Consider the following 51,120-nt stretch of genomic DNA (forward strand, 5'->3'; position numbering starts at 1 on the left):
CAAGTGAAATAGGATTTTATTTCTTTTGTTTTTCTTTCAAATATTAGAATGATTTGCTCAGAAGATTCAGTTTTTCATGATAGCTGGAAACTTATGAAATAGTCTCATGTAAAGTGTATGAAATGGTTTACTTTTTTTCAGAAATAAGCTATACTAGTTAGAGTAAACTGTGATAAAATGGAGGTATTGTCTATGGTTGACAAGAGACTCATCGAAGAGATCAAAAACAATACCAATATTGTCGAAATCATAGGAGAAGTGATTTCTTTACAAAAATCTGGACGGAACTTTTTAGGGCTCTGTCCTTTTCATGGTGAAAAGACCCCTTCCTTTAATGTGGTCGAGGATAAGCAATTTTACCACTGCTTTGGATGTGGTCGTTCTGGAGATGTTTTTAAGTTTATCGAGGAGTATCAGCAGGTAACCTTTGCGGATGCAGTGAGGATATTAGCTGAGAGACTTGGGATTCAGATGGCAGCTCCTGTTCAAAGTTCTGTAAAGCCTAGGTCTCCCCATCAAAATCTCTATGATATGCATGAGAAAGCTGCTCGTTTTTATCATGCCATTCTCATGACGACGAAGATGGGTGAGGAGGCGAGAAACTATCTCTATAAACGTGGCTTAACAGATGATGTTCTCAAGCATTTTATGATTGGTTTAGCTCCAGCAGAACGCTCTTATCTATATCAGCGTTTAGCAGATGATTATAGTGAGAAGGACTTGCTGGATTCGGGTTTGTTTTATCTATCTGAGAGTAACCAATTCTTTGCTACCTTTCATAATCGCATTATGTTTCCTCTTTCAAATGATCAAGGAAAGGTGATTGCCTTTTCTGGTCGTGTATGGCAAGAGACTGATTCTCAAACTGGAAAGTATAAAAATAGTAGAGCGACGGCAATTTTTAACAAAAGTTACGAATTATATCATTTGGAGAGGGTAAAAAAAGGCTCGGGCAAGGCTCCTGAAATCTACCTGATGGAAGGATTTATGGATGTCATTGCGGCTTATCGTGCTGGTATTGAAAATGCAGTTGCTTCTATGGGTACCGCACTGACGAGTGAACATGTGGAGCATCTGAAACGCTTTACCAAAAAAGTGATCGTCACCTATGACGGAGATAAGGCTGGGCAAGCTGCGACGGCTAAAGCCTTGGACGAGCTTAAAGATATACCTGTCCAAGTAGTCCAGATTCCTGACGCGATGGATCCAGATGAATATTTGCAGAAAAACTCTCCTCAAGACTTGGCTTATCTCTTAACCAATACACGCATCAGTCCTGTTGAGTTTTACATCCATCATTTCAGACCGGAAAACAGTGAAAATCTACAAGCTCAGATTGAATTTATAGAGAAAATTGCTCCCTTAATCGCCAAGGAACCCTCTATCACAGCTCAGAATTCCTACATTCACATTTTGACGGATCACTTGCCATCTTTTGACTATCAGCAAGTTGAACATATTGTCAATGAAAGTCGTGTTAGACAGAGAAAGGAGAAGGTCAAGGAGACCTATAGTCCCAGTCCTATCACCATGTCTGTCACCAAGCAACTGACAGCAGTGATGAGAGCAGAGGCCCATATCCTCTATCGAATGATGGAACATCCCTTGGTGCTCAATGACTACCGCTTAAGAGATGACTTTATCTTTGAAACACCAGAGTTTCAGACCTTGTATGGACTCTTGATTGATAATGGAAGTATCTCATCTGAGGATTTGGCTCATCAGACCAGAGAAGTGGAGAGTGCTTGGTATCAAGTCCTAGCCTTAGATTTGCCACCTGAGATGTCCCCTCACGAGTTAGCTGAAGTGGAAGAGTCTCGAAAAAGAGCTCTTTTGAATCAGGAAAATCTGCAAATTAAAAAGAAAGTTCAGGAAGCTAGCCATGTCGGTGATACAGACACCGCATTAGAAGAGCTAGAACGCTTAATTGCCCAAAAAAGAAGAATGGAGTAAGAATGGCAACAAAACAAAAAGAAGTAACAACCTTTGACGTCCAAGTAGCGGAATTTATTCGCAATCATAAAAAAACTGGTACAGCAACAGATGACGAAATCAATAACGCCCTAGTAATACCCTTTACTTTAGATGTGGAAGGTATTGAGAATCTTTTGCAACGTATTCAAGATGCGGGTATCTCAATTACGGACAACGAAGGAAATCCAAGTGCGCGTGTTTTGAGCACTGAGGAAGAACCAGAGTTGACTGATGAAGATTTGATCGGTTCAACCTCAGCTAAGGTCAATGACCCTGTCCGTATGTATTTGAAAGAAATCGGGGTTGTTCCTCTGCTTACAAATGAAGAGGAAAAAGAATTGGCTCTTGCTGTTGAAGCGGGTGATATCGAAGCTAAACAACGCCTTGCAGAAGCAAACCTTCGATTGGTAGTATCTATCGCTAAACGTTATGTTGGACGTGGAATGCAGTTCCTTGACTTGATCCAAGAAGGAAACATGGGCTTGATGAAGGCCGTTGATAAATTTGACTACTCTAAAGGGTTCAAATTCTCAACTTATGCGACTTGGTGGATTCGTCAGGCCATTACTCGTGCCATTGCTGACCAAGCTCGTACCATCCGTATCCCAGTTCACATGGTGGAAACAATTAACAAGCTTGTTCGTGAACAACGTAATCTTCTTCAAGAATTGGGACAAGATCCAACTCCTGAACAAATCGCTGAACGCATGGATATGACACCTGATAAGGTTCGTGAAATTCTCAAGATTGCCCAAGAACCTGTTTCTCTTGAAACACCTATCGGTGAAGAGGATGACAGCCATCTTGGTGATTTTATCGAGGACGAAGTGATTGAAAATCCAGTGGACTACACAACTCGCATCGTTTTGCGTGAACAGTTAGATGAAGTTTTGGATACTCTTACAGATCGTGAAGAAAATGTTCTTCGACTTCGTTTTGGTCTTGATGATGGGAAAATGCGTACCTTGGAAGATGTTGGTAAAGTCTTCAACGTGACTCGTGAGCGTATCCGTCAGATTGAGGCAAAAGCTTTAAGAAAACTTCGCCAGCCAAGTCGAAGCAAACCACTTCGTGATTTCATTGAAGATTAAGTTGAGGGAGAGTGAAGATGGCTTACACAGAAGAACAAATCGAAAATATCAAAACACGTATTTTGACAGCACTAGAAGAAGTGATTGACCCAGAATTGGGGATTGATATTGTCAATCTAGGCTTAATCTACGAAATTCGTTTTGATGGCGATACAGGTGAGACTGAAATTGATATGACCTTGACAACCATGGGTTGTCCCTTGGCAGATCTTTTAACTGACCAAATCTATGATGCTATGACAGATGTTCCAGAGGTTACCAACGTTGAAGTCAAATTAGTCTGGTATCCAGCTTGGACAGTTGAAAAAATGAGCCGTTACGCTCGTATCGCTTTAGGTATCAAGTAAGTATATTATGAAAAGAGAAATAGTGTAGACGCCAGGAATTTCCAGCTTTTATGCTATCTCTCTTTTTATATGCTGATTTTATTTGAAGAAAATGGTATAATGGTTACTATGGAAAAAGAGAAATTACGCATCAACATGCTAAGTTCAAGTGAAAAAGTGGCAGGCCAAGGTGTGTCTGGTGCATACCGTGAACTGGTACAGCTTTTAAAACGAGATGCGAAAGACCAACTGATCGTAACAGAAAATCTTCCAATCGAAGCGGATGTTACTCATTTTCATACGATTGATTTTCCTTATTACCTCTCGACCTTTCAGAAAAAACGTTCTGGACGTAAGATTGGCTATGTTCACTTCTTACCGGATACTTTGGAAGGTAGTTTGAAGATTCCATTCTTCTTAAAGGGGATTGTCAAACGCTATGTATTTTCTTTTTATGACCGTATGGAGCATCTGGTTGTGGTCAATCCTACCTTCATTGAGGATTTGGTTGCTGCTGGAATTCCACGTGAAAAAGTGACCTATATTCCTAACTTTGTCAACAAAGAAAAATGGCATCCACTTCCTATAGAGCAAGTTGAACAACTTCGTAAAGATATGGGAATTGATGAGAATCAGTTTGTAGTCGTTGGTGCAGGTCAGGTTCAGAAGCGTAAAGGAATAGATGACTTTATCACTCTAGCTGAGGAATTACCTGATATCACTTTTATTTGGGCTGGGGGCTTCTCTTTTGGGGGAATAACCGATGGTTATGAACGCTATAAAAAGATTATGGATAACCCTCCTGAAAATCTAATTTTCCCAGGGATTGTTGATCCAGAAAGGATGAGAGAATTCTATGCCTTGGCTGATCTTTTCTTGCTTCCAAGTTATAACGAGCTCTTTCCAATGACTATTTTAGAGGCTGCGAGTTGTGAAGCACCCATTATGCTTCGTGATCTAGATCTTTACAAGGTCATTCTTGAAGGAAATTACAGACCAACAAGTGATGTAGAAGAGATGAAAGCGGCTATCTTGGAATATCAAGAGCATCCAGAAGCACTAAAAGAATTAAAAGAAAAGGCTAAGGCCATTTCAAGAGAATATTCAGAAGAGCATCTTCTTGAAATCTGGCTAAAATTCTATCGGGAGCAAGCAGCTTTAGGAAAAAAATGAGGTAGTATATGCGAATTGGATTATTTACAGATACTTATTTCCCGCAGGTCTCGGGTGTTGCGACCAGTATTCGAACCTTAAAAACAGAACTTGAAAAGCAAGGCCATGCCGTCTTTATCTTCACGACAACCGATAAGGATGTCAATCGTTATGAAGACTGGCAGATTATCCGTATCCCTAGTGTTCCTTTCTTTGCCTTTAAGGATCGACGTTTCGCCTATCGTGGATTTACAAAAGCTCTTGAGATTGCCAAGCAATACAAGCTGGATATTATTCATACGCAGACTGAATTTTCTCTTGGTTTATTAGGGATTTGGATAGCGCGTGAGTTGAAAATCCCTGTTATTCATACCTATCATACCCAGTACGAAGATTATGTCCACTATATTGCTAAAGGAATGTTGATTCGTCCAAGTATGGTCAAGTATCTTGTGAGAGGCTTTCTTCATGATGTTGATGGAGTGATTTGTCCAAGTGAAATTGTGCGAGACCTTCTATCAGATTATAAGGTCAAAGTTGAAAAGCGTGTTATTCCTACAGGGATTGAGCTAGCCAAGTTTGAACGACCTGAGATTGGACCAGAACATATCGCAGACTTACGGGTTAAACTAGGTATTAAGGAAGATGAAAAGATGCTTCTTAGCCTTTCACGTGTTTCTTACGAGAAGAACATTCAAGCCGTTCTGGCAGCATTTCCAGATATTCTAAAAGAAGAGCAAAATGTTAAATTAGTCGTAGCTGGAGATGGTCCTTATCTGGAAAATCTCAAGGAGCAAGCATCAGATTTACAGATTCAAGATTCTGTTATCTTTACTGGTATGATTGCCCCAAGTGAGACAGCGCTCTATTATAAGGCGGCTGACTTCTTTATCTCAGCTTCAACTAGTGAGACGCAAGGCTTGACCTATCTTGAAAGTCTTGCAAGTAAGACTCCGGTAATAGCTCATGGAAATCCCTATCTTGATAACCTCATCAATCATAAAATGTTTGGAACTCTTTATTATGAAGAGAGAGATTTAGCAGGTGCTATTTTAGAAGCTTTAATTGCAACTCCAAAGATGGATGAGAAACTTTTGGCTGAAAAATTGTATGAAATTTCAGCTGAGAATTTTGCTAAGAGAGTGCATGAATTCTATCTAGATGTTATTATTTCAAATAATTTTGAAAAAGAATTGACTGCAGATGAACCTGTTACGAAACGCATTTTAAAGACAGTATTTTATATACCACAACAAGCAGTGTCTATGCCGGTCAAGGGTTCAAGACGTATGTTGAAAGCTTCTAGAAAACAGTTGAGTCATTTAAGAAAATATTTGAACGATTAATCGAATCAAAGAAAGGAAATAAAAAAATGAAAAAGAAATTTATGAGAAGTGGTAGAGATCAAAAAATCGGTGGTGTATGCGCTGGTTTAGCTAATTATTTTGATATTGACCCTACAATTGTACGTGTGATTTGGGGAGTTCTAGCTTTCTGTTATGGTGCTGGACTTATTGCTTACTTGATTTTGTGGGCAATCGCTCCTGTATCAGATGAATTTTAAGAATAGTAAAGGAGAAAAAATGGCATTTGGTGATAATGGGAAACGTAAAAAAACTTTCTTTGAAAAACTAACAATGTTTGTCGTTTTGATTATGTTATTTGTAACCCTAGCAGGTATCTTTGCTACAGCCATCGGTGTATTTAGCAGATTTTAAAATGCTAGTTTTTCTAGCAAGTAGTAATAGTTGGTGACTGGGATTTCCCAGCCCTTTTTAGAGTGAGAAAAGAATATGAGTATGTTTTTAGATACAGCCAAGATCAAGGTCAAGGCTGGAAATGGTGGCGATGGGATGGTTGCCTTTCGCCGTGAAAAATATGTCCCTAATGGCGGTCCATGGGGAGGTGATGGAGGCCGTGGTGGTAACGTTGTCTTTGTTGTAGATGAAGGTTTACGTACCCTGATGGACTTCCGTTATAATCGTCATTTCAAGGCCCAATCGGGTGAAAAAGGGATGACTAAAGGAATGCATGGTAGAGGGGCAGAAGACTTAATTGTCCGTGTACCTCAAGGGACAACTGTGCGTGATGCTGAGACTGGAAAAGTTATCACTGACTTGATTGAGCACGGCCAAGAGTTTATCGTTGCTCACGGTGGTCGAGGTGGTCGTGGAAATATCCGTTTTGCAACACCCAAAAATCCTGCTCCTGAGATTTCTGAGAATGGAGAACCTGGTCAGGAGCGCGAATTACAGTTAGAACTTAAAATCCTTGCTGATGTTGGTTTGGTTGGATTCCCTTCAGTTGGAAAATCAACTCTGCTCAGCGTAATTACCTCTGCAAAACCTAAAATTGGTGCCTACCACTTTACAACAATCGTTCCTAATCTTGGTATGGTCCGTACCCAATCAGGTGAGTCCTTTGCAGTGGCAGACCTTCCTGGATTGATTGAAGGTGCTAGTCAAGGCGTGGGCTTGGGAACTCAGTTCCTTCGCCATATTGAGCGTACTCGCGTTATCCTTCATATCATCGATATGTCAGCCAGTGAAGGTCGCGATCCTTACGAAGATTATCTAGCTATTAACAAAGAGTTGGAATCTTACAACCTTCGTCTCATGGAGCGTCCCCAAATCATTGTTGCTAATAAGATGGATATGCCAGAGAGTCAAGAAAATCTCGAAGAATTCAAGAAAAAATTGGCTGCTAATTATGATGAATTTGAAGAATTACCGCCAATCTTCCCAATCTCAGGTTTGACCAAACAAGGTTTAGCACCTTTATTGGACGCAACGGCTGAACTTCTTGATAAGACCCCAGAATTTCTTCTTTATGATGAGTCAGAAATGGAAGAAGAAGTTTATTATGGCTTTGATGAAGAAGAAAAACCATTTGAAATTAGTCGTGATGACGATGCAACTTGGGTACTTTCAGGTGAAAAACTCATCAAACTCTTTAACATGACTAACTTTGACCGTGATGAGTCTGTTATGAAATTTGCTCGTCAGTTGCGAGGTATGGGAGTCGATGAAGCTCTCCGTGCCCGTGGCGCCAAGGATGGAGATTTGGTTCGTATCGGTAAGTTTGAGTTTGAATTTGTAGACTAGGAGATAGCTATGGGAGATAAACCGATATCTTTCCGTGATGCTGATGGAAATTTTGTTTCTGCAGCAGATGTCTGGAATGAGAAGAAGTTAGAAGAACTGTTTAATCGCCTCAATCCAAATAGAGCTTTGAGACTAGCAAGAACTAAAAAGCAAGCTGAAAATAATAAATCATAAAATTAACCCGTGATGATAGTCATCACGGGTTTTTGTTACCGATCAAAAAATAGAGGTGGTGCAAATTGTTTGAGGCGTTCAAAGCAAGATTGAGCTTGTTCCTTATCCTCGCAGATAACCAAACAGACATCATTTCCACAGATAGTAGCGACTATTTCAGGGAAGTTTAGGGCGTCCAAGATAGATCCGAAGAATTGTGCCAAACCTGGATAGGTTTTGATAACAACTTGGTGTTGGACGGGTTGCATCATGTAGAGGGCTTCCTCCATATAAACTTCTAGCCGTTTTTCCCACTTGGATGTAGAGCCAGTGTTGATTGAATAATAGGAGTGTTCACCTTCACGAATCTTAGAAAGATTCATCAGGTTAATGTCTCTTGAAAGTGTTGCTTGTGTGACCTGTACTCCGTTTTCAATCAGTAGTTCTTGTAATTCAGTTTGGGTATGAATTTTTTGTTTAGTGATTAGGGCTCGGATGAGCTGGTGTCTTTGTTCGGCTTTGTTCATCTACAGTTACCTCCCTTTGAAAAGGAATCTCAAGACTAGACTGTGCAAGGTCGACAGTCAAGTGATAGTCTGTATTGTCACGTACAGTAATCTCAAAGTCTGTTGTGTAAAGAACGAGACGTACTGTATCGCCTTCTTTTAGTTTGTAAATAGTTGGTTGGAGTTCAAATTGAAATTCCATCCATTCATCAGGCTTAACTTCCTCAATTTTCAGTAAATCATGACGATTTTGAAGATTGAGATAGCCTTTGGTGATAACGCGCTGTGCATTTGGGCTAAACGGTAGCTCGCAAAGATTTTCCAGCATGTGGTAACGACCATTATCAATCGTACGAGCAGACAAGACTCCTGGATACGGTTGTAGGTATTTCTTTTGACCAAGTTCGAGAAGTTGGGCAGATAGTAAGCCTTTGTTTGTACTTGATTTGAGACGGAGGTTTAGTTTAACACGACCGTTGAGATGAATGTCTTCTGTCAGTGGTAGGTCAATAGTAACCTGATTCACCTTACCTTGATAGAGTTCATTGTTAAAGGTTTGGTAAGTTTTTCCAAATCGTTCAAAGTCTGAGTCTTGATAGTGGTTTTGAATGACAGCTTCTTCAGTACCTAATGTGAAAGTTTTGTGGTCAGTTTGATTTCCAAAATCTTCAAGAGTCATCCAGGTTTGAGGAGCAGTATTGTCTTGCCAAACGACTCTTGGAAGTCGGTAATCAGTTTCATGCCCCAATAATTTTTGAGTCAACAGGGCATTCATGGATTCACGGAAATCAATAGACTGCCAGTTGTTCATATAAACATGGGCACCGTTATGATAAAAGAGATGTTTCTTAATATTGCTTGGAAGAGCATTGAACATTTGATAGACATGAAGTGGTTTTACATTCCAGTCTTGTGAACCGTGTGTAAAAACAACCTCAGCTTTGACCTTGTGGGCATTAAGTAGGTAGTTTCTGTCATGCCAGAATTGGTTATAATCCCCAGTTTTACGGTCTAGATTTTTCTTGAGTTCTTCTATGGAAGCTTTATGAGCGTCATTTCCACGAATATAGTCACCAGCTAAGAGATTACGAGAATAAGTTAATTCATCTAATGAATCGAAGTCCTCCCCTGGATAGCCACCAGGGCTTGTTACCAGACCATTTTCACGGTAATAGTTGTACCAAGAAGAAATACCGGCTTCAGCAATAATGACTTCTAAACCATCAACTCCTGTAGTGGCAAGACCATTAGACATTGTTCCTAGATAAGAAATACCAGTAGTTGCAACTTTTCCATTTGACCAATCAGCCTTGACCTGACGTTTACGACTGTGGTCTGTGAAGGCACGACAACGACCATTGAGCCAATCAATGACATTTTTATAGGCTTCAACTTGTCGGTAATCTCCGTTGGTCATTTGACCTTGAGAATCCTTGGTTCCAAGACCAGATACGTAGATATTTGCAAATCCTCTTGGAAGGAAGTAGTCGTTAAGTGTGTAGCTGCTATTGATATGAGTGAGTTTTTCTTCAGCTTTTGGAACGAGTTCAGCTTCTCCAACAGGTTCAACCAAGTCTAATGTTGGTTTTTCTAGAGAAATTTCATGCGGTTCCTTGACTTCTAGCTCAGATTCCATTTTGTAAAGAGCTTTATCGCTTGCTTTATCATTGGTTCCTTGATGGTAAGGACTTGCCGTCATAACAGCTGGAATTTTGTCATGGTAAGATGGACGGATAATATTTACCTTGATAAGATCTGGCAGTCCATCATTATCAGAATCAATACGACTTTCCACATAAACAACTTCCCGAATAGCATTGTTTGAAGAAAAGGTTGCCAAACTCTTGCCATTGAAGTAGTGGTAATCATTGTCCTCAGGGATAAGACCGTCGCTAACCAATTGATCGATCAAGGTATTTCCCTTTTTAGTGCGCGTGTTAAGGAGTTGATAGAGATTGTCAATCAAATCTCCGTATACAATAGGGAATGCCGTTTCTTTATGAAAAGCAAGACCATCTTCAAAGTCTGTCAAGTAGTTGAAACCAAGCAACTGAAAGGCAACAGTATAGAAAATTTCTGCAGTTAATTCACGATCAGAATTGAAGAAAGTGAGCAGATCAGTTTCTTTATCAACCGCTAAAGTTGAGAGGGGATAATCCGTATTTTTGTAATTGAAAAAGCAAGTTCTAACAAAAGCTTCAAATAATTCTTTATCAGAATTTGATTGGTCAAACTTGAATCCAAGGCTGGATAATTCCTGTAAAGCTTCTTGCTGGCTTACAGGATAGTAACTGAATTGATTAAAACGCATAGATGCCTCCTTTGAAGAATCATTAAATTTATTATATCAAAAAATTAGGGAAAATGATAGAATCAGCTGGTTTGGAAAGGTTAAATTGCTAATTTTCTAATAGAGTTTAAGAGAGTATTTTAACAAGCCCTATCTTGATTTTTTGAGTATCCTAAAAGGTTATGCTATACTAGAAATATGTTAGATTTGGAGAATTATGGTGTGACCATGTGGGAAGAGGAGAAAATTCTCTCTTTCCGTCAAAAATTATTAGCCTGGTATGACGAAAATAAGCGGGATTTACCTTGGAGACGGAGTAAGAATCCTTACCATATCTGGGTATCTGAAATTATGTTGCAGCAGACTCGAGTTGATACCGTCATTCCCTATTATGAACGTTTTTTAGACTGGTTTCCGACTGTAGAGAGCTTAGCAAATGCACCTGAGGAACGCTTATTAAAAGCCTGGGAAGGACTTGGCTATTATTCTCGTGTTCGCAATATGCAAACAGCCGCTCAACAGATTATGAATGAATTTGAAGGGAAGCTCCCGTCTACTTACGAAGGTATTTCAAGCTTAAAAGGGATTGGTCCTTATACAGCTGGTGCAATCTCTAGTATTGCATTTAACCTTCCTCAGCCTGCAGTAGATGGCAATGTCATGCGTGTTTTGGCACGTTTGTTTGAAGTCAATCATGATATTGGAAATCCTAACAATCGAAAAATATTTCAAGCGATGATGGAAGTTCTGATAGATCCTGATCGTCCAGGTGATTTCAATCAGGCTTTGATGGATTTAGGTTCAGATATTGAGGCACCTGTTAATCCAAGACCGGAGGAGAGTCCTGTTAAGGAGTTCAGTGCTGCTTACCAACATGGGACCATGGATCGCTATCCCATTAAGGCTCCCAAGAAAAAGCCAATCCCTATTTATCTAAAGGCTCTTGTAGTGCAAAATAATCAGGGGCAGTTTCTATTAGAGAAGAATGAGAGTGAAAAACTCTTGGCTGGATTTTGGCATTTTCCCTTGATTGAAGTTGATGAATTCTCAGACCAGACTCAGGATTTGGGCCTTTTTAGTCAAGTAGCGGAGCCAATTTTACAGCTTGGACCATCTCCACAGGAAAGTTTTGAACAGGACTATGATCTTGAAGTTGATTGGCAAGATCTACGTTTTGAAGAGGTCAAGCACATTTTTAGCCATCGTAAATGGCATATCCAGATAATTGCAGGCCGAGTTACTGAAACACAGGAATATGCAGATAGAGAAGTCCTTTGGTTAAGTCCGGAAGAATTTATCAATTATCCCCTAGCTAAACCTCAGCAAAAGATTTGGCAAGCCTACTTGAAAAGAAGCTGCTAGTATCGGTCTTTCGTGTCTTCTTTACATTTTTTTGGTATAATGAGATAAGGAAAAAGGTGACTAAATGAAAAAAATACTAATTGTAGATGATGAAAAACCCATCTCAGATATTATAAAATTTAATATGACCAAGGAAGGTTATGAAGTTGTAACTGCTTTTAATGGTCGTGAAGCACTTGAACAATTTGAAGCTGAGCAACCAGATATTATTATCTTGGATTTGATGCTTCCAGAGATTGATGGACTTGAAGTTGCAAAAACTATTCGTAAGACAAGTAGTGTTCCTATTATCATGCTTTCAGCAAAGGACAGCGAGTTTGATAAGGTTATTGGGCTTGAACTTGGAGCGGATGACTATGTAACCAAGCCATTTTCAAATCGTGAACTACAGGCCCGTGTTAAAGCTCTTCTCCGTCGTACAGATATTGTCTCAGTTGATAACCAAGAACCTGAAACGAAATTACAAAGTCTGCAGATTGGCGATTTGGAGATTTTACCCGATGCTTACGTGGCTAAGAAATATGGTGAAGAGTTAGACCTAACCCACCGCGAATTCGAACTCTTACATCATTTAGCTTCTCATCTTGGTCAAGTTATTACCCGAGAACATCTTCTTGAAACTGTTTGGGGATATGACTATTTTGGAGATGTCCGTACAGTTGATGTAACTATTAGACGTTTGCGCGAGAAGATTGAAGACACACCAAGTAGACCTGAATACATCCTAACTCGTCGTGGAGTAGGATATTATATGAGAAATAATGATTGAAGTAATTAGACAAACAATTTTGACGAGTGACTTTATCTTTATCCTCATCCTAATTGGCTTTATTATGCTGGTGACTTTTCTTCTGCTTGAGAGCCGTCGTGATAATATTCGCCTTAGACAGCTAAACCAGAAGGTTAAGGATTTAATTGCTGGTGATTATTCTCAGGTTTTGGATATGCAGGGAAGTTCAGAGATTACCAATATCACAAACAATCTTAATGATTTGTCAGAAGTAATCCGTTTGACTCAAGAAAATCTGGAACAAGAGAGTAAAAGGTTGCATAGTATCTTGTCCTACATGACAGACGGAGTACTTGCGACCAATCGTCGTGGGCAAATCATCATGATTAATGATATGGCCAAGAGACAACTTGGAGTCGAAAGGGATGATGCTCTTAATCAAAATATCTTAGAGTTACTCAAGATTGAGGATGAGTATGAGTTGAGAGATCTCATTACCCAAAGTCCTGAATTGATGATTTATTCCCAAAATGTGAATGGCGAGTATATCAGCTTGCGCGTGCGTTTTGCCTTGATTCGTAGAGAGTCTGGCTTTATCTCTGGTTTAGTAGCAGTTCTACATGATACGACTGAACAAGAGAAGGAAGAACGTGAGAGAAGGCTTTTCGTTTCGAACGTTAGTCATGAGTTGCGGACACCCTTGACCAGTGTAAAATCCTATCTTGAGGCTTTAGATGAAGGTGCGCTTTCAGAGCCAGTTGCTCCAGACTTTATCAAGGTTTCTCTTGATGAAACCAACCGTATGATGCGGATGGTGACGGACCTCTTGCACCTCTCACGGATCGACAATGAGACCAGTCACTTGGATGTTGAGTTGATTAACTTCACTGCCTTTATCACCTTTATTCTCAATCGTTTTGATAAAATGAAAAGTCAAGATGAGGAGAAGAAGTACGAGTTGGTGAGAGATTATCCGATTAACTCTGTTTGGATTGAGATTGATACGGATAAGATGACCCAGGTGATTGATAATATTTTAAATAATGCTATCAAGTATTCACCAGATGGTGGAAAAATCACTGTAAGCATGAAGACTACAGATGATCAGATGATTTTATCTATTTCGGACCAAGGGCTTGGGATTCCTAAAGAAGATCTACCAAAGATTTTTGACCGTTTTTATCGTGTTGACAAGGCAAGAAGTCGTGCTCAAGGTGGTACTGGTCTAGGACTTGCTATTGCTAAAGAAATCGTCAAACAACATAATGGATTTATCTGGGCTAAGAGTGAATACGGTAAGGGTTCAACCTTTACTATCGTACTTCCATACGATAAGGATGCCGTGAAAGAAGAGATTTGGGAGGATGAACTAGAAGACTAGAATGAGTGATATTGGTTTTAAATACAGTATTTTAGCATCGGGTTCCAGTGGAAATTCATTTTACTTGGAAACACCAAAAAAGAAAATTTTAGTAGATGCGGGCCTATCTGGCAAAAAAATTACAAGCCTTTTGAGTGAAATCAATCGTAAACCAGAGGATTTAGACGCTATCTTGATTACGCATGAACATTCAGACCATATCCACGGTGTGGGCGTTCTGGCTCGCAAGTACGGTATGGATCTTTATGCCAATGAGAAAACTTGGCAGGCTATGGAAAATAGTAAGTATCTTGGTAAGGTTGACTCATCTCAAAAGCATATTTTCGAGATGGGGAAAACCAAAACCTTTGGTGACATCGATATCGAGAGTTTCGGTGTGAGTCATGATGCAGTCGCGCCACAGTTTTATCGTTTTATGAAGGATGATAAGAGCTTTGTCATGCTGACGGATACGGGCTATGTTAGTGACCGTATGGCTGGCATTGTCGAGAATGCAGATGGCTACCTGATCGAGTCAAATCATGATGTGGAAATCCTGCGAGCAGGATCTTACGCATGGCGACTCAAGCAACGTATCCTGTCTGACCTTGGTCACCTCTCAAACGAGGATGGAGCAGACGCCATGATTCGTACACTAGGTAATCGTACTAAGAAGATTTACCTAGGCCATTTGTCCAAGGAAAATAATATCAAGGAACTGGCCCACATGACCATGGTCAATCAGTTAGCTCAGGCAGATCTTGGAGTTGGAGTAGACTTTCAAGTTTACGATACTTCACCAGACACTGCAACACCATTGACGGAGATATAAAAAAGAAGGCACAAGCCTTCTTTTTTATAGACTATTTTACAAGCCAGCAAATTCTTTGATTTCTTGAGCTGACATTGAAGAGTCGCAACGGACATTGATTTGTCCATTTGCAACATGGACGAATCCTGGTACAGTAGGGATTTCATAGCGTGAGCGGAAGTCTTGTAAAGCTTCAAGTTGACTTGGCTCTTCGCTATTGATGAAGTAGATGTGCGCTTTGGTTTCAGCCACCACACCAGCCAATGTACCAGCAAATTTACGGCAGTAAGGACAAGTTTTGCGTCCGATGAAGAAAGTTGCTGTTTCTTGATTGTCAAGTGCTTCTTGAGCACGCGCTACAGTTGTAACTTCAAGATCTTTGATGTTTTCTAAAAATTGTTCCATGAGATTACCTCGCTTTCATTGATATGTCTAGTATGCCATAAAGTTTCTAAAATTGCTCAGTTTTGATACGCGAATAGATGGTGGTGCAGAAAGCAGTAGACTAAGTCTGATTTTCTTGTCCTATATTTCTGTATCTTTAAAGAAATAGCAACTAAAGTTCTGGTCAAAAGAGATAGAAGAAGACATAAATTACAGTCAGCTTTTACTTTATCATCAAAAATAAAGGTCAGGATTTTTCCCGACCTTTAAATAGTTTTTTATTTTACAAAGGCATTGATTTCAGCTTCGATGTTAGCAATCTTAGCTTGTGAATCTTCGTTGCTTTCACCAACAACTGCAATGTAGAACTTGATTTTTGGTTCAGTACCTGAAGGGCGAACTGCAATCCATGATCCGTCAGCAAGTGTGTATTTCAATACATCACTTGGAGGAGTAGTTAAGGCTGTTACAGTGCCATCAGCGGCAGTAGATGTTTGTGCTTTAAAGTCTTCAACGACAGTGATAGTTGTTGCATTCCATTCTTTTGGTGCATTGTTGCGGAATTTAGCCATAATTGCTTTGATTTGTTCAGCACCGTCAACACCAGAGAGGGTAACAGAGATTGTCTTTTCAGCATAGTAGCCGTACTCTTTGTAGATTTCTTCGATACCATCTGCAAGAGTCAAACCACGTGAACGGTAGTAAGCTGCAAGTTCAGCAACAACAAGAACAGCTTGGATAGCGTCTTTATCACGCACGAATGGTTTAATCAAGTAACCGAAGCTTTCTTCAAATCCCATCATGTAAGTGTGATTGTGTTTTTCTTCGAATTCTTGGATTTTTTCAGCGATAAATTTGAAACCAGTCAAGACGTTGAACATAGTTGCGCCGTAGCTTTCAGCAATCTTAGTTACCAAGTCAGTTGATACGATAGATTTGCAAAGGGCTGCATTTTCTGGAAGTGTACCAGCATTTTTGTGAGCTTCCAAAATGTACTTAGCCATAATGGCACCGATTTGGTTCCCCGAAAGGTTAAGGTAGCTTCCGTCTTTTTGAAGGACTTCAACACCGACACGGTCAGCGTCAGGGTCAGTTGCGACAAGAACATCAGCCCCTACTTGGCGACCAAGTTCTTCTGCAAGTGCAAAGGCTGCTTGGCTTTCTGGGTTTGGAGATTTAACAGTTGAGAAGTCTGGGTCTGGAGTAGCTTGAGCTTCAACAACTTGAACTGAGTCGAATCCTGCTTGTGCAAGAGCACGACGCGCCAACATTTCACCAGTACCGTGAAGAGGAGTGTAGACAATCTTCATGTCCTTACCAAACTCTTCAATCAAAGCTGGGTTGATGTTCACATCTTTGACTTCTTTGAGGTATTCGGTATCGACTGCTTCGCCAATAACTTCAATCAAACCAGATGCTTTTTCAGCTTCTACATCAGCAACTTCAATAGCAAATGGATTTTCGATAGCACGGATATAAGTTGTCAAAGCATCCGCATCGTGTGGAGGCATTTGACCACCATCTTCTCCGTAAACCTTATAACCATTAAATGGAGCAGGGTTGTGGCTAGCAGTAATCATGATACCTGCGAAGCAGTTGAGGTGACGAACAGCAAATGAAAGCTCTGGTGTTGGACGGAGACTTTCAAAAACATAAGATTTAATACCGTGTTTAGCAAGAACTGCTGCAGATTCAAAGGCAAATTCTGGAGAGAAGTGACGGCTATCATAAGCGATGGCTACACCACGTTCTTTTTCGTTTCCACCTTTTGACTCAATCAAACGAGCCAAACCTTCAGTTGCTTGACGGACAACGTAAATGTTAATGCGGTTAGTACCAGCACCAATCAATCCACGCATACCTGCAGTACCAAACTCAAGATTGGTATAGAATGCGTCTTCTTTAGTTTTCTCGTCCATGTTTTCCAAATCTTGACGAAGGTAATCTGGAAGTTCTGCGAAATCAACCCATTTTTGGTAGTTTTCTTGATAAGCCATAGGAAATCTCCTTTAATATATAATCTAATCGCTTACATTATACCACGATTTGTAGTTTTAGTAAAACGTTAGCATGAGTTTCTGAAATAGTTATGAAATATACCCAAACCACAAGTCTTGAACGGCTTACCGAAACATGCTATACTAACTGTATGATTATTTTACAAGCTAATAAAATTGAACGTTCTTTTGCTGGAGAGGTTCTTTTTGATAATATAAACCTACAAGTAGATGAAAGAGATCGCATTGCTCTCGTTGGGAAAAATGGTGCTGGAAAGTCTACTTTGCTCAAGATATTGGTTGGAGAAGAGGAGCCAACCACTGGTGAAATCAATAAGAAAAAAGATATTTCCCTCTCTTATCTAGCACAGGATAGTCGCTTTGAGTCTGAAAATACAATTTACGATGAAATGCTACATGTATTTGATGATTTGCGTCGGACTGAAAGACAACTTCGACAGATGGAGTTGGACATGGGTGAAAAGACTGGTGCAGAATTAGACAAACTTATGTCTGACTACGATCGCCTATCAGAAAATTTCCGTCAGGCTGGAGGATTTACCTATGAAGCCGATATTCGCTCTATCTTAAATGGATTCAAGTTTGACGAGTCCATGTGGCAGATGCGAATCGCTGAGCTTTCCGGTGGTCAAAATACTCGTTTAGCCCTTGCCAAAATGCTCCTTGAAAAGCCTAATCTCTTGGTCTTGGACGAGCCGACTAACCACCTAGATATTGAAACCATTGCCTGGCTAGAGAATTACTTGGTAAACTATAGCGGTGCCCTTATTATTGTCAGTCACGACCGTTATTTCTTGAACAAGGTTGCGACCATAACACTTGACTTAACCAAACATTCTTTAGACAGATACGTAGGAAACTACTCGAGTTTTGTGGAGCAAAAGGAGCAGAAGCTCGCAACTGAAGCTAAAAACTACGAAAAGCAACAGAAGGAAATTGCTGCTTTGGAAGACTTTGTCAACCGAAATCTTGTTCGAGCTTCAACGACCAAACGTGCCCAATCTCGACGCAAGCAACTGGAGAAAATGGAGCGATTGGACAAGCCTGAAGCTGGTAAAAAATCAGCTAATATGACCTTCCATTCTGATAGAGTATCTGGTAATGTCGTTTTAACGGTCGAGAATGCTGCTATTGGCTATGATGGTGAAATATTATCTGAACCTATCAACCTAGATCTTCGTAAGATGAATGCTATTGCCATTGTTGGTCCTAACGGTATTGGTAAGTCAACCTTTATTAAATCCATTGTCGGCCAGATTCCCTTTATTAAGGGTGAAAAGCGCTTTGGTGCTAATGTTGAGGTTGGTTACTATGACCAGACTCAGAGCAAACTAACACCGAGTAATACAGTCTTAGACGAGCTCTGGAATGATTTCAAGCTGACTCCTGAACTAGAAATTCGTAATCGCCTAGGTGCTTTCCTATTCTCAGGTGATGATGTTAAAAAATCAGTTGGCATGCTGTCAGGTGGAGAGAAAGCTCGATTGCTCCTAGCTAAACTTTCCATGGAAAACAATAACTTCTTGATTCTGGATGAGCCGACCAACCACTTGGACATTGATAGCAAGGAAGTTCTGGAAAATGCATTAATCGACTTTGATGGAACTCTTCTCTTTGTCAGCCACGACCGTTATTTCATCAACCGTGTTGCCACTCATGTGCTGGAATTATCTGAGAATGGATCAACACTTTATCTTGGTGATTATGACTATTATGTCGATAAAAAAGCAGAGCTAGCAGCTAGCCAAGCAGAAGAAGCGGCAACTGTTGACCAAGAAAAAGAAGTTTCTCCAGTTAATGACTATCAAGCCCAAAAGGAAAGTCAAAAAGAACTGCGTAAATTGATGAGACAAATCGAAAACCTAGAGACAGAAATCGAAGAATTGGAAACGCAAGCCCAAGCTATCTCTGAACAAATGCATACAACCAATGATGCAGATGAACTCATGCAATTACAAGCAGAACTGGATAAAATTAGCCATCGTCAAGAAGAAGCAATTCTTGAGTGGGAAGAATTATCGGAGCAGGTGTAAGATGGAAAATCTTGGAAAAGTTTTTCGTGAATTTCGAATCAGTAAGAATTACTCTCTAAAAGAAGCTGCAGGAGAGGCCTGTTCGACCTCCCAATTATCCCGCTTTGAATTAGGGGAGTCTGATCTGGCTGCTTCACGTTTCTTTGAAATATTAGATAATATTCACGTGACGATTGAGAATTTTATGGATAAGACTAGAAATTTTCAACATCATGAACATGTGTGCTTGATGGCTCAGATTATTCCACTTTACTACTCAAATGATATTGCAGGTTTTCAAAAACTTCAAGAAGAACAACTTGAAAAGGCTAAGAGTTCAACAAATCCCCTCTATTTTGAGCTGAACTGGATTTTGTTACAAGGTCTGATTTGTCAAAGAGATGATAGCTTCACTATGAAGCAAGGTGATCTGGATAAGGTGGCAGATTATCTTTTCCAAACGGATGAATGGACCATGTATGAGTTGATTCTCTTTGGCAATCTCTACAGCTTTTATGATGTGGACTATGTTGCTCGACTTGGTAGAGAAGTGATGGAGAGGGAGGATTTCTACAAAGAAATTGGTCGCCATCGAAAACTGGTCTTGATTTTAGCCCTTAATTGTTACCAGCATTGTTTAGAACATCTTGCTTTTGAAAATGCCAGCTACTTTGAAGCTTATATAGAGAAGATCATAGGTAAGAGCATCAAACTCTATGAGCGTAATGTTTTCCACTTTCTTAAAGGCTTTGCCCTTTATCAGAAGGGGCAAAAAAAAGAAGGTTGTAAACAAATGCAGGAAGCTATGAATATTTTTGACCTGTTTGGGCTTCCAGAGCAGGTAGCTTACTATCAGGAACATTACGATAAATTTGTCAAAAATTAATTTCCCAAATAAGGGAAAAATGAGAAACTCCTTCAAGTTTTGATACAATAGTTTCAAAATTTGAGAGGAGTTTTTATGAATCGATATGCAGTACAGTTGATTAGTCGTGGAGCTATAAACAAGATAGGAAATATGCTCTATGATTATGGAAATAGTGTTTGGTTGGCATCGATGGGAACGATTGGGCAAACCGTTCTAGGTATTTATCAAATTTCAGAGTTGGTGACAGCTATACTAGCTAATCCATTTGGAGGCGTGATTTCAGACCGTTTTTCGCGTCGCAAGATTTTGATGACAACAGACTTGGTTTGTGGGATTCTCTGTCTGGTCATTTCTTTTATCAGAAATGATAGCTGGATGATTGGAGCTTTAATCTTTGCTAATATTGTTCAGGCAATTGCCTTTGCTTTTTCTCGGCCTGCCAATAAAGCTATTATCACAGAGGTGGTAGCAAAGGACGAGATAGTGACCTATAACTCTCGCTTAGAGTTAGTTTTGCAGGTTGTTGGTGTTAGTTCTCCTGTGCTTTCTTTTCTTGTTTTACAATTTGCAAGTCTTCATATGACGCTCTTACTAGATGCTTTGACTTTTTTCATTGCTTTTGCACTAGTTGCTTTACTTCCAAAAGAAGAACCAAAGGTTCAAGAGAAGAAGAGTTTTACAGGGAAAGATATTTTTGCGGATATCAAAGATGGCTTGCACTATATCAGGCATCAAAAAGAAATTTTCTTTCTCTTGTTAGTGGCCTCAAGTGTGAATTTCTTTTTTGCAGCTTTTGAGTTTTTGCTCCCTTTTTCAAATAAACTCTATGGTGTAGACGGAGCCTATGCAACTATCTTAACCATGGGTGCAATTGGCTCAATCATCGGAGCATTGATTGCAAATAAATTTAAATCCAGTATGAATACACTTTTGTTCTTATTGATCCTCACAGGCGTAGGAGTTTTCATGATGGGACTGCCACTGCCTAATTTTCTCACTTTTTCAGGAAACCTAGTTTGTGAACTCTTTATGACGATTTTTAATATTCACTTTTTCACTCAGGTACAAACTAAGGTTGATGGAGACTATCTGGGGAGAGTATTGAGTACCATTTTTACACTAGCGATTCTCTTTATGCCGATTGCAAAAGGGTTAATGACCTTTCTACCGAGCGTCCATTTAGCTTCCTTTTTAATTATCGGTTTTGGAGTTATTTTTCTTTCTTTAGTATCAATGTTCTATATTCAAAGGCAAGGATAACACAGAAAAAAAGCAACGGCGCCGTTGCTTTTTTGTTTACATCTATCCACCCTGAGGGAATCGAACCCCCATCTCAAGAACCGGAATCTTACGTGATATCCATTACACTAAGGGTGGAAACTTTAATTATTATATCAAAAAAGAGAGCTGAACTCAAGTTTTTTCTAAACTCAGCAAAAGGAGAAGTAAAAAAGGATTCAGTATGAACCGAATCCTCAAGACGATTATTTTTTCTCAAGAAGAGCTTTGATTTCTTGAAGAACTTCCAACTCAGTTGGACCAGCAGGTGCTTCTTCAACAACCTCTTCTTTTTTAGTAAGGCTTTGAGCTTTTTCCATTGCTTTAATCACAAAGAATAGAACAGTACCAACAACTAGGAAGTTGATAACAGCACTCAAGAATTTACCATATGTAACACCATTCCATGCAAGCTCAGCGATGTTTTGTACTTTCGCAGCTTCCAAGGCTGGGTTCAATAGGAGTGGAGTGATGATATCATTAACAAATGAAGTTACGATAGCACCAAAAGCAGAAGCGATGATCACACCGACAGCAAGGTCTACAACATTACCGCGGAGCAAAAATTCTTTAAGATCTTTTAACATTTTCTTTTTCCTTTCGAAACTTTTACAATCTAAATTATAACTTAATCATCTGTTGAACGCAAGAAATATGCTTAGTGTTTTTTAAAAACAAAAACTTTACTGAAGATGTAATTGAGGACTATGATAGTAACTTGTGCAAAAATAGTCTCAATTGTATTGATAGTATTGAGATTATCACCTACAAACTGACCGATAATATGGGGGAAACTCGTCACAAAAATAAAGGTTAGAAGCAGGTCTAAGAGGAAGGTAATGAATCTTGCAGTCGTAAATTTTATCAGACGCTTGAACCAATTTTTTCGTTTTTGTTTAAAAACAATGGTATCATTGGTGAAAAAAGCAAACAAAATTCCAGCTATATTTCCCAAAGCAGTCGCCCATAATTCTTGTTGGAAAAAGTAAAAAATAGTGATACGAACAATGATAGAAACAAGTGTAGTTGCAACTCCAAAAAATAAGTAGGAGAGGATTTCATTGTCGAAAAATTTTTTTATGTATCTTTTCATAAAAACAGTATAGCATAAAGGACATAAATGTGCTATACTTGAAAGGTTGACTTGCTCAACCCTTGGTGCTTAGCTTCTTTCACCAAGCATATTTTACGCGGGTTAATCGCTAAAGGAGAAAACATGAAAAAACTAACTATCCGTGATATGGCAGATATTGCCATTGTCGCAGCCATTTATGTGGTTTTGACAATCACACCACCCCTTAATGCTATCAGTTACGGTGCTTATCAGTTCCGTATTTCTGAAATGATGAATTTCCTTGCCTTATACAATCCTAAGTACATTATCGGTGTTACTCTTGGATGTATGATTGCAAATTTCTTCAGTTTTGGAATCATCGATGTCGCAGTTGGTGGAGGCTCTACGCTTGTCTTCCTAAGTTTAGGAGTATGGTTGTTTAGCAAATATAGTAAAGATTATCTTTTTAATGGATTGATCCGAAAAGATCATTTCTTCTTTTCAATTCTTTTTTCGATTTCAATGATCACCATTGCTGCTGAATTGAACATCGTAGCAGAAGCACCTTTCTTCTTTACTTGGTTTACAACTGCTATCGGAGAATTCGCTTCACTCATTGTTGGTGCTATTCTTATCGGAAAAATCGGTAAACGTCTTGATTTGACCAGATAAAGATATCACATGAAATATTATTAAAAAGGGCTGAACTTTGTTCAGTCTTTTTCCTTGTCCACCAACCTAGAAGCTCAAAAAAAGTGGTATAATAAAGAAAAAAGGGATTATTTTAATATGTATAGTTATCGTATTTCAGTTTTTGAAGTCCTTTGGAAAAATCAGGTCATTAGATTTTTGTTAATTTTTTTAGCACTATTTTATTTCTATCTTTTTTTCCAAAGAGTTAAGACATCCTTAAAAAGTGGTGGGAGTATGTTGGATCCTTTTCATATTGCAAAGGGAAGATTATACATTCACACGATTATTCTTTTTAGAAAAAGGATTGTTCCTCTAGCTGAAATTAGACAGATTGATATTGATTACGTTCGAGGGAGAAGAATGAATGGGGACAGGTATCATCTGTATTTTACAAGGAAAGATGGAAAATCTTTTACATTTCATTTTGGGAAAAGCAAAAGAAACGAGGAGTTAGTGAAAAATCTTGCCAATGTGGCCAAGAAGTGCCATATTAAAATCTATTATTATTATTAAGAGTCGATTGCTAAAATTGAATTGTTGTCACTTGTGACAATTGTCAAAGCTAGGAGAGTAGCTAATATGAATCAACTACAAGTAATAAGAGAAGATAAACAACTAAGAATTTTATTGATGCAAGAATGCGATATTCTCTTTTATGACCAGTTGAAAGAGGTTGAATTTTCTCAGAACAATGAAGTTTATTCTCTATCGCCCATAGCCTTTGCTAAAGACGGCAGCGGGGGAGAATATGTAATTCTTGAAGATCAGAGTATCGGCTTTATAGGGAGTGAAGGCCAAGTTGGTCGGGTAGCAGAAAGCCTTGATGACTTGCTTACTTTCTTAATTCATGCTGGTTCTATCTCAGACTTTTCTTGTCGGTTACTCTACCAAAACAAGGATTTGTTGGCAAAATTCTGTCAGGGATTTATCAACAAAGCACGACAAAATTACCAGTCAAAAGGCGAAAAGTGGGACAAAGTGAGAACTCTACTTGCACAAGAGTTGGGACTTGAATTTGAGCCAGAAAAACTACAAGAGTTAGCCTTCAATTTTTATCAATCAGCGATAAGAACTCCACTATTTACTTGTAAATATGGTCATGGTGAGAATGAATATGTCTGCGATTCTGTTTTGTCAGATATTGTCGGCTTGTGGGTTTCAGAGCTGTTAGGGTTGACTGCAGAAGAAATTGAATCTTTTGCTGCTAGTAAAAACATTCAAATGTAAAGGCCATAAATTTATTTCCTCTTAAAATATTTTATGTTATAATATTAACAATGATATTTTAAGGAGTTTATATGAGTTCGTCAGAATTTATTTCAAAGATTGATTATTATTGCCATAAGAAAGAGGGTCTATTTGACCAAAGCAAGTTTAAATATGCCATTCGCTCGATGTTTGCAGGTGCTTTCTTAACCTTTAGTACAGCCGCTGGGGCCATAGGTGCTGATCTACTCAATAGCATCGTTCCAAGTGCTGGCTATTTTCTTTTTCCCTTTGTATTTGCTTGGGGACTTGTTTACATTGTATTTTTAAATGCTGAATTGGTCACATCAAACATGATGTATCTGACAGCTGGGACATTCTTGAAGAAGATTGATTGGAAGAAAGCCTTTATTATCTTACTCTATTGTGCTTTTTTCAACTTAGTTGGAGCTATCTTAGCAGGTTGGTGCTTTGCTAATTCATCGGCTTTTTCACACTTGACACATGATAGTTATCTTCCAAAGATTGTAGCCAAGAAGTTGGCACGACCTAGTGAGTTGGTCTTGTTGGAAGGGATTTTGGCAAATATGTTCGTAAATATTGCCATTCTATCTTCTATTTTGATTAAGGATAGCAATGCCAAACTCTGGATTATCTTATCAGCTATTTCTATGTTTGTTTTCTTGTCAAACGAGCATATTGCAGCCAACTTTTCATCCTTTAGCATTATTAAATTCAGCATTGTTTCTGACCAAATTGCTAACTTTGATATTCCTAATATCCTACGTCATTGGAGTGTTACCTTCATTGCTAACTTGATTGGTGGAGGATTCTTGATAGGTTTACCATACGCTTATCTTAATAAAAATGAAGAGACTTATGTTGATTAGCACTTAGCTTTTACTAAATAAAATGAAAATCAATAATAGAGGAGGTCGGGACTAAAAATCCAGACCTCGATTTTTTTGTCCAAAGAAGCTTTTGATAAAAACGTTATTTTCTCTGTCTATAAATTCAAACAAATTATTAGTGCATGGATTTTAGCTGAAAACTAAAGAGACTCTTTTGTACATTCATATAGAACAAAATAAAAACATATAGTAAATATATAGAGTAGAGAATTTGAAAATAAAGAGTTGAAAACATTAAATATGCTGATACAAAGCAAATGGAAACGATTGCTAAAAATGATAAAAATATTGTAAATAGAAGAAGAAAGCCTTCCCATAATTTCGATTTTATGTTATAATATTCACAAATAAAAGTTTTAGGAGTTTATATGGTTTCATCAGAATTTATCTCAAAAATTGAATTTGCTTGTAAAAAGAAAGAAAGTCTTTATTCAAATAGCAAATTCAAGTATGCTATCCGTTCAATGTTTGCTGGTGCATTCTTAACATTTAGTACAGCAGCTGGAGCTGTTGGTGCTGACTTGATCAATAAGATTGCTCCTGGTAGCGGACGCTTCCTTTTCCCATTTGTTTTCGCTTGGGGATTGGCTTACATTGTCTTCTTGAATGCTGAATTGGTAACATCTAACATGATGTTCTTGACAGCTGGTAGCTTTTTGAAAAAGATTAGCTGGAGAAAAACAGCTGAAATCCTTTTATATTGTACACTCTTTAATTTGATCGGTGCTCTTATAGCAGGATGGGGCTTTGCCCATTCAGCGGCTTATGCAAACCTAACACATGATAGCTTTATTTCTGGAGTTGTGGAAATGAAGTTGGGCCGTTCAAATGAACTAGTCTTGCTTGAAGCTATCTTGGCTAATGTCTTTGTAAATATCGCAATTCTTTCATTTGTTTTAGTAAAAGATGGTGGTGCTAAACTTTGGTTGGTTCTTTCAGCAATTTACATGTTTGTATTCTTAACAAACGAGCACATCGCCGCAAACTTTGCATCATTTGCTATCGTGAAATTCAGTGTTGCTGCTGATTCAATCGCAAACTTCGGTATTGGAAATATTCTTCGTCACTGGGGTGTGACCTTTATTGGTAACTTTATCGGTGGTGGTCTACTGATGGGATTACCTTACGCATTCTTAAATAAAAACGAAGATACATACGTAGATTAAAAGTTGGATTGATTCCAACTTTTTCTTTTTGTTTATCCATGCTATAATGAATGTAGAATAGATAAATATAGAGGAATAACATGAACGAGATTAAATGTCCCAATTGTGGCGAAGTTTTTACAGTCAATGAAAGTCAATATGCAGAATTGATTTCTCAAGTTCGTACTGTAGAGTTTGACAAAGAATTACATGAGCGGATCAAGCAAGAATTGACTTTAGTAGAGCAAAAAGCTTTAAATGAACAACAGGCAAAACTGGCTCAAAAAGACCAAGAAATTGCCCAGCTTCAAAGTCAAATTAACAACTTTGATACAGAAAAAGAATTGGCAAAAAAAGAAGTAGAGCAAACTGCTAGTCAAAGCCTGCTAGAGAAAGAAAAAGAAGTTCAAGCTCTCGAAAACCAATTGGCTACCTTGCGCTTGGAGCATGAAAATCAACTACAAAAAACTCTTTCTGATCTTGAAAAAGAACGTGATCAGGTTAAAAATCAGCTCCTCTTACAAGAAAAAGAAAACGAACTTTCTCTTGCTTCTGTTAAACAAAACTACGAAGCCCAGCTTAAGGCAGCCAGTGAACAGGTTGAATTTTACAAGAATTTCAAGGCGCAACAATCAACCAAGGCAATCGGTGAAAGTTTGGAACACTATGCAGAAAGTGAGTTTAACAAGGTTCGAAGCTTTGCCTTTCCAAATGCCTACTTTGAGAAGGACAATAAGGTTTCAGCACGTGGTTCTAAGGGCGATTTTATCTTCCGTGATTTTGATGAAAATGGACTAGAATTCATTTCCATCATGTTTGAGATGAAAAATGAAGCTGATGGGACAGAGAAGAAACATAAGAATGCGGACTTTTACAAAGAGTTGGATAAGGACCGCCGTGAGAAAAACTGTGAGTATGCAGTTTTGGTAAGTATGCTTGAGGCTGACAATGATTACTTCAATACTGGGATTGTCGATGTCAGCCACGAGTATGAGAAGATGTATGTCATTCGTCCCCAGTTCTTTATTCAGTTGATTGGACTCTTACGAAATGCTGCCCTTAATTCTCTCAAATACAAGCAGGAATTGGCTTTGGTTCGCGAGCAAAATATTGACATTACGCATTTCGAGGAAGACTTGGATGCCTTCAAGGTGGCCTTTGCAAAGAATTATAATTCAGCTTCGGTCAACTTCGGCAAGGCCATCGATGAAATCGACAAGGCCATTAAGCGTATGGAAGAAGTCAAGAAATTCCTAACAACATCAGAAAACCAACTCCGCCTTGCTAACAACAAATTAGATGATGTTTCCGTTAAAAAATTGACAAGAAAAAATCCAACTATGAAAGCGAAATTTGATGCCTTGAAGGGGGAATAGAAGGATCCTATGCAGATACGAAAAGCAACCATGCAAGATGCTGAAGCTCTACTGTCTTTATATGAAGACTTGGGCTATCCAACGACCGCTTCTAAGCTGTCTCGACGTTTAGAAATGATTCTTTCTCAATCACATTATGGCTGTCTTCTAGCTGAAAGAAACGGAGAAATTTTAGGTTTCTTAGGTTATGCAAAGCTTTTCTTTTTTGAAGCAGATGGATCTTACTATCGTATTTTGGCTTTGTCAGTTGCAAAAGAAACAAGACGACAAGGAATTGCTAGTAGGCTAATCGATGAATTGAAAAAACAAGCGGTAAAAGAAGGAGTTAAGGCACTGGCTCTAAATAGTGGATTAACCGCTGAACGAAATGCTGCACATCAGTTTTATCAGGCAGTTGGATTTGAAAAAGTGACTGCCGGCTTTGCCTTGCATTTAAAAACTCAACATAAATAAATCATGAAAAAATAGTAGAGGGAACGAAGTAATGTCTTCAACAAAAGGGAAAACCTTATATTTTAACGAAAAGAGCATGGACTATGTGACCTTTGGTAAAGGAAAGAAGTCTCTCGTTATCATACCAGGGTTGGGGGATGGGCTTCAGACCGTTAAAGGTATGGCTATGCCTTTTTCAATCACATACCGAATACTTGCTGAACGTTACAAAATTTATGTTTTTTCTCGAATCAATGAGCTGAGACAGGGCTATACGACGCGAGATATGGCAGCAGATGTAGCAGAAGCAATGGAGGTATTGAATATTACCAGTGCCTATGTTATGGGGATTTCGCAAGGTGGAATGATTGCCCAATGGCTAGCTGTAAACTTTCCAGAAAAGGTTGAAAATTTAGTTTTGGCTGTTACAACTGCAAAACTAAGTAATCTAGGTAGGGATAGAATTAGTTGTTGGCTAAACCTGAGTCAAACAGGAAATTATAAAGATCTGATGATTGATATTGCTCGTCATTCTTATACGACTAAATCCTTTGGAAAATTTAAATACCTTTATCGAATAATGGGAATTTTTGGTCATATTAAAGATAAACAACGTATTGATATTCAGTCTGTATCTTGTTTGAAACATGATAGTCTAGATTTTTTGGAAAAAATCAACTGCCCAACGTTAATCATTGGAGCAGAAAAAGATGATGTTCTTGGCGTAGATGGTTCGTTTGGATTGCATCATCATATCAGAGGTAGCCAACTGATTATTTTACCAGGGTGTGGACATGCACTCTATGAACAGAATAAGGATTTCCAAAAAAGAGTTTTAGTATTTTTAGAAAGTTAAACAATGAACGGTATTATTAACTTAAAGAAAGAAGCGGGGATGACCTCGCATGATGCAGTTTTCAAGCTGCGTAGGATTTTAGGAACTAAGAAGATTGGTCATGGAGGGACTTTAGACCCTGATGTTGTCGGTGTTTTGCCGATTGCCGTCGGTAAGGCAACCCGCATGGTCGAGTTTATGCAGGACGAGGGTAAAGTCTATGAAGGAGAAATCACTCTTGGATATTCAACAACAACCGAGGATGCTAGTGGTGAAGTAGTTGCAGAGACACCAGTTTTGTCACCTTTGGATGAGAATCTTGTCGATGAAGCAATCGCTAGTCTGACTGGATCTATCACTCAGATTCCACCTATGTACTCGGCTGTCAAGGTCAATGGTCGTAAACTCTATGAATATGCGCGTGCTGGTCAGGAAGTGGAGCGTCCAGAACGTCAGGTGACGATTTATAAGTTCGAAAGAACCAGTCCCATTTCCTATATGGAGAATCTTGCTCGATTTAGCTTTCGTGTAAAATGTAGCAAAGGGACTTATATCCGTACCTTGTCAGTTGACTTGGGAGAAAAACTTGGCTATGCAGCTCATATGTCTCATTTAACACGAACAAGTGCTGCGGGCTTGCAGTTAGATGATGCTTTGACCTTGAATGAAATTGAGGAAAAGGTTCAAACTGGTGAGTTAGACTTTCTTCATCCTTTAGAGATTGGTACAGGTGACTTAGTTAAGGTGTATTTGACTCCAGAACAGGCAGAAGAAGTGCGTTTTGGTCGCTTTATTGAATTGGAGCAAACTGAGAAGGAATTGGCTGGTTTTGAAGGTGATAAGTTATTAGCCATTTTAGAGAAACGGGATTATCTTTATAAACCAAGAAAGGTTTTCAATTGATTAGAGCTGGTGGTAAAATTGCAGACTAATGTTTAACTTAAAAAAGCTGAAAGACAATTTAGTTTAGAAGAGAGATTGTTTTGAAAAAGGGTTGAAAACACGGTGATATTTGACAGTTTTGCTTGCTTATGATAATATTTAAATAAAGAAAAGCTAGAAAACTTTCAGAGGATATTATGAGTATTGAGATGACTGTTAGTGAGATTGCTGAGGTCTTGGGCTTGTCCCGCCAAGCAATCAATAACCGTGTCAAGGAATTACCTGAAGAAGATACGACTAAAAATGATAAAGGAGTCACTGTGGTAACTCGCAGTGGCTTGATTAAGCTTGAAGAAATCTACAAAAAAACCATTTTTGAAGATGAACCTGTTAGTGATGATGTGAAGCAACGTGAGTTGATGGAGATTCTTGTTGATGAAAAGAACGCTGAGATCATCCGTCTTTATGAGCAATTAAAAGCCAAAGACAAACAGTTAGCTGAAAAAGATGAACAGATGCGTGTTAAAGACCGTCAAATCGCAGAAAAAGATAAGCAATTGGATCAACAACAACAGTTAACCCTACAAGCCATGAAGGACCAAGAAAACCTTCAGTTGGAGTTGGATCAGGCTAAGCAAGAAGTACAAGCAACGAAGAAAGGCTTCTTTGCTCGCTTATTTGGAGGATAAGAAAAAACTGCTTGGTTTCTAGGTGTAACCAAGTAGTTTCTTTTTACACATATAGTAAGGAATGGATAAGATGGAAAAATTAAGAGATTACATTTCATTTGATTTGGAATTTAATGAACACCAAGATAAAACTCACTTGATTCAGGTATCTGCTGTCCGTTTTAAAGATGGTGAAGAAATTGGAGCTTTTGACTCTTATGTTCATACCGATGTGCCTTTGAAAAGTTTTATTAATGGTTTAACGGGTATCACGTCTGAAACCTTGAAAGATGCACCGATGGTGGAGGAAGTTCTTAAGAATTTTCAAGATTTTGTAGGTGAATTACCCCTTGTTGGATACAATGCATCCAAGAGTGATTTACCGATTTTATTGGAACATGGTTTGGATTATAGTGGCCAATATCAAGTGGACCTCTATGATGAAGCTTTTGAGCGACGCAGTTCTGATCTTCACGGGATTGCAAATCTCAAGTTACAAACTGTGGCTGAATTTCTAGGATTCAAGGGTCAATCTCATAATAGTTTAGAGGATGCGCGAATGACTGCGCGTGTTTATGAAGCTTTTCTAGAATCTGATGAAAGTAGAATCTTACTGGACTCCAAGAGTAGTCTAAACTCTAATCCTTTCGGTGGTTTAGATTTATCACAGCTGTTTGATTAGGAGGTTTTATGAAACCTGAAAAACCTAAAAAATTGGGTTTTAAAAAGATTTACTTGAATCTGGATAAAATCCTCTTTCTATTTTTTTTAATCTTCATGCTAGTAGATTATATTTGGTTGCCACTGAACTCATTGATAGCAGGTTTTTTACTAAGTCAGACGGGCTATTTGTTTATTTCATATAACAATGTTTTTGAAATTTTAAAACATGCGCCTGTAGTTAGCTTTGGTTTTTTAATCTTAATAGCCATTAACCTTTTAGTAGCCTATTTTCAAATTAGTCTCCTCTTCATTGGGGCTCGGCACCTTCTCTATCATGAGAAACGAACCTTGATCGAATATAGTCGGAAGGTATTTCGTGAAAGCATAGCCTTCATGAAACGTCTGACTCTTTCTAAGGCTTTGTTTATCTTCGTTTATATCGCTATGATTTTTCCGTTTATCAGGAAAATTTTTAAAATTTATTATTTTAATAAAATAGTGATACCTGAGTTTATTCAGACCTATATGGAAGACAAATACTGGATGTGGTGGTTATCTATTTTTATTTTAACCATCCTATTTCTCTACATCTCGGTAAGAGTGATGTTTGCCCTTCCTAAAATTTTTTATGACAAGATGACAGTTAAGGATGCTGTAGTCTACAGTCTAGAAAAAACCAGGAATCATTTTTGGTTTTACGCTTGGCATCTCTTTCTAATCCTTGTCAAAACGAATCTTTTCTTCTATTTGCTTTTAATCCCTCTATTGTTGATACAGTCTTTAGCGGATGGTCTCACACATCGAGAATCATTGGTTCTTGCTATTTCGAACTATATATTGATTAAAAATATCCACTATATGGCTTTGACTTACTTCTTGGTTAAGTTTACCTCCTTTTTAACTGGTGAGGAGTTGGATATTATGCCAAGACGAAAGAAAGATCATATTATGAGATGGGGTGTAATGGGGTGCGCAAGTGTCTTCTTTGCGATTGAGGGTTATGTTTATTTAGAAGCACCCGTAGTCAATCCTCCACTTGTCATCTCTCACAGAGGTGTCTCAAATGGAAATGGTGTCCAAAATACAGTTGAATCCTTAGAAAAAACAGCTCAGTTAAAACCAGATTTAGTTGAGATGGATGTGCAGGAAACCAAGGATGGTCAGTTTGTCATGATGCATGATGCTAACCTAAAAAGTTTAGCAGGATTAAATGTAACACCGCAAGACTTAACTTTAGATGAGTTGAAGCAATTAGATATTTATGAAAATGGTTATCAGACTAAAATATCTAGCTTTGATGATTATATAAATCGTGCCAATGACCTTCATCAGAAATTGCTGATCGAAATTAAAACGAGTCGAAAAGATAGTGCTCAAATGATGGATCATTTTCTAGATCAATATGGAGCAAAAATTAAAGTTTATGGGCATCAGATGCAATCTTTGGATTATCATGTTATTGAAAAAGTTACCCAGTATGATAAAGAGATTCCAGTCTATTTCATACTGCCCTATAATTCCGTTTTTCCAAGAACAAATGCTACAGGTTATACCATGGAATATTCTACCTTAGATGAATATTTTGTAACCAAGCTTTGGAATACAAAACAAAAACTCTATGTATGGACAATCAATGGTTCAGAATCCTTTGATAAGTCCCTACGTTTGGGAGTTGATGGTATGATAACAGATGATTTGGAAAGAATTAAAGAAGAGCTTGAGACCGCTCAGGAAGATCCTGAATATACGGACTTGCTTCTCAAGAAAGCAACAGAAATTTTTACTTTCTAGGTAAGACAAAAGAGGCTGAATTGAACATCAGCCTCTTTTTATGCTATTAGAATGGTAATTTACCAGCAAAAGCCCCTAGTTTCTTTTTAGTTGCTTCATCAATTTGCTCAAGAGCAGCATTGACTGCTTGAACTGTCATATCTGATAGAGTTTCAATATCTTCTGGGTCAACAACTGCTGGATTGAAGTCAATCCTAACAATTTTCTTGTCTCCTGTTAGTGTAGCAGTTACAAGGTTTTGGGCAGAAGTTCCAACAAATTCTGTAGCAGCAAGTTCAGCCTGACTTTGCTCCATTTGTTTTTGAAGTTTTTGAGCTTGACGCATCATGTTTTGCATATTCATCATAAGATTTTTAAGATTCCTTTCGTATCAAGGCTTTGCGCCTTGTTTAATAAATTTTTTTGCCATTTTTTGCCCTAGAAGTTGTCAAAAGCATTGGCGACTTCTTTTTGTTGAGTTGGGAATAAATGCGAGTAGATGTTGATAGTTGTATTAATGCTACTATGTCCAAGTCGTTTCATAAGTGTAAAAAATATATAATCTTTTCCCTCACCGTTTCTGAGTCCTTTTGAAACTAGAAACGCTGCATGTGAGTGTCGGAAATCGTGATTACGAATCATTTTTAATGATGCAGGCATTCTTTTTTTCAATTTAATCTTTTGATTAGAAACCATTGGAGCAGTCAGTGGTAAAGGACTGTCTTGAAAGATTTGTAAGTCTTCTGTATTGTCCGTAAACTCTACTAATAGATGAGCTTGTTTTTCTTTCCATTCCGTTAGTTCTTGAACGAATGCTTTATGTATGTAAATTCGACGATTGGATTGGGTAGTTTTTACCGTTCCGATATGGACCTTGTTATTACGAAAGTAAGCAGAATACTTGATATCGATATAACCCTCTGATAAATTAATCTGTTTCCAAGTTAAGGCCAATGCTTCGCCGACTCGAACACCTGTAAACATTAGCACTCGATAGAATAGCTGAAACATGTATTCATCTTTTGTGAACAGAGAATCAAATAGCTTGAATTCTTCAGGAGTGAAATAAGACATCTCCTTGTGTTTATCAGGAAGTTTTCTTAGTCCATTGCATGGATTATCTTGTCTAAGACGATTAGCAACAGCAACATCAAACATTTTATGTAGAAAAATCATTAGCTGATTAACGGTCGTGCTTGATAGTGTTCCTCCTTTGACACTTGGTTGTTTGACCAACCAATCTCTAAATTTTTTTACTTCATGGATAGTAATGGCAGACATATCTGCATGCTCAAAAAACTTAGAGACATATTGGTTATAATAGGATATCTGTGTATCAATGGTACCACGTTTATTCCCACGGAGTTCATCTTCTTGTTGAACTAAAGAGTAAAGGTGAGAAACAGATATTTTATCTTTAATCTGAACTTGGTGAAGTTTGTTTAATCGATAATCTGCTTCATATTGAACAGCTTCTTTACGAGTGGTAAATCCTGACTTTCTATGCCGTTTGATTTCACCAGTCAATGGGTCTGTGCCATCGGTAATATCTACTTTCCATTTTCCCTTGTATCCTTTGATAACTGACATATTATTTTCCTCTTTCTATGTCAGTAGCGAAGAGTACAGTATCTATTATATCATTTTTTGAGATGATTTTGAATCCAAGAATTTCTTCGGCAATAGTCTTTGGTATTCTTCCAATCCTTTTATTTGTATAAAGTTTGAAACCTCTTTCGACAAGTAATTTTTTACCCTCTCGTATAACACGTCTAGCTGTGCCTTCTGGATATCCTTGATTTGCGATATCTATGTAGGTAACTGTTTGAATTTCTTGCATTTATTCATTCCTTTCCTTTTTCTTATTCAATTCTAAAAATAACTGGTACGATTTGTCTTGAATAGTTTCTTCTCTATCAGTCTGATTTTTAAAGGGGTTTGGTAATTTATTGCCATGGTCTATATAAAACATCTGGTCCATTGGTTCGTACTTGTAAAATTGCAGATGTTCTTTTTTTACTTCGACTACTAAGGATAATCTTCGCATTAGCTGGCCCCAAGAATCGATATGACTTGTTTTTCTTTTCTTAGTTAACTCTAAAAAGAAATCATAGGGAGAGTAGGGGCTAGTGATGATATAAATATTAGCTAGTAACGGCTTATCAAAATAACGACTACTTGCCATCGCTTTAACATTGTAAGGGTCAAACATTTTGAGTAAGTCTGAGTAGTCAAATTGATGGGGGCGTAATTCGTCTAAAATAATCACGTGTTCTAAATTGTATTGTTGAAAAGGGTCACGGATTGAGCCCGTAATAAAATAGTTAAGGTCATACTGTTCTGCGTATTGACGTGCTAGACGAGTCTTCCCTGTTCCCGCTTTTCCAAAAAGCCAAATAATCGTAACAATTTCATTATTGTCAATCATTTCTTGTCGCCATAGTTCAGCTTGTGTTTCTAGTCGTTTTAAATAGACGGTTTCTATTTTTTGCCTTGCTTTGGCATATTGTGAACCAGTAAGTCGTTGTTCAATTTCTGATTTTGTAATATCACCAGTATAAAGTAGATCAAGTAGATTATCTATAATCATAGTGTCATTTATTTCATATCGTTTGGTTACATTTTTTTCGATTGTGTCTAATAAGAGTAAATAGTCAAAATTCGCAATAACTTCCTTGGGAGAATATTGGTATTTATCTTGATTGGACTCCGTGTGATGAACGAGGTATGAATAAGCATTGTTAACTGAACCCCTCCACTGCTCAAAACACTGTATTGGTTGTTTAGTCAACTTAGCAAGATTGTTCAAACTTCTAGCACTTTCAAACTGTAAAACAAGGTGTATATGTGGTGCGACAAGGTGTCCATCTTGCCCAATATCCTTATCATGCAATATTCCCGCAAAACGAATCGGTTTTAGAATGTTCGTCATATACTCGATGATATCTTGTAAATTTGAAGATTGGAAATACTCAATCTGTTGAACAAACATAATATTTCTGGCTTTTGCCATTTTCAACTCCTTTCTTTTTTTTGGAACAATGGAACAAAATTATACTGCTTCAATAACGAGCCCTGAAGCAGTATAATAAAGCTCTCAAATGAATTGAAACAAAACCAGCTCGGAGCTCTTGCCTTACGGCAAGCTCCGCTGGTATTTTAATCATTAGAGATTCTCTCTCCCTCTATATCATATGAATAATCATTTTGATTAGAGAATTGATATAAATTCTGATATTTACTAATCAGATTTTTACGCAAAAATTCTGCTTTATCTTTTAAAATTTCGTCAACCATAAGACTTTGTGCGTGTGGTATAATAACATAAATATAGTCACCCGTTAAAATACATCTGATAGAGTAAATGACAGACTTATACTTTTTTAAAACATCACTATCAATCATTTTAGTTTCACTTAGCATTTGTTTTCGTACTATCCTTAATAGATCTACTGTTTGGAAAAAGTTCAAAAACTTATCTTCTTTTATCCATACGATGCAAAGAAGGAGATGAGCTAAAAGATAGATGATTAGGACAATAGTCATTGCTTTAAATAGTATAGATTGTGTTATTTGAAAATCATCTAAAATTTGGCTCCAAACGTCCCAAGGGATAATGGTGCTAACTTGGTTGATAAACCATATACCTGCTAGAGATAAACTCCACAGAAAGCTCAAGAGTAACTCTAAAGGCAGTAAGTAGTAGAGTTTATCGGTAATGATAGTGCTATTTCTCATGATTTTATTGTTAATGTTTTTCATATATTTTCTCCTTTAAATGTTGGTATAAGCAATGGCATAACATTAGGTGGTGTTATACCGTCAATAACTTGAACAATACCAGTTCCTTTTCCGTTAGGGATGACGATACCAGTTTCTGACTCTAAATCTGGAAATAGAAAGGTTGTTGTTTTGTGATTAATAGGGCCCAACTGAATAAAAAAGTTTCCCTGATGACGTATAGCGATTGGTAGAGCATTTGTATCCATACGTTGACTAGCTAAAATGAGATGAATAGAAGTCGTACGTCCAAGTAGTGCAATATTAGATAATAGTGCAAAAAAGGTCTCTTTAACATTTTTGGAGGTCAAAGATGTTAAAGCAAGCAATTCGTCAATAACTAGAAAACGGTGTTGAAATTTTTTAGAAGGATTTTCAAGAAGTTTCGTTTGTCTTTGATAGATAATGTCTAGTTCTACTTTTAGCAGCATGTTCACCTTAGAAATAAATTCATCAGCTGAGAAGTCTTTCTCTTGATAAAGAACTTGTATGTTCTGTTTTAAGCAGTAACGAGAGATAGAATCGCATTTAGGGTCTACAACTGTTACATGAGCAAATTGATTAATAACAGAGATGAGAAAGGTCAAAGCGTAGCTCTTTCCAGAACCAGAAGAACCAGCAATCAAACAATGAACGATGCGATTAAAATCAATTCGATAGTTTTTCATGAGTTCAAAACTATCGTTTTTAACAGAGACGTCGGATAGATTTTGATACGTCAACCGTTCAGGTATTCCCTTAAAGAATGGAAACCTAAAAGCACGACTAGTGTTAATACTCGAACTATCACGTTTGACGATATAGGCAGAAGGCTGTTTTAGAAATGTCAACAAAGGATAAGCACTTGTGGACAAAATTTGAAAAATCTGTTGGTATAGATTATTATCCAAAATATATGCACAAGGAAAACGAGGTACAAAGTCTAGATAATTGTCACCATAGATGAATTGGAAGGAATTAGTAGTTGAAGAAATAGAGCTGTTTTGCAACCCTATTTCTACACACTGAACCAAGTATTCAGTATCAACTACGAATTCCTGTTTATTTTCTGTTTGAATAAACGGAAATGCCATTGGTTATTTACCTCCTTCTTTGATAATTTTTACAGAATCTGCCTTAAAATAAACATTACTTTTCACTTTACAAGCAACAGGATTAATTAACTCAACCTCTGCGAATTGTTCAATTTCTTGCGAAGTGGGGAATTTGACAAGAAAAGGATTCTGACCAGGGATAATGAAATATCGGCTAAATCCATCTACTTCGTCAGTCCTCTTATTGTCCTTATAGACCCACTTAATCTCTTCTTCAACGGACAATGAACTAAAGATAGGTTTTTCTCCAAATATTTCATGGAAAAGGGCGACATTGTATCCATAAACTGGATTTCTATATTTAAATGCACTCATGTGCTATTCCTCCATAATCAGCATGCTTAGAATTTGCTGATTTCTAATAAAAAATATTTGTGTAATGAACTAGGTACCTTTGTTGCTCTTTACATAAGCTATTATATTTGGTTTTAATAAGGAGATTGTATACACTAAAATGAAATTTAGAGATAAAATTGTATACATTGGAAGAAAGAATATACGATATGCAAGAAAAAAGACTTCACGATTTTAGTCGTAAAGCCATTATTTTTACTCGTAGTCTTGATTGTCTATGAAATCATTTACGTAGAGAGTTAGATGCTTATCTTTTGCTTTTTCGTAAAATTTGATAAGTTTTGTTAAATCAGAATATAGTTTGAATTTATCATAGTTTTTACTAGTATCCTTATATTTACTATGTATCTTTTCTAAAAATAAATTCTGGTATTGAAGTAGCTGTAGAAATTGAATATGAAATAGACTATTATTTTTATCTACCTGTTCTCTTTTTAGTTCAATTACTAAAAGATAGTACAAATCATCTTCCAATAGAATATTTAGAAGAGAATCCGAACTTAAATAGTCTATTATTTTGCAAGAAGAATTATTTTTACCTCTAGTATTTAATCTTTCGTTAAATGTTTCTATAAATTTATCAAAAATTAAATCAATTATTTTATATATAGTATGTTCGAATGCTTCAAATATATAGATAATATTTTCTGGTTTACGTAGTAGAACAGAAGTAATATCTCCTAAATCAGTAGTGTACCAGGTTTGAAGTTGGGAATTGACTTTTTCAAAGTCTCTAGCATAATCAGTTTGTAATTTACGTTTAAAAGAAACACTGTGTTGTTCATCTTTTGATTTAAAAGGAGTATATTTATCAGGATAGTTATCTGAATAATAAAAAACGGAATTTATGAAGTGCTTTTGGAAAGTGGGATAGCTTAGTAGAAATTTTAATACTATATTTCCTAAACGTTCAGTTTTTTTATTAGGTTTGATACCGAGAGATTGAGATTTATGGTATAAATCTCGCCAAGTCTCAGATGAAACAGAGTCAATTTGAACATCTATATTATTTAACAGGCATCCTAAAAGTAAAATTTTTATGATTTCTTGTTTCTGTTCATTATTTCCTAAAAGCAATTCATCTTGATTACAATCAAGGGTAGCGGTTAATGCATTGATTTGATTTTCTGTTAAAAAACTTCTAGTATAATCGTAAATCTTACCTTTTTCTATTTGACTAAGATTTCCTCTTGTTATTCCAGTTTTTGGATCAGTTTTTGTATCTCCTGTTTCTTTTACAATCTTATCATATGCGCATTGAGAGATATGAGTAGAATAATTTTTAAAATTAAAATTTTTCCTTTCTCTATCCAGTCTAATACGTTCTCCAATATTTTTATATAAATATTCTGTAAAATCCATGATTTCCTCCTTATCAAAAAGAACCGCCAATGAGCGGTTCAGTAGTTCATTTAATTATTGAACCTTATAGAAAAATCCTGAGCTATTTCCTTCTATAAGTTGTTGTCCGGTCCATAGTCGTTCTTGGCTAATATCGGATGGGTCCTTATATCCGTTTTCGGGTGAAGAAGTGATATCCATTGTCAAAGGAATTCCTGCAGGTAAAAAGGCAATAGCAGAACCACCAGCACCTCCATTTTTAGGAAGTAAAGTAGCCTTAAGGTAGTAGTCAATTTCTTTAGAGTATTCAATTGAAACTTGCGAATTATCACTAACCAGTCCATGTTCATCAAATACAAGTTCTACACCAGCACTATTGCGCCATGTACCAGAAATGCTTGAAAAATCACCGTTTTGGATGGCAGATAGATTCATTCCTTTAATTTCTTGTGAAGGTGTTGTTTCTCCTGATATTGGCTTTGTTACAGATTTCCAAGAAAATGTATCTTGGTTCAGTAGTGATGGTCTAGTTCCTAATCCAGCTTCTGTATCTGATTCAGTGAGTAATTCTAAGTCAGGTGTATTTGTATTTATTTTATAGAGCTTGTGAGATTGTTTACCGCCAGATGCACTTGAAAGTTGAAAATATCCATCTTCAAGAGGGATAAAAATCACTTTTTCTCCGATAAAATCTAAATGATTTTCTGCATTAGTGAGTTGAATAACTTTATCATTCTGAATCGTTCTGATGTCTAAAATATCATGTTTTCCTGACTTAATTTTCAGAGCAATGATTAGTTCGTCCGTCCCATTTTTATCAAAATCATATAGACAGTATTCAATATCTGAATATACTTGTGGAGAATTATCTTTTAAGTTAGCTTTGGGATTAATATCCTTGGAGGGTTTATTTTGTGGTTGAGAATATTTTTCTATTACCTCGTTATATAAACTATAATCCGTTTTCTTCACTTCTGAAGTTGAGCTGGAGGATTCCGTGCTCGTAGAACTCGTCTGTTCTGTACTGGCTGAAATAGTAGCTTCTTGCTTTTGTTGGCAGGCTACAAGAGTTAGGCTAGTTAAAGCAAGAATAGTAAATAAAGTTGTTTTTTTAATCATAGCTAATTTTGTAATGTTAGAACTGTTTAAGTTTGTAGGTTAGTTCTCTACAGTTGTTTGCACTCTTTACCCACGTTTACGTTTTACGATAAATCCTAGTCCAGCGATTGAAAGGATAGTACCTAAAATACCAAGAATAGATGTTGATTCACCGGTGTTTGGTAAAATCTTTTTGTCATTATTTTTATTGTCATCTAGCTTAGTAGTAGAAGTGCTAGTAGTTTGTTGTTTTTCTTGTGATAGCGTATTATCAGAATTTTGTTTGTCTGTCTTTGTATCACTAGTTTTATTAGTGCTTAATTCATTTTTATCTTGCTTACAGTGTTATTATTAGTATTTTGTTTATTTTTGTCATTGCTTGGCTGTTGATTGTTATTAATGTTGTTTGTTGTCTGGTCTGATTTAGGTTTTGTAGTACTGTCTTTTGGTTTTTCAGGTTGAGTAGTAGATGTTGTGTTATTTTCTCCTGTTAATGTAACCTCTATGCTAAAGACAAAATGGCGTTTTCTTTTATCAGTATTTTGTCCGTAAGTTGGTCCTGTAGTCCCTTCAACTGTTAGAATGTAGTTTCCTGGGGTAAGAGATGGCTCAAAAATAGTCCCTTCAAGAAGATTAGAATAATACAAAGCATTCGGTTCTTTTAATTCTTCAGACAGACCTTCTAATACAACACCAGTTTTAGCAACTTCTTTCCCTGTTGCCTTCTCAGTTAAAGTTGCTTGAATGTTTGGAAGAACTGGGCCAGCATGGGGAACCGCTTCAGGTAATTTCGCTTTAAATGTTAATCCTGTAGAGGTTGTTTTTATCTCAGTAAATTTAAATTTACCAGTAATTTCCTTGATGTCATTAGAAATTTTCCCTTCATCTGCTGGTTTAGCTGGAGTTTCAGGTTTGACATCTTCTACAGGCTTAGCTGGAGTAACAGGTTTAACATCTTCCACAGGTTTAGCTGGAGTTTCAGGTTTCACCTCTTCTACAGGTTTAGTAGGAGTTTCGGGTTTGACTTCTTCCGCAGGCTTAGCTGGAGTAACAGGTTTAACATCTTCCGCAGGCTTAGCTGGAGTTTCAGGTTTGATGTTCTCCACAGGCTTAGCTGGAGTTTCAGGTTTAACATCTTCTACAGGTTTAGTAGGAGTAACAGGTTTGACCTCTTCTACAGGTTTAGCTGGAGTTTCAGGTTTGATATCTTCTGCAGGTTTAGTAGGAGTAACAGGTTTGACCTCTTCCACAGGTTTAGCTGGGGTTTCAGGTTTGATATCTTCTGCAGGTTTAGCTGGAGTAGCCGGTTTAACAGCTTCTACAGGCTTAGTAGGAGTAATAGGCTTTGTAGTTGAAATCGAAGGATTTGCATCTTTAACTACCTTACGAGCAGCAGCTTCGATATTCTTCTTCGCTTGTTCAGCAGTTACACTTGCACCCGAATAATCTTTGTAGGCACGAATTTCACCACTCACAAGGTAGTTTGAAGTTCCATCTAACGCTGGCCCAGCATTTAAGGAATAATCTTTATAGCCATCAGTTGCCTCTAAGATTTCAGAGGCACGCCCTTCAGCATAAGCATTAGCTTCTTCAAAATTCTTAAATACTGCATCAGTCTCGAACGTCACTGTTGGGAACCCGTCTCGTTCCGTAACTGTAACTTCACTTGCGATAGCAGTATTAGATTGCGTAATTCCACCAGCGATACCTATACTAGCAGTTGCAATTACAGCGGTAGCAAAAAGTTTAATTTTTGATTTTGTCTTCATTAAAAGAGACCTCCTATTTTTATGAAGCAATCCCTTGTCCAATAATGTAGACTTTTATGGACAAAATTGATAGAATAAATATCGAAGATATAATCCATCAAAGTACTAAATTTTCCATTATTTTGGATTGAAAATGGTTGAATATTAGTTGTCCAAAATTTTCTACCTTTTTTGACAAAAACTATAGTTTTTTAGCCAATTATGAAAAGTACTTTTTGAAACTCCTAAGATTTCTGCTCCCTCACGAATAGTTATTTCTTTTTGTCTGTGTTTTACGGCTAAATCATAAAATTTTTCTGGAATATTTATCTTAGGTCTTCCGAATTGTTTTCCTCTTTTTTGAGCTTCTCGAATTCCTTCCAGTTGTCTTTGTTTGATTTGTTCTCTTTCCATTTGTGATACATAGGACAGAACTTGCAAAACCAAATCAGAAATTAGTTTACCAGTGATTGTATCGCTGGTATTTTTAGTATTCAAGAGTGGAAAATCTAAAACGCTGATATGTACCTTCTTTGTCTTAGTCAGTAACTGCCATTGTTCTAAAATATCATCGTAATTTCGTCCGAGCCTATCAATTGATTTGATGATTATTTCATCACCTGTTTGTAGAACCGTTAGCAATTTTTGGTATTCCGTCCTGTCAAAATCTTTTCCAGAGGCTCTATCTATAAAAATTTGATTTTTGGGGATATTTTCCAATGACAAAGCAGACATTTGTCTATCGATATTTTGCTCCTTAGTGGATACTCGTACATAACCATAACGCATAAGGTTACCACCTATCTTTTTATCTCTATTTTAGACGAAAAGAAAACTACCGCCCAAAATGAGTGGTAGTTTGGTGTACTCTTTGCTACTGTATTTTTTTGCCAAGATTTTGTCTTGTTTGCGTGAATAGTAGTGTTAGATAAAAAATCCTAAAGACTTAAAGTCCTTTTAAATCAACCTTTTGATGTTTACAAAAATTAAAAACACTATGTTCAATTTTTGCATATTCATCATGGTGGTATATAGCTTCCTTTTCTATTATTTTCCCTACTATTTTAACAATTTTAACTAGAAAAGTCTATTTTTAATTTTAGTACTCTTTTTCTATCTTAATTCATTTTAAGATTTCTTTAAGTTTTCTATAATATTCTAAAGAACTCTATATTAATGGAAAGATGGATTTGAAAACCTACTTTTTATCATTCAAGATACCTTCCCAAAAAGTATGTAACAACCCTCTTTCTGACTAGAGAATTCTAGTATTTATTTCGATAAAGGGCTAGATTGTGATATAATAGTTAACAATAAGTTTTTTTAGAATGAACTAAAGGAGTATAAAAATGATCTACGCTGGAATTTTAGCAGGTGGAACCGGCACGCGCATGGGGATTAGTAATTTACCTAAACAATTTCTTGAGTTGGGCGATCGTCCAATCTTGATCCATACAATTGAAAAATTTGTCTTGGAGCCAAGTATTGAAAAGATTGTAGTTGGAGTTCATGGGGACTGGGTTACACATGCTGAAGATTTAGTTGAAAAATTCCTTCCGCTTCATAAAGATCGTATCATCATCACCAAAGGTGGTGCAGATCGAAATTCTAGTATTGAAAAGATCATCGAAGCTATTGATGCTTACCGTCCATTGACCGAAGATGATATCGTGGTGACGCATGATTCAGTTCGTCCTTTTATTACTCTTCGAATGATTCAAGACAACATTGAACTTGCTAAAAACCATGATGCTGTTGATACGGTGGTTGAAGCAGTCGATACCATTGTAGAGAGTACAAACGGACAATTCATCACAGATATTCCAAACCGTGCCCATCTCTATCAAGGACAAACTCCACAAACCTTCCGTTGCAAAGACTTTATCGATTTGTATGGTTCTTTATCAGAGGAAGAAAAAGAAATTTTGACAGATGCATGCAAAATCTTTGTCATTAAAGGGAAAGATGTAGCCTTGGCTAAGGGTGAATACTCAAATCTTAAAATCACAACAGTTACAGACCTGAAGATTGCTAAAAGCATGATTGAGAAAGACTAGAGACATGATTAATCAAATTTATCAACTGACAAAGCCAAAGTTTATCAATATCAAATATCAGGAAGAGGAAATTGATCAAGAGAATCAAATCCTCATTCGACCAAATTATATGGCGGTTTGTCACGCGGATCAACGCTACTATCAAGGGAAACGTGATCCAAAAATCTTATCAAAGAAACTTCCAATGGCTATGATCCACGAGTCTTGTGGAACGGTCATTTCTGATCCAACTGGTACTTATCAAGTCGGTCAGAAGGTTGTCATGATTCCAAATCAACCACCTATGCAGAGTGACGAAGAATTCTATGAGAACTACATGACTGGAACTTATTTCCTATCGAGTGGTTATGATGGGTTTATGCGAGAATTCGTATCACTTCCTAAGGATCGTGTGGTTCCCTACGAGGACATCGAAGATACAGTAGCTGCCATTACTGAATTTGTCAGTGTTGGCATGCACGCCATGAATCGTTTCTTGACAGTTTCTCACAGTAGACGTCAGCGTATTGCAGTTATTGGCGACGGTAGTCTAGCTTTTGTCATGGCTAATATTATCAACTATACCTTGCCTGAAGCAGAGATTATCGTCATTGGTCGCCACTGGGAGAAATTAGAACTCTTTTCTTTTGCTAAAGAGCTCTACATTACGGATAGCATCCCAGAAGATCTTAGTTTTGACCATGGTTTTGAATGCTGTGGTGGTGATGGATGTGGACCTGCTATTAATGACTTAATTCGTTACATCAAACCACAGGGAACCATTCTCATGATGGGCGTTAGCGAGTATAAGGTTAATATCAATACTCGTGATTCCTTGGAAAAAGGTTTGCTACTAGTCGGATCTTCTCGTTCTGGACGAATTGACTTCGAAAATGCCATCCATATGATGGAGATTAAGAAGTTTGCCAATCGTTTGAAGAATATCATTTATCTGGAAGAACCAGTGAGAGAAATCAAGGACATTCATCGAGTTTTTGCAACAGACCTTAATACTGCCTTCAAGACAGTATTTAAGTGGGAAGTCTAATGGAGGATTATTGTGAAGGAAATCGTTAAAGAAAAGATTGCTTCTTTATTAGTTGGTGATGAAGAAATTCAGAGCGTTGAACAGTTGGGTGGAATGACCAATCAAAACTATTTGGTTAAAACATCCTCAAACCAGTACATCGTTAAGTTTTTCGGTAAAGGTACGGATAAATTAATCGACCGCCAGAATGAAAAGTACAATCTTGAATTGTTGAAAGATTTAAAATTAGATGTAGAAAATTATCATTTCGATATTGAAGCAGGAATTAAGGTTAATCAGTACATTGAAAATGCTGAAACGCTTGATTCAACTATCATTAAAACCAAATTTGAAAAGATTGCGCCAATTCTACAAACGATTCATGCGTCTGGTAAAGAATTAAAAGGAGAGTTTGCTCCATTTGAGGAAATCAAAAAATATGAATCCTTGATTCAAGATGAAATCTCTTATCCAAATTATGAAGCTGTTAGAAAATCGGTAATTTCTCTAAAAGACCAACTTGAAGAAATTGGAATTGATAAGAAATCATGTCATATTGATTTGGTTCCAGAAAACTTTATTGAAGCGCCAGATGGACATCTTTATCTGATTGATTGGGAATATTCTTCCATGAATGACCCTATGTGGGATTTGGCAGCTCTCTTTCTAGAATCTGAATTTACACCGGAAGAAGAGGAAGAATTTCTAGCTTATTACGAGAGTGAACAGACACCAGTTTCTAGGGAGAAAATTCGTATCTACAAAATTTTGCAAGACATTATTTGGAGTCTTTGGACTATTTACAAAGAAGAAAATGGTGCAGATTTTGGAGATTATGGTGTGACTCGTTATCAAAGAGCTGTTAAAGGTTTGACATATTATGGAGGTTCAGATGAAAAATAAAAATGGAGTTTCCTTTGGTCTACTATCAGGTGTATTCTGGGGATTAGGATTAACTATTAGTGCTTATATTTTTTCAATCTTTACAGAGCTGTCACCTTTTGTAGTAGCAGCAGCACACGACTTTCTTAGTATTTTTATCTTGCTAGGATATCTTTTAGTTAAAGAAGGAAAAGTACGCTTTTCAATCTTCTTGAACATTCGAAATGTTAGTGTCATTATTGGAGCATTATTAGCTGGGCCGATTGGTATGCAGGCTAATCTCTATGCAGTTAAATATATCGGTAGTTCTTTAGCTTCTTCGGTTTCAGCAATTTATCCTGCAGTTTCTGTCCTTCTTGCTTTCTTTATTCTAAAGCACAAGGTTTCTAAGAATACAGTTTTTGGAATTTTGTTAATCATTGCAGGGATTATTGCCCAGACCTACAAGGTTGAACAAGTCAATTCCTTCTATATTGGAATTCTGTGTGCCTTGATTTGTGCTCTTGCTTGGGGAAGCGAAAGTGTTCTAAGCTCATTTGCTATGGAAAGTGAACTCAGTGAACTCGAAGCTCTCTTGATTCGACAAGTAACTTCCTTCCTGTCCTATCTTGTTATTGTTCTCTTCTCGCATCATTCATTTGCAGAAGTGGCAAACGGACAATTGTTGGGACTTCTGATTGTTTTTGCAGCATGTAATATGATTTCTTATCTTGCCTACTACATTGCTATCAATCGATTGCAACCAGCAAAGGCAACTGGTCTAAATGTCAGTTATGTAGTATGGACTGTTTTGTTTGCAGCAATTTTCTTGGGGTCGCCCCTTAATTTACTAACCATCATTACTTCACTTATCGTAATGGCTGGTGTTTACATTATTATTAAAGAATAAAGGAGAAAGCGCGTGAAAGCGATCATCTTAGCAGCTGGTTTGGGAACTCGTTTGAGACCCATGACAGAAAATACACCCAAAGCCTTGGTTAAAGTCAATCAAAAACCTTTGGTTGAATATCAAATTGAATTTTTAAAAGAACGTGGAATTGATGACATCATCATCGTTGTTGGTTATTTAAAAGAACAATTCGACTATCTTAAAGAAAAGTACGGGGTTCGTTTGGTCTTCAACGATAAGTATGCTGATTACAATAACTTTTACTCTCTTTACTTGGTGAAAGAAGACTTGGCCAACAGCTATGTTATCGATGCGGATAACTATCTTTTCAAGAATATGTTCCGTAATGATATCAAGCGTTCAACTTATTTCAGTGTTTATCGTGAAGATTGTGATAATGAGTGGTTCCTAGTTTACGGAGATGATTACAAAGTTCAAGATATTATTGTCGATAGCAAAAATGGACGCATATTGAGTGGTGTATCATTCTGGGATGCTCCAACAGCTGAGAAGATTGTTGGATTTATTGAGAAGGCATATGCAAGTGGCGAGTTTGTGGACCTCTATTGGGACAACATGGTTAAAGATAATATCAAAGAACTAGATGTTTATGTAGAAGAGTTGGAAGAAAATTCTATCTACGAAATTGACAGTGTCAAAGATTATCAAAAATTGGAGAAGATTCTGTCTTCACAAAAATAAGCAACTTTTATGAACTGATACCTTACCTATTTTTACTTGACTTTTTAGGTTTGATACAGTATACTAGTGAAAATTTAACCTTTAAGGGCAGTCCAGAGAGACTCACAAGGTGTCAGATAGAAAATAGATTACACAAACTTCGAATAAACACAGTTTATTTGATTCTTTTCTGTAAGTATCTTACTGAAACCTTGCGATTGCAAGGTTTTTCTTTTTCTGAACCCCTTAAAATTTAAGGAGGAAAATTTATGAATCAAAATTGTAAAAAACGCATGGGTGCTATTCGCTTGGAAACTATGAAAGTAGTGTCTCAAAAGGAAATCGCACCAGCAATCTTTGAACTAGTACTTCAAGGAGAAATGGTTGAAGCTATGAAAGCAGGCCAATTTCTTCATTTACGAGTTCCTGATGATGCTCATCTCTTGCGGCGTCCGATTTCAATCTCGTCTATAGATAAGGCTAATAAACAATGCCGTCTTATCTATCGTATCGAAGGTTCTGGAACGGCAATTTTTTCAACCTTAAAAACAGGTGATAGCCTAGATGTTATGGGACCTCAGGGGAATGGTTTTGATTTATCTGATTTAGAGCAGCATAGTCGTGTTCTCTTAGTTGGTGGCGGAATTGGTGTGCCTCCTTTACTTGAAGTAGCTAAGCAACTGCATGAGCGTGGTGTAGATGTTACAACGGTTCTAGGATTTGCGACCAAAGATGCAGTTATTTTGGAATATGAATTATCCAAATATAGTCAAGTCTTTGTGACAACTGATGATGGATCTTATGGGATCAAGGGAAATGTCTCAGTAGTGATTAAGGAATTTGATAACGAATTCGATGCAATTTACTCATGCGGTGCACCTGGTATGATGAAATATATCAATCAAACCTTTTACGAGCATCCAAGAGCTTATCTATCTCTTGAATCCCGTATGGCCTGTGGTATGGGGGCTTGCTACGCTTGCGTCTTGAAAGTACCTGAAAGTGAAACAGTTAGTCAACGTGTGTGTGAAGATGGTCCTGTATTTAAAACAGGCACAGTAGTTTTATAAGGAGAGTGTCATGACTGCAAATCGATTACAAGTTTCTCTACCAGGTTTAGAATTAAAGAATCCTATCATTCCTGCTTCAGGTTGTTTTGGCTTTGGTCAAGAATATGCCAAATACTATGATTTAGACCTTTTAGGCTCTATCATGATTAAGGCGACTACGCTTGAACCAAGGTTTGGAAATCCAACTCCACGAGTGGCAGAAACACCTGCAGGTATGCTCAACGCTATTGGTTTACAAAATCCAGGTTTAGAGGTCGTTCTCTCTGAGAAACTACCATGGCTTGAAAGAGAATATCCAAATCTCCCTATTATCGCCAATGTTGCTGGCTTTTCAAAACAAGAATACGCAGCCGTTTCTCATGGTATTTCTAAGGCAACTAACGTGAAAGCCATTGAGCTCAATATCTCTTGTCCTAACGTCGATCATGGAAATCATGGACTTTTAATTGGACAAGATCCTGAGTCGGCCTATGATGTGGTGAAGGATGCCGTAGAAGCATCAGATGTGCCCGTTTACGTCAAATTAACCCCTAGTGTGACGGATATCGTGACTATTGCAAAAGCAGTAGAAGATGCTGGAGCTAGTGGTCTCACAATGATCAATACCCTTGTGGGGATGCGTTTTGACCTTAAAACCAGAAAGCCGATTATCGCAAATGGGACAGGTGGCATGTCTGGACCTGCTGTATTTCCTGTAGCTCTAAAACTAATCCGTCAAGTAGCTCAAACAACCAAGCTTCCAATCATTGGTATGGGAGGAGTGGATTCAGCTGAAGCGGCCTTAGAAATGTATCTGGCTGGTGCCTCAGCAATTGGTGTCGGAACAGCCAACTTTACGAATCCCTATGCTTGTCCAGATATTATCGAAAATCTACCAAAAGTCATGAATAAGTACGGGATCGAAAGTCTAGAAATGTTGCGAAAAGAAGTCAGAGAAAGTTTGCTCTAAGTTTTATGTCCTGAATTCAGTCTAAATTGTTTTGAAAGCGCCATTTTTCTGGTATAATAAATACTATGATTATTACAGTACCTATTAAAACAGAAAAAGATATTGCAACACCAGGACCAAACGTCCTTGTACTTGGTTATTTTGATGGAGTTCACCTTGGACATCAAAAATTATTTGATATAGCTTCTAACATTGCTGCTGAAAAGCGCCAGGGAGTAGCTCTAGTAACTTTTAACGAATCACCAAAACTAACTCTGAATCAATACTCACCTGAACACTTATTGCATATTTTGAATGCTAGCGAACGTGAACGTCGATTGAAGCGAGCTGGAGTTGAGAGCTTGTATTTGATGGATTTCACTAGTCGAGTAGCAAATATGACTGCAAAAGAATTCATTGATACCTACGTCAAGGAAGCAAAGGCAGATACGATTGTAGTTGGTTTTGACTATACTCTTGGTTCAGATAGAAAAACAGCTGAGGATTTAAAAGAACTCTTCCATGGTGAAGTGGTTGTTGTTCCACCAGTTGAGGACGAAAAGGGGAAAATTAGTTCAACGCGCATTCGCCAAGCCATTCTAGAAGGAGATGTAAAAGAAGCAGGCAAACTTTTGGGATTCCCTTTACCAACGAGAGGTGTAGTGGTTCATGGAAATGCTCGAGGTCGAACTATTGGCTTCCCAACAGCTAATCTAGTCAACTTGGATCGGACATATATGCCAGCTGATGGTGTTTATGCCGTTGACGTTGAAATTCAAAGAAAAGTCTATCGTGGTATGGCGAGTCTAGGTAAAAATGAAACCTTTGATGGCGAAGAAGAGCGTTTTGAAGTTCATATCTTTGATTTTTCCGACGATATCTATGGGGAAACTGTCATCGTTTCCTGGTTGGACCGTATCCGTGATATGGTAAAATTCGATAGCGTTGATCAATTGATTAAGCAACTAGAAGAAGATGAACAGATGGCAAGAAAATAGAATTTGAAATAATAGGAGAGTTTGAGATTATCTCAAGCTCTTTTTTAGATAGGGAATTAGCAATCTAATACTCTTCAAAAATCAAATTCAAACCGCGTCAACGTCGCCTTGCCGTACTCAAGTACAGCCTGCGGCTAGTT

At 37.4% G+C, this 51,120-nt stretch carries 52 protein-coding genes, 1 tRNA gene, 1 pseudogene and 1 riboswitch; of the genes and pseudogenes, 35 read left to right on the top strand and 19 right to left on the bottom strand.

The window, feature by feature from the left end; all coding sequences use genetic code 11:
• Window positions 1-192 precede the first annotated feature (192 nt).
• The 9 genes from dnaG to ADH81_RS11290 all read left to right on the top strand — a co-directional run bounded on the left by dnaG (window position 193) and on the right by ADH81_RS11290 (window position 7,821).
• Window positions 193-1,953 (top strand): DNA primase, encoded by a 1,761-nt coding sequence (dnaG, locus tag ADH81_RS03720; RefSeq protein ID WP_049526558.1) that lies wholly within the window; start codon window positions 193-195, stop codon window positions 1,951-1,953.
• Between the two features lie 2 nt (window positions 1,954-1,955).
• Window positions 1,956-3,065, top strand: a complete 1,110-nt coding sequence (rpoD, locus tag ADH81_RS03725) for an RNA polymerase sigma factor RpoD (RefSeq protein ID WP_000201894.1) — start codon at window positions 1,956-1,958, stop codon at window positions 3,063-3,065.
• A gap of 17 nt (window positions 3,066-3,082) precedes the next feature.
• Window positions 3,083-3,412, top strand: a complete 330-nt coding sequence (locus ADH81_RS03730; protein WP_000331926.1) for a metal-sulfur cluster assembly factor — start codon at window positions 3,083-3,085, stop codon at window positions 3,410-3,412.
• Window positions 3,413-3,481: 69 nt separating this feature from the next.
• Window positions 3,482-4,564: a glycosyltransferase family 4 protein gene (locus tag ADH81_RS03735; protein ID WP_080979269.1), complete on the top strand. Its 1,083-nt coding sequence runs from the start codon at window positions 3,482-3,484 to the stop codon at window positions 4,562-4,564.
• An 8-nt stretch (window positions 4,565-4,572) separates the two neighbouring features.
• The gene (locus ADH81_RS03740; protein WP_049526559.1) at window positions 4,573-5,889 is read left to right on the top strand and encodes a glycosyltransferase family 4 protein; all 1,317 of its coding nucleotides are present in this window, start codon (window positions 4,573-4,575) and stop codon (window positions 5,887-5,889) included.
• Window positions 5,890-5,915: 26 nt separating this feature from the next.
• A complete protein-coding gene (locus ADH81_RS03745; RefSeq protein WP_000726417.1) occupies window positions 5,916-6,107 on the top strand; it encodes a PspC domain-containing protein in 192 nt (63 codons plus the stop codon).
• Window positions 6,108-6,126: 19 nt separating this feature from the next.
• Window positions 6,127-6,261, top strand: coding sequence for a DUF4044 domain-containing protein (locus ADH81_RS03750; RefSeq protein ID WP_000863850.1), 135 nt, complete (start codon window positions 6,127-6,129; stop codon window positions 6,259-6,261).
• Between the two features lie 75 nt (window positions 6,262-6,336).
• Window positions 6,337-7,647, top strand: coding sequence for a GTPase ObgE (obgE, locus tag ADH81_RS03755; RefSeq protein WP_049526562.1), 1,311 nt, complete (start codon window positions 6,337-6,339; stop codon window positions 7,645-7,647).
• Between the two features lie 9 nt (window positions 7,648-7,656).
• Window positions 7,657-7,821 carry a hypothetical protein gene (locus ADH81_RS11290; RefSeq protein ID WP_049502767.1) on the top strand — a complete coding sequence of 55 codons (165 nt, stop codon included), beginning with the start codon at window positions 7,657-7,659 and terminating at the stop codon, window positions 7,819-7,821.
• 35 nt (window positions 7,822-7,856) lie between these two features.
• On the opposite strand, the gene ADH81_RS03765 is transcribed toward ADH81_RS11290, so the two are convergent.
• Together ADH81_RS03765 and ADH81_RS03770 are read right to left on the bottom strand one after the other, a co-directional pair.
• Window positions 7,857-8,327 (bottom strand): arginine repressor, encoded by a 471-nt coding sequence (locus ADH81_RS03765; RefSeq protein ID WP_049526564.1) that lies wholly within the window; start codon window positions 8,325-8,327, stop codon window positions 7,857-7,859.
• Window positions 8,278-10,617 carry a Xaa-Pro dipeptidyl-peptidase gene (locus ADH81_RS03770; protein WP_049526566.1) on the bottom strand — a complete coding sequence of 780 codons (2,340 nt, stop codon included), beginning with the start codon at window positions 10,615-10,617 and terminating at the stop codon, window positions 8,278-8,280. Before ADH81_RS03770 ends, ADH81_RS03765 begins: the two co-directional genes overlap by 50 nt.
• A gap of 177 nt (window positions 10,618-10,794) precedes the next feature.
• On the opposite strand from ADH81_RS03770, the gene mutY reads away from it, so the two are divergent.
• From mutY to ADH81_RS03790, 4 genes are all read left to right on the top strand, one after another.
• Window positions 10,795-11,958 carry an A/G-specific adenine glycosylase gene (gene mutY / locus ADH81_RS03775; protein ID WP_049526567.1) on the top strand — a complete coding sequence of 388 codons (1,164 nt, stop codon included), beginning with the start codon at window positions 10,795-10,797 and terminating at the stop codon, window positions 11,956-11,958.
• Window positions 11,959-12,022: 64 nt separating this feature from the next.
• Complete coding sequence (gene yycF / locus ADH81_RS03780; protein ID WP_000722070.1) at window positions 12,023-12,727, top strand: response regulator YycF; 705 nt, start codon at window positions 12,023-12,025, stop codon at window positions 12,725-12,727.
• Window positions 12,720-14,069 carry a cell wall metabolism sensor histidine kinase VicK gene (vicK, locus tag ADH81_RS03785; RefSeq protein ID WP_049526569.1) on the top strand — a complete coding sequence of 450 codons (1,350 nt, stop codon included), beginning with the start codon at window positions 12,720-12,722 and terminating at the stop codon, window positions 14,067-14,069. The genes yycF and vicK overlap by 8 nt, the downstream gene beginning before the upstream one ends.
• A 1-nt stretch (window position 14,070) precedes the next feature.
• On the top strand, window positions 14,071-14,880 hold the full coding sequence (locus tag ADH81_RS03790) for an MBL fold metallo-hydrolase (RefSeq protein WP_045763287.1): 810 nt from the start codon (window positions 14,071-14,073) through the stop codon (window positions 14,878-14,880).
• A gap of 36 nt (window positions 14,881-14,916) precedes the next feature.
• Here the strand turns inward: ADH81_RS03790 and ADH81_RS03795 are convergent, their stop codons facing one another.
• Together ADH81_RS03795 and ADH81_RS03800 are read right to left on the bottom strand one after the other, a co-directional pair.
• Window positions 14,917-15,264, bottom strand: a complete 348-nt coding sequence (locus ADH81_RS03795; RefSeq protein ID WP_049526571.1) for a thiol reductase thioredoxin — start codon at window positions 15,262-15,264, stop codon at window positions 14,917-14,919.
• A 257-nt stretch (window positions 15,265-15,521) separates the two neighbouring features.
• Entirely contained in the window at window positions 15,522-17,240 is a 1,719-nt protein-coding gene (locus tag ADH81_RS03800; protein WP_049526573.1) for a phospho-sugar mutase, read from the bottom strand.
• 152 nt (window positions 17,241-17,392) lie between these two features.
• Between ADH81_RS03800 and ADH81_RS03805 the strand changes: the two genes are divergently transcribed.
• The 3 genes from ADH81_RS03805 (at window position 17,393) to ADH81_RS03815 (ending at window position 21,401) form a co-directional block, all read left to right on the top strand.
• Window positions 17,393-19,294 carry an ABC-F family ATP-binding cassette domain-containing protein gene (locus ADH81_RS03805; RefSeq protein ID WP_049526575.1) on the top strand — a complete coding sequence of 634 codons (1,902 nt, stop codon included), beginning with the start codon at window positions 17,393-17,395 and terminating at the stop codon, window positions 19,292-19,294.
• A gap of 1 nt (window position 19,295) precedes the next feature.
• Window positions 19,296-20,159, top strand: a complete 864-nt coding sequence (locus ADH81_RS03810; protein ID WP_049526577.1) for an XRE/MutR family transcriptional regulator — start codon at window positions 19,296-19,298, stop codon at window positions 20,157-20,159.
• A gap of 75 nt (window positions 20,160-20,234) precedes the next feature.
• Window positions 20,235-21,401 (top strand): MFS transporter, encoded by a 1,167-nt coding sequence (locus ADH81_RS03815; RefSeq protein ID WP_049526578.1) that lies wholly within the window; start codon window positions 20,235-20,237, stop codon window positions 21,399-21,401.
• A gap of 45 nt (window positions 21,402-21,446) precedes the next feature.
• Here the strand turns inward: ADH81_RS03815 and ADH81_RS03820 are convergent.
• The 3 genes from ADH81_RS03820 to ADH81_RS03830 all read right to left on the bottom strand — a co-directional run bounded on the left by ADH81_RS03820 (window position 21,447) and on the right by ADH81_RS03830 (window position 22,512).
• A tRNA-Arg gene (locus ADH81_RS03820) sits at window positions 21,447-21,518 on the bottom strand.
• Between the two features lie 107 nt (window positions 21,519-21,625).
• Entirely contained in the window at window positions 21,626-22,006 is a 381-nt protein-coding gene (gene mscL / locus ADH81_RS03825; RefSeq protein ID WP_049526579.1) for a large conductance mechanosensitive channel protein MscL, read from the bottom strand.
• A gap of 71 nt (window positions 22,007-22,077) precedes the next feature.
• Window positions 22,078-22,512: a GtrA family protein gene (locus ADH81_RS03830; RefSeq protein WP_049526581.1), complete on the bottom strand. Its 435-nt coding sequence runs from the start codon at window positions 22,510-22,512 to the stop codon at window positions 22,078-22,080.
• A gap of 28 nt (window positions 22,513-22,540) precedes the next feature.
• Window positions 22,541-22,638: riboswitch (PreQ1 riboswitch) on the top strand.
• Between ADH81_RS03830 and ADH81_RS03835 the strand changes: the two genes are divergently transcribed.
• The 11 genes from ADH81_RS03835 (at window position 22,636) to ADH81_RS03890 (ending at window position 33,075) form a co-directional block, all read left to right on the top strand.
• On the top strand, window positions 22,636-23,145 hold the full coding sequence (locus ADH81_RS03835; RefSeq protein ID WP_049526583.1) for a QueT transporter family protein: 510 nt from the start codon (window positions 22,636-22,638) through the stop codon (window positions 23,143-23,145). (Overlaps the previous riboswitch by 3 nt.)
• 600 nt (window positions 23,146-23,745) lie before the next feature.
• The gene (locus tag ADH81_RS03845) at window positions 23,746-24,393 is read left to right on the top strand and encodes a hypothetical protein (protein ID WP_049526586.1); all 648 of its coding nucleotides are present in this window, start codon (window positions 23,746-23,748) and stop codon (window positions 24,391-24,393) included.
• Between the two features lie 71 nt (window positions 24,394-24,464).
• Window positions 24,465-25,262 (top strand): formate/nitrite transporter family protein, encoded by a 798-nt coding sequence (locus tag ADH81_RS03850; RefSeq protein ID WP_049526588.1) that lies wholly within the window; start codon window positions 24,465-24,467, stop codon window positions 25,260-25,262.
• A gap of 389 nt (window positions 25,263-25,651) precedes the next feature.
• Window positions 25,652-26,449 (top strand): formate/nitrite transporter family protein, encoded by a 798-nt coding sequence (locus ADH81_RS03855; protein ID WP_049526589.1) that lies wholly within the window; start codon window positions 25,652-25,654, stop codon window positions 26,447-26,449.
• An 80-nt stretch (window positions 26,450-26,529) separates the two neighbouring features.
• Entirely contained in the window at window positions 26,530-27,804 is a 1,275-nt protein-coding gene (locus ADH81_RS03860) for a DUF2130 domain-containing protein (RefSeq protein WP_049526591.1), read from the top strand.
• Between the two features lie 9 nt (window positions 27,805-27,813).
• The gene (locus ADH81_RS03865) at window positions 27,814-28,257 is read left to right on the top strand and encodes a GNAT family N-acetyltransferase (RefSeq protein WP_049526594.1); all 444 of its coding nucleotides are present in this window, start codon (window positions 27,814-27,816) and stop codon (window positions 28,255-28,257) included.
• Window positions 28,258-28,288: 31 nt separating this feature from the next.
• Entirely contained in the window at window positions 28,289-29,092 is an 804-nt protein-coding gene (locus tag ADH81_RS03870) for an alpha/beta fold hydrolase (protein WP_049526596.1), read from the top strand.
• Window positions 29,093-29,095: 3 nt separating this feature from the next.
• On the top strand, window positions 29,096-29,974 hold the full coding sequence (truB, locus tag ADH81_RS03875) for a tRNA pseudouridine(55) synthase TruB (protein ID WP_049526598.1): 879 nt from the start codon (window positions 29,096-29,098) through the stop codon (window positions 29,972-29,974).
• Window positions 29,975-30,150: 176 nt separating this feature from the next.
• A complete protein-coding gene (gene rocS, locus ADH81_RS03880) occupies window positions 30,151-30,642 on the top strand; it encodes a chromosome segregation protein RocS (protein ID WP_000021254.1) in 492 nt (163 codons plus the stop codon).
• A gap of 70 nt (window positions 30,643-30,712) precedes the next feature.
• On the top strand, window positions 30,713-31,303 hold the full coding sequence (locus ADH81_RS03885) for a 3'-5' exonuclease (RefSeq protein WP_049526601.1): 591 nt from the start codon (window positions 30,713-30,715) through the stop codon (window positions 31,301-31,303).
• An 8-nt stretch (window positions 31,304-31,311) separates the two neighbouring features.
• Window positions 31,312-33,075 carry a glycerophosphoryl diester phosphodiesterase membrane domain-containing protein gene (locus tag ADH81_RS03890; RefSeq protein WP_049526603.1) on the top strand — a complete coding sequence of 588 codons (1,764 nt, stop codon included), beginning with the start codon at window positions 31,312-31,314 and terminating at the stop codon, window positions 33,073-33,075.
• Between the two features lie 46 nt (window positions 33,076-33,121).
• On the opposite strand, the gene ADH81_RS03895 is transcribed toward ADH81_RS03890, so the two are convergent.
• The 12 genes and pseudogenes from ADH81_RS03895 to ADH81_RS03945 form a co-directional block, all read right to left on the bottom strand.
• Window positions 33,122-33,421: a YbaB/EbfC family nucleoid-associated protein gene (locus tag ADH81_RS03895; RefSeq protein WP_049504982.1), complete on the bottom strand. Its 300-nt coding sequence runs from the start codon at window positions 33,419-33,421 to the stop codon at window positions 33,122-33,124.
• Between the two features lie 71 nt (window positions 33,422-33,492).
• Complete coding sequence (locus ADH81_RS03900) at window positions 33,493-34,644, bottom strand: site-specific integrase (protein ID WP_049526604.1); 1,152 nt, start codon at window positions 34,642-34,644, stop codon at window positions 33,493-33,495.
• 1 nt (window position 34,645) lies between these two features.
• Window positions 34,646-34,894: a DUF3173 family protein gene (locus tag ADH81_RS03905; protein ID WP_049526606.1), complete on the bottom strand. Its 249-nt coding sequence runs from the start codon at window positions 34,892-34,894 to the stop codon at window positions 34,646-34,648.
• A complete protein-coding gene (locus ADH81_RS03910) occupies window positions 34,895-36,067 on the bottom strand; it encodes a Rep family protein (protein WP_049526608.1) in 1,173 nt (390 codons plus the stop codon).
• A gap of 146 nt (window positions 36,068-36,213) precedes the next feature.
• Window positions 36,214-36,816 (bottom strand): hypothetical protein, encoded by a 603-nt coding sequence (locus ADH81_RS03915; protein WP_049526609.1) that lies wholly within the window; start codon window positions 36,814-36,816, stop codon window positions 36,214-36,216.
• Window positions 36,813-37,907: a cell division protein FtsK gene (locus ADH81_RS03920; protein WP_049526611.1), complete on the bottom strand. Its 1,095-nt coding sequence runs from the start codon at window positions 37,905-37,907 to the stop codon at window positions 36,813-36,815. The genes ADH81_RS03915 and ADH81_RS03920 overlap by 4 nt, the downstream gene beginning before the upstream one ends.
• Before the next feature lie 3 nt (window positions 37,908-37,910).
• Window positions 37,911-38,243, bottom strand: coding sequence for a hypothetical protein (locus ADH81_RS03925; protein WP_049526613.1), 333 nt, complete (start codon window positions 38,241-38,243; stop codon window positions 37,911-37,913).
• A 234-nt stretch (window positions 38,244-38,477) separates the two neighbouring features.
• Window positions 38,478-39,644 (bottom strand): helix-turn-helix domain-containing protein, encoded by a 1,167-nt coding sequence (locus ADH81_RS03930; RefSeq protein ID WP_049526615.1) that lies wholly within the window; start codon window positions 39,642-39,644, stop codon window positions 38,478-38,480.
• Window positions 39,645-39,698: 54 nt separating this feature from the next.
• On the bottom strand, window positions 39,699-40,742 hold the full coding sequence (locus ADH81_RS03935; RefSeq protein ID WP_049526616.1) for a DUF6287 domain-containing protein: 1,044 nt from the start codon (window positions 40,740-40,742) through the stop codon (window positions 39,699-39,701).
• Window positions 40,743-40,808: 66 nt separating this feature from the next.
• Window positions 40,809-40,916: pseudogene (locus ADH81_RS11630) on the bottom strand (LPXTG cell wall anchor domain-containing protein); the annotation flags it as partial.
• A gap of 122 nt (window positions 40,917-41,038) precedes the next feature.
• Complete coding sequence (locus tag ADH81_RS03940) at window positions 41,039-42,490, bottom strand: hypothetical protein (RefSeq protein ID WP_049526617.1); 1,452 nt, start codon at window positions 42,488-42,490, stop codon at window positions 41,039-41,041.
• Between the two features lie 162 nt (window positions 42,491-42,652).
• Window positions 42,653-43,258 (bottom strand): recombinase family protein, encoded by a 606-nt coding sequence (locus ADH81_RS03945; protein ID WP_049526619.1) that lies wholly within the window; start codon window positions 43,256-43,258, stop codon window positions 42,653-42,655.
• A 560-nt stretch (window positions 43,259-43,818) separates the two neighbouring features.
• Here ADH81_RS03945 and ADH81_RS03950 point away from each other — a divergent pair.
• From ADH81_RS03950 to ADH81_RS03985, 8 genes are all read left to right on the top strand, one after another.
• Window positions 43,819-44,526, top strand: coding sequence for an IspD/TarI family cytidylyltransferase (locus tag ADH81_RS03950; protein WP_049526620.1), 708 nt, complete (start codon window positions 43,819-43,821; stop codon window positions 44,524-44,526).
• 4 nt (window positions 44,527-44,530) lie between these two features.
• Window positions 44,531-45,553, top strand: a complete 1,023-nt coding sequence (locus tag ADH81_RS03955) for a ribitol-5-phosphate dehydrogenase (protein ID WP_049526622.1) — start codon at window positions 44,531-44,533, stop codon at window positions 45,551-45,553.
• Between the two features lie 12 nt (window positions 45,554-45,565).
• Complete coding sequence (locus tag ADH81_RS03960) at window positions 45,566-46,435, top strand: phosphotransferase family protein (protein WP_049526624.1); 870 nt, start codon at window positions 45,566-45,568, stop codon at window positions 46,433-46,435.
• A complete protein-coding gene (locus ADH81_RS03965; RefSeq protein WP_049526626.1) occupies window positions 46,425-47,303 on the top strand; it encodes a DMT family transporter in 879 nt (292 codons plus the stop codon). Before ADH81_RS03960 ends, ADH81_RS03965 begins: the two co-directional genes overlap by 11 nt.
• Before the next feature lie 12 nt (window positions 47,304-47,315).
• On the top strand, window positions 47,316-48,005 hold the full coding sequence (locus ADH81_RS03970; RefSeq protein WP_049526628.1) for a CTP--phosphocholine cytidylyltransferase: 690 nt from the start codon (window positions 47,316-47,318) through the stop codon (window positions 48,003-48,005).
• A gap of 248 nt (window positions 48,006-48,253) precedes the next feature.
• Window positions 48,254-49,054, top strand: a complete 801-nt coding sequence (locus ADH81_RS03975) for a dihydroorotate dehydrogenase electron transfer subunit (RefSeq protein WP_049526630.1) — start codon at window positions 48,254-48,256, stop codon at window positions 49,052-49,054.
• A gap of 10 nt (window positions 49,055-49,064) precedes the next feature.
• The gene (locus ADH81_RS03980; RefSeq protein ID WP_049526632.1) at window positions 49,065-50,003 is read left to right on the top strand and encodes a dihydroorotate dehydrogenase; all 939 of its coding nucleotides are present in this window, start codon (window positions 49,065-49,067) and stop codon (window positions 50,001-50,003) included.
• Window positions 50,004-50,068: 65 nt separating this feature from the next.
• Window positions 50,069-50,980, top strand: coding sequence for a bifunctional riboflavin kinase/FAD synthetase (locus ADH81_RS03985; protein ID WP_049526634.1), 912 nt, complete (start codon window positions 50,069-50,071; stop codon window positions 50,978-50,980).
• Window positions 50,981-51,120: the final 140 nt, after the last annotated feature.

It is taken from the genome of Streptococcus pseudopneumoniae, from assembly GCF_001072925.1.
In the GTDB taxonomy this organism is placed as follows: Bacteria; Bacillota; Bacilli; order Lactobacillales; family Streptococcaceae; genus Streptococcus; species Streptococcus pseudopneumoniae_Q.

Excerpts from the sequence above, each read along its gene's own strand:
- ADH81_RS03865 (WP_049526594.1), top strand. The coding sequence starts at position 27,814 with ATGCAGATACGAAAAGCAACCATGCAAGATGCTGAAGCTCTACTGTCT.
- ADH81_RS03915 (WP_049526609.1), bottom strand. The coding sequence starts at position 36,816 with ATGAAAAACATTAACAATAAAATCATGAGAAATAGCACTATCATTACC.
- ADH81_RS03750 (WP_000863850.1), top strand. The coding sequence starts at position 6,127 with ATGGCATTTGGTGATAATGGGAAACGTAAAAAAACTTTCTTTGAAAAA.
- ADH81_RS03830 (WP_049526581.1), bottom strand. The coding sequence starts at position 22,512 with ATGAAAAGATACATAAAAAAATTTTTCGACAATGAAATCCTCTCCTAC.
- ADH81_RS03955 (WP_049526622.1), top strand. The coding sequence starts at position 44,531 with ATGATTAATCAAATTTATCAACTGACAAAGCCAAAGTTTATCAATATC.
- mutY (WP_049526567.1), top strand. The coding sequence starts at position 10,795 with ATGTTAGATTTGGAGAATTATGGTGTGACCATGTGGGAAGAGGAGAAA.
- ADH81_RS03740 (WP_049526559.1), top strand. The coding sequence starts at position 4,573 with ATGCGAATTGGATTATTTACAGATACTTATTTCCCGCAGGTCTCGGGT.
- ADH81_RS03885 (WP_049526601.1), top strand. The coding sequence starts at position 30,713 with ATGGAAAAATTAAGAGATTACATTTCATTTGATTTGGAATTTAATGAA.
- ADH81_RS03920 (WP_049526611.1), bottom strand. The coding sequence starts at position 37,907 with ATGGCATTTCCGTTTATTCAAACAGAAAATAAACAGGAATTCGTAGTT.
- ADH81_RS03905 (WP_049526606.1), bottom strand. The coding sequence starts at position 34,894 with ATGCAAGAAATTCAAACAGTTACCTACATAGATATCGCAAATCAAGGA.
- ADH81_RS03895 (WP_049504982.1), bottom strand. The coding sequence starts at position 33,421 with ATGATGAATATGCAAAACATGATGCGTCAAGCTCAAAAACTTCAAAAA.
- ADH81_RS03900 (WP_049526604.1), bottom strand. The coding sequence starts at position 34,644 with ATGTCAGTTATCAAAGGATACAAGGGAAAATGGAAAGTAGATATTACC.
- ADH81_RS03935 (WP_049526616.1), bottom strand. The coding sequence starts at position 40,742 with ATGATTAAAAAAACAACTTTATTTACTATTCTTGCTTTAACTAGCCTA.
- ADH81_RS03800 (WP_049526573.1), bottom strand. The coding sequence starts at position 17,240 with ATGGCTTATCAAGAAAACTACCAAAAATGGGTTGATTTCGCAGAACTT.
- ADH81_RS03945 (WP_049526619.1), bottom strand. The coding sequence starts at position 43,258 with ATGCGTTATGGTTATGTACGAGTATCCACTAAGGAGCAAAATATCGAT.
- yycF (WP_000722070.1), top strand. The coding sequence starts at position 12,023 with ATGAAAAAAATACTAATTGTAGATGATGAAAAACCCATCTCAGATATT.
- ADH81_RS03735 (WP_080979269.1), top strand. The coding sequence starts at position 3,482 with ATGCTGATTTTATTTGAAGAAAATGGTATAATGGTTACTATGGAAAAA.
- ADH81_RS03745 (WP_000726417.1), top strand. The coding sequence starts at position 5,916 with ATGAAAAAGAAATTTATGAGAAGTGGTAGAGATCAAAAAATCGGTGGT.
- obgE (WP_049526562.1), top strand. The coding sequence starts at position 6,337 with ATGAGTATGTTTTTAGATACAGCCAAGATCAAGGTCAAGGCTGGAAAT.
- ADH81_RS03985 (WP_049526634.1), top strand. The coding sequence starts at position 50,069 with ATGATTATTACAGTACCTATTAAAACAGAAAAAGATATTGCAACACCA.
- rocS (WP_000021254.1), top strand. The coding sequence starts at position 30,151 with ATGAGTATTGAGATGACTGTTAGTGAGATTGCTGAGGTCTTGGGCTTG.
- ADH81_RS03950 (WP_049526620.1), top strand. The coding sequence starts at position 43,819 with ATGATCTACGCTGGAATTTTAGCAGGTGGAACCGGCACGCGCATGGGG.
- ADH81_RS03870 (WP_049526596.1), top strand. The coding sequence starts at position 28,289 with ATGTCTTCAACAAAAGGGAAAACCTTATATTTTAACGAAAAGAGCATG.
- ADH81_RS03730 (WP_000331926.1), top strand. The coding sequence starts at position 3,083 with ATGGCTTACACAGAAGAACAAATCGAAAATATCAAAACACGTATTTTG.
- ADH81_RS03860 (WP_049526591.1), top strand. The coding sequence starts at position 26,530 with ATGAACGAGATTAAATGTCCCAATTGTGGCGAAGTTTTTACAGTCAAT.
- ADH81_RS03765 (WP_049526564.1), bottom strand. The coding sequence starts at position 8,327 with ATGAACAAAGCCGAACAAAGACACCAGCTCATCCGAGCCCTAATCACT.
- ADH81_RS03890 (WP_049526603.1), top strand. The coding sequence starts at position 31,312 with ATGAAACCTGAAAAACCTAAAAAATTGGGTTTTAAAAAGATTTACTTG.
- ADH81_RS03805 (WP_049526575.1), top strand. The coding sequence starts at position 17,393 with ATGATTATTTTACAAGCTAATAAAATTGAACGTTCTTTTGCTGGAGAG.
- ADH81_RS03975 (WP_049526630.1), top strand. The coding sequence starts at position 48,254 with ATGAATCAAAATTGTAAAAAACGCATGGGTGCTATTCGCTTGGAAACT.
- ADH81_RS03850 (WP_049526588.1), top strand. The coding sequence starts at position 24,465 with ATGAGTTCGTCAGAATTTATTTCAAAGATTGATTATTATTGCCATAAG.
- ADH81_RS03815 (WP_049526578.1), top strand. The coding sequence starts at position 20,235 with ATGAATCGATATGCAGTACAGTTGATTAGTCGTGGAGCTATAAACAAG.
- dnaG (WP_049526558.1), top strand. The coding sequence starts at position 193 with ATGGTTGACAAGAGACTCATCGAAGAGATCAAAAACAATACCAATATT.
- ADH81_RS03845 (WP_049526586.1), top strand. The coding sequence starts at position 23,746 with ATGAATCAACTACAAGTAATAAGAGAAGATAAACAACTAAGAATTTTA.
- truB (WP_049526598.1), top strand. The coding sequence starts at position 29,096 with ATGAACGGTATTATTAACTTAAAGAAAGAAGCGGGGATGACCTCGCAT.
- ADH81_RS03770 (WP_049526566.1), bottom strand. The coding sequence starts at position 10,617 with ATGCGTTTTAATCAATTCAGTTACTATCCTGTAAGCCAGCAAGAAGCT.
- ADH81_RS03965 (WP_049526626.1), top strand. The coding sequence starts at position 46,425 with ATGAAAAATAAAAATGGAGTTTCCTTTGGTCTACTATCAGGTGTATTC.
- ADH81_RS03855 (WP_049526589.1), top strand. The coding sequence starts at position 25,652 with ATGGTTTCATCAGAATTTATCTCAAAAATTGAATTTGCTTGTAAAAAG.
- ADH81_RS03925 (WP_049526613.1), bottom strand. The coding sequence starts at position 38,243 with ATGAGTGCATTTAAATATAGAAATCCAGTTTATGGATACAATGTCGCC.
- ADH81_RS03835 (WP_049526583.1), top strand. The coding sequence starts at position 22,636 with ATGAAAAAACTAACTATCCGTGATATGGCAGATATTGCCATTGTCGCA.
- vicK (WP_049526569.1), top strand. The coding sequence starts at position 12,720 with ATGATTGAAGTAATTAGACAAACAATTTTGACGAGTGACTTTATCTTT.
- rpoD (WP_000201894.1), top strand. The coding sequence starts at position 1,956 with ATGGCAACAAAACAAAAAGAAGTAACAACCTTTGACGTCCAAGTAGCG.
- ADH81_RS03790 (WP_045763287.1), top strand. The coding sequence starts at position 14,071 with ATGAGTGATATTGGTTTTAAATACAGTATTTTAGCATCGGGTTCCAGT.
- mscL (WP_049526579.1), bottom strand. The coding sequence starts at position 22,006 with ATGTTAAAAGATCTTAAAGAATTTTTGCTCCGCGGTAATGTTGTAGAC.
- ADH81_RS03810 (WP_049526577.1), top strand. The coding sequence starts at position 19,296 with ATGGAAAATCTTGGAAAAGTTTTTCGTGAATTTCGAATCAGTAAGAAT.
- ADH81_RS03980 (WP_049526632.1), top strand. The coding sequence starts at position 49,065 with ATGACTGCAAATCGATTACAAGTTTCTCTACCAGGTTTAGAATTAAAG.
- ADH81_RS03910 (WP_049526608.1), bottom strand. The coding sequence starts at position 36,067 with ATGGCAAAAGCCAGAAATATTATGTTTGTTCAACAGATTGAGTATTTC.
- ADH81_RS11290 (WP_049502767.1), top strand. The coding sequence starts at position 7,657 with ATGGGAGATAAACCGATATCTTTCCGTGATGCTGATGGAAATTTTGTT.
- ADH81_RS03795 (WP_049526571.1), bottom strand. The coding sequence starts at position 15,264 with ATGGAACAATTTTTAGAAAACATCAAAGATCTTGAAGTTACAACTGTA.
- ADH81_RS03940 (WP_049526617.1), bottom strand. The coding sequence starts at position 42,490 with ATGAAGACAAAATCAAAAATTAAACTTTTTGCTACCGCTGTAATTGCA.
- ADH81_RS03930 (WP_049526615.1), bottom strand. The coding sequence starts at position 39,644 with ATGGATTTTACAGAATATTTATATAAAAATATTGGAGAACGTATTAGA.